The following is a 57,671-nucleotide window of genomic DNA, read 5'->3' as shown; positions in this document are numbered from 1 at the left end:
AGCATGTTTGCAAATTTGGAAAAGTAGAGATGCTTTTCAAAATAAATCAAAATGGTCTACTTGGATTTATAGAATCACTTTAAATGTTTGTTTAACCTTAGCTAAAAGAAATGCTAAAAAAGGATATTCTTTAGAGAAAACTCCCAATTTATCAGAAAATAATAAAGCTTTTCAAAACGAAGATTTAAACTTGTTATATGATGCAATAAAAAAACTATCTGAAGTCGACAGAGCGATAATTTTACTGCATTTAGAAGAAAATCCTTACAAAGAAATTGCTGCGATTATTGGAACTAGCGCTAACAATATTGCAGTTCGCATTAACAGAATTAAAAAACAATTAAAAGAATTATTAGATGGAAAAATCAATTGAAAAAATTTGGAATGAAGCTTTTATAGATGAGCAGTCATTAATCGCTCCCAAAGTAATTGACATATATAATCAAAAGTCAAAATCTATTATCAATAAAATTAAAAAAACCTACGAGTTTGATAATAAAGGTTTGCTTCCAATGGCAGGTATTGTAGTTATTGGTGGAATCCTTTTATCAGAAACTATTATAGGTACTTATGGAGCTTTTTTAATTTTATGCTTGTATTTTTTTAACACTAAACTGTTAAGTAGGTTTAATAATATCGATGTAAAATCTGATAATCTTACTTATTTAAAAAATTACAGAAGTATTATTACAAGTATAACGAATGCTACCAAGAAGCTATTTATTTTCGCTATTCCACTTGCAGTATTGTCAATATTTATTTTAGCTTACAATATCAAAGAAACCAGCTTTCTTTCAAAATATATTTCCGAGGATACTACATTTATACAAATGACAGGTGTCGGATTAATTGTTGCTGTTTGTATTGGAATCATTGGTATAATCGTCTTTACGGTTTCTACTAAAATCTTATACGGAACATTGATTTCTAAATTAGATGATATTATAAAAGAACTAGAAACTTTAAAAAATTAAATAGAAAAATCCCGAGTTATAAACTCGGGATTTTTCTATTTAATAAATCGTGTGATTACTTAATATCTTTCAACAACACCTCAACAGCTTTTTTTAGCTGAGCATCTTCACCTCTTTCTTTCCATCCTGGTGCATTTTTCACTAAATAATCTGGAATTGCAGGAGCTTCATTTTCCATATTCTCTCCTGTCTTCTTAACAAACCAAGCTCTGAAAGGCATACGCACAATTCCGTTTTGCAATCTAACGGCTCCAGTAGAAATTACAGCTCCGAAAGTAGGTTGCCCCACTAACTTACCTAATCCTAAGTTTTTAAATGCATGCGAGAAAATTTCAGCATTCGAATAACTATTCTCATTACACAATGCCACCACAGGTTTTGTGTTTACTGATAAAATAGCACGCTCGTTAAAAGGATAATTTCCGCTATAATTCTTATGATTTTTTAAGCTTTTTGTAGCTCCTCTTGGAATTGTATACGCATGCTGATCTACGTTTAATACTGCCATTAAACGATCGGTAGTCCAACCCCCGCCATTATAACGTACATCAATTACGATTCCCTTTTTACCATAACCACTTGCTTTTAATTCACGCTCAAAACGCTCAAAACTTGGCATACTCATTCCTTGAATATGAATATATCCTAATTGACCATTTGAATACTCATCTACCAATTTCTTTCTTGAAGAAACCCAAGCTTCATACTGAGCTCTTCTTATTGAACTTTGCGGACGAACGATAACATCTCTTCCGTTTTTTAAAGTCAATAACACTTCATTTCCTTGAGTATTTTTTAATAAACTGTAAAAATTTGTGTTCTTTTGAATTTCTTGTCCGTTAACAGAAGTAATAACATCTCCTATGTTTAATTTACTTGCCGATTTATCAGCTACTGTATTTTCTAAAACGTAAACCACACGAGCACCTTCCGAAGTATTTTCAACTTCTAATCCTAATAATCCAATTTTATCACTGATGTTTCTCGGACCTCTACCTCTATAACCCATATGACTAGCATTTAACTGCCCTAACAGCAAGTTAAACATATAGCTATAATCTTCATGTGTGGTAGCAGAAAGTACCCATGGTTTGTACTTTTTAACCAGTCCGTTCCAATCGTACCCATGAAACTCTGGGTCGTAAAAGCCAGCAGTTAAAGCTCTGATACCTTCTTCAAAAATTTGTGTGTACTCCTTTTCTATATTTCTTGTATAAGTTGCAGAATGTGGCAAACCTGTAACTTTATCTGATTTTGTATCTAATTGCTTTAAACTTCCATTTGAAACAAAGTATATCTTTCCTTTATTTACCTCAAACCCTCCAGCTCTTGAGACTCCTTTAATTACTTTAGGTTTTGATCCGTCCCACTTAATTTTGTATAAACTTCTTTTTTTAGTTGATGGATCGGTAGCTGAAAAATAGATAAATTCACTATCAGCACTAAAGGTTGGACTATACTCATTGTCTTGTAAAGAAGTTACTTGAACCAAGCGATCGTAAATTCTATCTGGATCGATTTTAACCTCAACTTTTTTCTTCTTTTTTGACTTCTTTTTATCTTTTTTATCAGACTTATCGTCTTCTTTTTTCTCTGGATAATAAGCCCCTTCTTCGTGATCTAACTTCGACTTTTCCCAATCTTCTTTTTGCAACCAAACCATCCAAACGTCATAGTTAATTCCGCTTCGATTAGAAATAAATGCTAACTTTTTTCCATCAGCACTCCAAACAGGACTCCTATCACTACGTGGATGCATTGAAACATTCATTTTTTTAGATTTATCTGCTACCGACTGAATAAATATTTCGCTATCAAAATTTAAGTCTTCTTGTGAATATGCTACGTATTTACTATCAGGACTCCAAGAAAAATCTTCGGCTGCTGCCCAAGAGTCAGAATATACTTCAGGTTTTACTATTTTTCCATCTTTGATATCTGCTATCATTAACACTCCACGTCCTACTTGGTAAGCAATTTTTTTTCCGTCAGGTGAAACCATAGGATTATCTACATCTTCTTTGCTATTGGTTAATTTAGAAACTTTTGTTTTTAAACTTCTATGCAACCCAACCAAAGTATCTGTTGAAACTGCACTGTACAGCTCAAAATGTCCATCTCTATCAGACATAAAAACAACCGTTTTATCATCTAACCATTGCGGGCTGCGATCTCTATACGGATGCTTACTTACGTTATTAGAACGCTTTCTCTCTTTGTCATTTTCTTTCACAAAGATCTCTCCGTTAATTTCCATCGCTATTTTTTTTCCGTCAGGAGAAACTGCATAACCGTTAATTCCGTTTGAAACCGTTTTGGTTTCTTCTTCAGCAAAACGATTGTCTGAAGCAATGTTTAAATTAATTTTTGAAGCTTTATTGTTTTCTATTTTGTACGTGTCAACTCCGCTTAGGTACACAATTGTTCCGTTGTTGCTTACTGAAAAAGTACGAACCCCATCTTTTTTATGTGAAGTTAATTGAGAAGCAGTTCCGTTTGCTGTTCCGTTATCAGAAATTGCTTGCTTATAAATATTGTAACGACCAATTTGAGCTCCGATGTAGTATAAATTCCCTGCAACATCCCAACGAGGAGAATGATCGTTTTTATTACTTGTTGTAATTTGATTGTACTGATTAGTAACTGTGTTATAAATCCAAATATCGCGTTGCGCTGAACCTGAATAATCTTCACGAGCAATTCTACATGCTCCTTTGGTAAATGCAATTAATTTTCCGTTTGGAGACACTTGTGCATCTTCACCATAAGCTGTTAACAAACGTTTAGGTGTTCCTCCTTTTTGGCTTACTGCATACATTTGACGATCCCATTCTGGACCACGATATACTCTTCCTGTTGAAAAAATAATATCTCCTTTGGAAGTCCAATTTGTTGGAATATTTGCAGTTGGATAATACGTTAATTGCTTTGGAACTCCGCCTTTTAAAGAGGTGGTAAAAACATTATCGTTTCCTTTTCTGTTTGAGGAAAAAGCGATTTCAGTCCCTTTTGAATTCCACACCGGATTACTTTCATACGCTGAATGAATGGTTAAACGATTGGTTTGTTGTGTTGTAAAATTGTAGGTCCAAATATCACCGTGATAACTAAATGCCATTTGTGAAGCATCTGGACTAATAGCTGGTACTCTTATTAAGGTATGTTGAGCAACCAAAATATTGCTAGCAAATACCGCTATTACTAATAGTAATTTTTTAGTAGTCATTATAAATATTCATTAAAACTACTAAAATACCCCTTTATGTGGGGTTTAAATAAAATTTAGCAATACCTTAACAGTTCTTTATGCTTTTCACAAAAGCATCTATTCCATCAATTCCATTCTTATCCAACTCTTTTATAAAAGCAGAACCAATAATAGCTCCGTTCATGTACTCACACGCAGTTGCAAATGTTTTATGATCTGAAATTCCAAAGCCAACAATTAACTTGCTTTGTAAATTCATGTTTTTGATTCTATTAAAATAATCAATTTGCTGTTGAGAAATTTCTCCTTTCGCTCCAGTTATCGAAGCCGAAGCTACTACATAAATAAATGCTTCGGTTAGACCGTCAATTTTACGAATACGTTCTTCTGAAGTATGCGGAGTGATTAAAAACACATTGGTAATTCCGAAGTTTTTGAATAACTGTTGGTAATGATTTTCAAACTCAATCATGGGTAAATCTGGAATTATCACAGTGTCAATTCCGCAGTCTTTTACTTTTTGGCAAAAAGCAGCTTCACCATATTTTATAATTTGATTCAAATATCCCATTAAAACCAACGGAGTTTTATTAGCTTCTTTTATCGATAGTAATTGCTCAAAAACAACATCTAAATTCATTCCGTTTTTAAGTGCAACAGAACTACTTTGTTGTATCGTAGTTCCATCAGCTAAAGGATCGGAATACGGCAAACCAACTTCAATAAAATCAACCTCATTTTTACTTAATTCTGAAATGATTTTCGTTGTATCTTCTAGTTTTGGAAAACCTGCTGTAAAGAAAATAGACAATAAATCTTTATCTTTTTTCTGAAATATTTGTTGAACTGAATTCATATATTTTTTAGTCATTGCGAGGAATGAAAAGACGTGACAACCTTATTTTTCAGATTCCTTCATTTCATTCGGAATGACGTTTATTTTAAATGTTTGATATACGTTTCTAAATCTTTATCTCCTCTACCTGATAAGTTGATGATAATAGTTTGATCTTTTTTCAAACTCATCTTTGGTAAAACTGCCAAGGCATGTGCACTTTCCAAAGCAGGAATAATTCCTTCTATTTTTGTTAATTCATAGGCTGCTTCCAAAGCTTCATCATCTGTAGCATTCATAAATGTTGCTCTTTTTTCATCAAACAAAAAAGCGTGTAAAGGCCCAACTCCAGGATAATCCAATCCTGCTGAAATGGAATACGGTTCTACTATTTGTCCGTATTCATCTTGCATTAAAATAGTTTTACTTCCATGAATCACACCTACTTCTCCTAATTGAGAAGTCGCTGCACTTTCTCCTGAATGCACTCCTAAACCAGCTGCTTCAACAGCAATTAATTCCACCTTTTCATCCTCTAAATAATGATAAAAAGCACCTGCTGCATTTGATCCTCCTCCCACACAGGCAATCACCGTATCTGGATTTTCTTTTCCTGTTTGTTCTTTTAACTGCCATTTCATTTCTTCTGAAATAATGGCTTGCAAACGCGCCACCATATCTGGGTATGGATGCGGACCCACCACCGAACCAATTAAATAATACGTGTCTGGATGTTGAATCCAATAGCGAATCGCTTCATTAGTAGCATCTTTTAAGGTTTTACTTCCGCTAGTTGCCGCTACAACTTTTGCTCCTAACATTTTCATTCGAGCTACATTAGGCGCCTGACGTTTGATATCCGTTTCTCCCATAAAAACAACACATTCTAACCCCATCAACGCACAAACGGTTGCAGTAGCCACTCCATGTTGTCCTGCTCCTGTTTCAGCAATAATTTTAGTCTTTCCTAATTGCTTTGCAATTAAAATTTGACCAATTGTATTGTTTACTTTATGTGCTCCTGTATGATTTAAATCTTCTCGTTTTAAATAAATAGTAGCTCCATATTTTTCAGATAATCTTTTTGCTAAATACAACGGACTTGGGCGACCTACATAATGTTTTAGCAAGTCTTTATATTCTTTCTGAAAAGTTTCTGACTCGATAATTTTAATATAATTATCTTCTAGTTCCTTAACGTTTGGATATAACAATTCTGGAATAAATGCGCCTCCAAACTGTCCGTAGTATCCATTTTTATCTGGTTGAAATTTCGATTTCATTACTTAATTATATTTCGTCATTGCGAATCTTATTTAAAAGATTACTTCACTTCGTTCGTGATGACGGCATGTTTAAATTTCTTAATATCTTTTATTGATTTTACACCTGGTTGTGTTTCAAACTTACTATTCACATCCAAAGCATGTATAGGCAAACTTAATTTCATTAGTTTTTGTACTTCTGAAACTTCCTCTAAACCGATACCTCCACTTAAAAAGAATGGAGTTTTTGAGTCGTAATTCTCTAAAACTTTCCAGTTGAAAGTAACTCCATTTCCTCCTCGTTCTTTTCCTTTAGTGTCGAATAAAAAATAATCAACTACTTCTTCAAATGGTTTTAATACTGAAAAATCAAACTCCTCTTTGATTCCGAAGACTTTAATTACCTCTATCGTTTTTGGATTTCGTTTCTTTTTTAATTGTGATATCTGCTCTTCTTCTGCTGTTTGAAATACTTCTTTTAACTTCTTAATATATTCTACGCTTTCCTCTCCATGTAATTGAACCACATCTAACTGATATTCTTGGATTAAGGAAACTACAATTTCTACATATTCATTTACAAAAACTCCTACTTTTTTTACTCCTTGAGGCAATTCTGGAATAATTCCTTCAAAATTTCTTGGCGATTTTTCATAGAAAATAAACCCTAAATAATCAGGTTGTAACTCAGCAACTTGCTGAATATTTTCTATGTGTTTCATTCCACAAACTTTTAGCTTCATCTTATTTTTTTTCTGTCATTGTGAGTAAAGCGAAGCAATCTTTTATGAAGATTCCTTCACTTAGTTCGGAATGACGGTAGTTTATCTAATTTGTGCTATAAATTCTTTACATGCTTCCCCTGGATTATCGGTTTTCATGAAGTTTTCTCCTATTAAAAACCCTAGAAATCCATATTCTTTTAATCCTGTAATAATTCTTGGGTCGGAAATTCCACTTTCTGAAATTTTTAATGCTGAATCAGGAATTTGATTCGCTAAATTCATTGAATGTTCTAAATCCACTTCAAATGTTTTTAGGTTTCTATTATTAATTCCGATAATCTTATTATCTAAGTCTCCTATTTTATCTAAATCTTCTTGAGAGTGCACTTCATATAACACTTCCAACCCTAAATCGGCTGCTAATTGTCCGTAGTTTTTTAGTTGCGTAGCATCCAAACAAGTGGCTATTAACAATACCACATCGGCACCAATTGCTTTGGCTTCTACAATTTGAAAACCATCAACAATAAAATCTTTTCTAAGAATTGGTTTGGTGGTATTGATTGTTCTGGCTTCCATTAAATCTGCCATTGTTCCCCCGAAAAAGGAAGTATCGGTTAAAATAGATTGTGCAGCTACATTGGCATCTAAATACCCATTAGTTACCTCGCTTACCATTGCTTTATCATTAATAATTCCTTTAGAAGGTGATTGTCTTTTAAATTCAGCAATAATTCCTGTTGAATACGGATCTAACAACGATTTTTTTAACGAAATCGCTTCCTTTTTAAAATACGGACTCTCAATTAATTTCTTTACAGGAATTTCAGATTTTATCTTTGCTATTTCCTGTTTTTTAAAGGCTACTATTTTATCTAGTATGGTCATAAATTCTTTTTGATGTGATTCTGAAACAAGTTCAGAATGACGTTTAATTCACTAATTTTTCTAACGATTGTTTTGCTCTTAATCCTAACAAAGAATCTTTTGCTTCTTCAAAAGCAATTTCAAAAGTTTTATTGCTATCAAAGGTTTTCAAAGCAAATGCAGCATTGGTTAACACTACATTGTTTTGAGCTTCTGTTCCTTTTCCATTGATAATGTCAATAAATATTTTTGCTGCTTCTTTTACGGTATCTCCTCCAAAAATATCAGATTGATGTACTTGTTTTTGACCTAAATCAGACGGTGATAGTTGTTGTTCTGTTTCTTTGGTAAACAATTTAAAGTCACCCGTCAAAGAAATTTCATCATAACCATCCAACGCATGTACCACTCCGTAATTTATAGTTGATTGCTGCAACATATAATTATATACTCTTGCAACCTCTAAATTAAACACCCCGACCAACTGATTTTGTGGTGAACTCGGATTTACTAATGGCCCTAACATGTTAAAAAACGTTTTTACTCCTAATTCTCTGCGAATCGGGGCTACTACTTTCATAGCTGGATGAAATAACGGCGCGTGTAAAAAGCAAATATTCGCATTATCTAACTGTCTTTTTAACGTAGCTTCATCATTCGTAAAGTTATATCCTAAAAACTCTAACATATTGGATGATCCGGAAGCTGAAGAAACTCCGTAGTTACCATGTTTTGCTACTTTATGTCCTGTTCCTGCTACCACAAAAGATGTTAGGGTTGATATATTAAAAGTGTTTTTACCATCACCTCCTGTTCCGCATAAATCAATCGTATTAAAATCAGACAAATCTATTTTTACAGCCAACTCTAACAAAGCTTCTCTAAAACCTGATAATTCATCTACTGATACCGGGCGCATTAAAAAAACTGTAATAAAAGCAGCTATTTGCGATGCGTTATATTTCTCTTGAGCAATATTGATTAATACTTCTTTCGATTGTTCTTTAGTCAATCTTTTTTGCTCAAATAATGTGTTTAAAATATGTTTCATTGCTCAAATTAGTTATTACGAGGAACAACGTGACGTGGTAATCCTAATTATTAAGGTTCCTTCACTTTGTTCGGAATGACGTTATTTTTTTATACTTTCAATAAAATTTTGAATCATCTTTTTACCTTCTGGTGTTAAAATACTTTCAGGATGAAACTGAACTGCTTCTAAATGATGTGTTTTATGACGCAACGCCATAATACTTCCCGCATCATCAATTGCGGTAATTTCTAGTTCTGATGGAAAATTAGTATGAGAAGCAATCCAAGAATGGTAACGAGCAGCTTCAAAAGTTTCTGGAATATCTTTAAATGTAATCGTATCATTTTTTGTTACCTTCATTTGGGTAGCTACTCCATGAAATACATCGTTTAAGTTTTCTAACTCACCTCCAAAAACTTCAGTAATGGCTTGCAATCCTAAACAGACACCAAAAATTGGAATTTTACCCGCATAGGTTTTTATGGTTTCTTTTAAAATTCCTGCTTCATCTGGTATTCCCGGTCCTGGAGATAAAATAATAGCGTCGTAATTTTGAATTTCTTCAATTGAAATTTCATCGTTACGATACACATCTGGCAACGTTCCGGTTATATCTTCTACATAATGCACCAAGTTATAGGTGAATGAATCGTAGTTATCTAATATTAAAATCTTCATCTTAAATATTTTCTGCCAACACCAAAGCTTTCTTTAATGCTGCCAATTTATTATTTACTTCTTGTAACTCGTTTTCTTCTTTAGAATTGATTACAATTCCAGCTCCCGCTTGGTAATACAGCGTATTGTTTTTACTTACAAACGAACGAATGGCAATGGCTTGATTAACATTTCCGTTTAATCCTATAAAACCAACACAACCACCATAAAATCCACGAGTTTGATTTTCGTATTTGTCTATTAATTCCATCGCCTTATATTTTGGAGCTCCGCTTAACGTTCCTGCAGGAAAAGTATCTCCAACAATTTCTATCGGATTTCCTGTAATGGTTCCTGTTACTGTAGATACTAAATGTATTACATGACTAAAAAATTGTACTTCTTTATAGGTTTCAACCGTTACACTGGTAGCGTGTTTGCTTAAATCATTACGCGCTAAATCAACCAACATTACATGCTCTGCGTTTTCTTTTGGATCGTTTGCTAGTTCCTTTGCTAATTCTCTATCTCTCTCATCATCACCTGTTCTTCTAAAAGTTCCTGCGATTGGATTGATTATCGCTTGTTTGTCTTCAATTTTAATTTGTGCTTCTGGTGAAGATCCCATTAATTTAAAACTTCCGTAATCAAAATAGAATAAATAAGGGGATGGATTAATGGAACGCAGAGCTCTATATACATTAAATTCATCTCCTTTAAATTGTTGTTGAAACTGACGTGATAACACTAACTGAAACACATCTCCTCTCTTGCAATGTTCTTTTGCTTTGGCAACATTTTTCTTAAACTCTTCATCAGTTACATTAGATGTTTCTTCTCCTGTAAAAGTAAAATCATACTTCGCAAAAGACTGTGAGTTCACTAAATTTTCAATTTCAGACAATCTTGAAGTTTCTCCTGTCGGAATATTTTCAATTAAAATCAATTCATTTTTAAAATGATTAATCGCTACAATAAATCTGAAAAAACTGTATTGCAACATCGGGATTGCCGAAGGTGCTTTTTGAGAATTAAACTCAATCGTTTCAAAATACTGAACCGCATCAAAAGTAGTATATCCATACAACCCATTAAAGGATTTAATTTCGTCGGAACAATCAACTTCAATTACATTGCTATACTGATCAAAACGCTGATAAAAATCTTTTTCAATATTCTTTCTATCTAATAATTCCTTCTTATAAGAGAATGAAATTTCGTTTTCTTCCGCTTTTATAGTTACTAAGGGTTCAATACATAAAAAAGAATAGCTGTTTTCTTTGCTATGATAATCTGAACTCTCTAACAACAAACTATTCGCATATTTATCACGAGTACGCAAATACAAACTCACAGGAGTAATGGTATCAGCCAGTTGTTGTTTAGAAATTGTTGTAAACTTTATTGTATCCATTCTTAAATTTGTTGTAACAAAAAAGGCTTATCATGAGATAAGCCTTTTCGTTGTATTATAGATATAACAAGATGGTCTCACTAACGTAAGTTACGAGATTTCCACCACCAGTTATTTAATAATTGTTTCATCATTATGATACAAATGTATAAAGTCATTTTGATTTTGCAAACTTTTCTTTCAAATTATTTAATTCAACTACAAAATAGTAAGTTATTTGGAGTAAAGACACCTAAATATATTTCATTTAAATACAAAAAATAAAATAAATATTTAAAAATGAAACTATATTTTAACTTTTAATTACAATTAAGAGACATAAATAAGTTATTTGTAACAGAAATAAACTTAAAAGAATAAAATTTTTAAAAAGATATCGTTATGTGTGGAATTGTATGTGCGTTTGATTTAAAACAATCTTCAGAAGAATTAAGACCTCAACTATTAGAAATGGCAAAAAAAATTCGTCATAGAGGACCAGATTGGAGTGGAATTTATAGCGACAAAAAAACTATTATGGCTCACGAGCGACTGGCAATCGTTGATCCTGCTTCAGGACAACAACCGTTATTTAGCCATGATCGTCGTTTTGTTTTAGCTGCCAATGGAGAAATATACAATCACAAAGAAATTAGAAACCAATTAACCGAAAAACATGAGTTCTTAACAAAATCTGACTGTGAAGTAATTTTAGCTTTATACAAAGAAAAAGGAGTTGAGTTCCTAGACGATTTAAACGGAATTTTCGGGTTTGCCGTTTACGATTCATTAACCGATGAGTATTTAATAGCGCGCGACCATATGGGAATTATTCCTTTGTATATGGGATGGGATAAACACGGAACTTTCTACGTTGCTTCTGAACTAAAAGCTTTAGAAGGATATTGCAACAAAATTGAAGTATTTCCTCCAGGGCACTATTACACAAGAGAGGATGGTTTACAAAAATGGTATCAAAGAGATTGGATGGAGTATGAAGCTGTTAAAGAAAACCAAACTTCAATTGATGAAATTAGAGATGCTTTAGAAGCTGCGGTACACCGTCAGTTAATGAGTGATGTGCCTTACGGAGTTTTACTATCTGGCGGTTTAGATTCTTCTATCACCTCTGCTATTGCAAAAAAATATGCTTCTAAACGAGTAGAATCAGACGATAAAGACGAAGCTTGGTATCCACAGTTACATTCTTTTTCTATTGGTTTAGAAGGATCTCCTGACTTAGCTGCTGCCAAAAAAGTATCAAATTATATAGGCACTATTCACCACGAAATTACCTTCACTATTCAAGAAGGTTTAGATGCTATTCGTGATGTAATTTATAACCTTGAAACATATGACATAACTACAGTTAGAGCCTCAACCCCAATGTATTTAATGGCACGTGTTATTAAATCAATGGGAATAAAAATGGTGCTTTCTGGTGAAGGAGCAGATGAAATTTTTGGTGGATATTTATACTTCCATAAAGCTCCAAATGCAGAGGAATTCCATAAGGAAACTGTTCGTAAACTTGATAAATTATACCAATACGATTGCTTAAGAGCTAACAAAAGTTTAATGGCTTGGGGTATTGAAGGAAGAGTTCCTTTCTTAGACAAAGAATTTATGGATGTAGCTATGCGAATTAACCCGCAAGATAAAATGATTAACGGTGAGCGCATGGAAAAATGGGTATTACGAAAAGCTTTTGAAAGTTATTTACCTAAAGAAGTAGCTTGGAGACAAAAAGAGCAATTCTCTGATGGAGTTGGGTATAACTGGATAGACACTTTAAAGGAAGTTGTTGAAACAGCAGTTACTGATGAAATGATGGCAAATGCTACTCATAGATTCCCAACACAAACTCCAAGAGCCAAAGAAGAATATTATTATCGTGCAATTTTTGAAGAGCATTTTCCAAGTGAAACAGCTGCTTTAACCGTACCATCGGTTCCGTCAATTGCTTGTAGCACACCTACAGCATTGGCTTGGGATGCTAGCTTCCAAAACCAAAACGAACCTAGTGGTAGAGCCATTAAAATGGTGCACGAAGACGCTTACTAGGAAATTTCTTAGTTATTTTTAAATTTTAGTTATGTTGGAATCCTGCTTAAAGCGGGATTTTTTCCTTTTTACACCTTAGACATACTGATTTTACTATAAATGTCATATACATGACATTTAAATGACGTGCTAAAAACCAGCTTTTTCTCATAGATTTGCATCATAAAATTCTACAAAATGGAAAATAAAACTTTAGGAAAAAGGTTAAAATATTACAGAACTTTAAAAGGGTATTCTCAAGACGAACTAGCTTCTTATTCTAATGTTGGAGTCAGAACAATTCAACGTATAGAAAAAGATGAAGTACAACCACATCTACAAACCTTAAAATTACTTGCTGAAAGTTTAGAGATTAATATTGATGACCTAAAAGTTGTTGAAAACCCAAATCATGAACTTATTCAAAAAAAGTGGCTTTTATTACTACATAGCAGCTCTCTTCTAGGATTAATAATTCCTTTTGCTAACATTTTATTTCCTTTGTTTTTATGGATTCATAAAGAAAAAGACAATCCAACTTACAACTTACACGGAAAAGCAATTATCAACTTTCAATGCTCATTAACACTATATTTTCTAATTTCTTTACTCCTATTTTTTCCCTTTCCTGGTTATAATTTTTTTTTAACGGTTCTTGTTTTTCTTTTTGGAATTATAACAACCTTATACAACATTAAAACAGTTCTTAACTCTGAAACATACAACTATCCTCTTTCAATAAAATTTCTAAAAAACTAACGTAAGTATATTACTATATATTAATTTTAAAACTCTATCCGAATGAACAAAAAATTCATAACGGCAGTAACTTCTATTGCCGTACCATTAGTATTTATTTTAGGGCTCTACACCTTAAACCCTATAATTGGTTTTATTAAACTTAACACTGAACATAGTAAATTAACGTTAGCTATTATCGGAGTCATTTTAGCTATTCTGGTAAATTATGTTTTTTACAATTCAACTAAGCAAAACCTTATTCCAAACAAATCAACTTTAAAAAAAACAAGTGCAGGTTTAGTTGTTGGAGTTAGCATTACTTTAATCCTATTAGGAGTCTTACTAACTTTTAGTGAATTAAAAGTTGAATTGAATACTCAAAAAAATTACTCAGAAGCTTTAATGTGGTGTCTTATCTTTTTTCCTTTAGCATATATGGAAGAAGTTATTTTTAGAGGAACCGCTTTTATCAAACTAAAAAACACTGTTGGAATTCGAAGCGCTCAACTCATCTTTGCTTTGCTTTTTGCTTTTTATCACGATCCTACAGGAAGCACTTTTGGAACTCAACTTTTAGGACCGGGGTTTTGGGCTTTAATTTATGGATGGGCTGCTATAAAATCAGGAGGAATTGCTTTTCCAACAGGAATTCATGCAGGCGCTAACATAGCGCAAGCTTTACTTGGAATGAAAGAAGATGTTTTTTCTATCTGGAATTTTTACTACGATGACAACATCACTCAAAAACTACAAAACAAAACAGAATTTATAGGTTTAATTATTCAGCTTTGTATTCTTGCTACTGGGATAGTTTTAACTGAGCAAATACATAAGGGAAACAAACAAAAAACTTAAATAAATGTTATCATTTAAAGTTTTTAACTTTTTCTTATGTTAATCAAATATTAAAGTTGAAACATCTGAATTATTTTTAATACAATTTGGAATGTTTTTCCAACTCCTACCTCTTTTTTGATCTTAATTTTGGGTATTAAAGCTAATCTCCTCTTTTTTATTAACCACAAAACTTAGTACCATGAAAAAATTAATTTTTGGTTTTTTATTTATAGGTCTAACCAGCCTACTACATTCTCAAAACAATGGTTTATCTAAAAACGTTATTCTTGAACCTGTAACCATTAAAACTTTAAACTTAAGTTATTTAAAAGAAGTACAATCAAAAGAAACCCCAGAAGTTGCTATAGCTTTAGAAAATGAAGCTGCTAGATACGATATTACAGAAGACCCTCTTTTTGATAGAGAGTTCGAAGCTTATGAAGTAGTTTTTAAAGCAAAAACCGAAGGTGGAAGCTCAGGATCAATAACCGCTACTTATGACACTGATGGCAAAATATTAAAATCTGTTGAGAGGTATAAAAACGTATTGCTTCCCAGAAGTTTAAGAGATATTATTAACGAAAAATATCCAGGATGGAAAATCCATAAAGATATTTATTTAGTTAACTACAGAAGTGACAGGGATTCTAAAAAGGTTTTTAGAGTGCAATTGAGAAAAAATAATGATAAGAAAAACATAAAAATTGATTATAAAGGAAACATTCAATAAAATCTCTTTAATTAAAAAATCAATCAACTCTTTTTATATAATACCTAAAAAGTGTTTTCATCTTCAAAAAGCACTTTTTAGGTATTCTCCCAAATGAGCATGGATTTTACCTGTTTAACAACAAGTTAACAAAAACAAAAACTTGCATTTGTTACCTTTACACATGGCTGTTTATCTTGTTCAACATATAACCAATACTAAACCAGCTATTGATTTAGCGATTGCCTTTTACTCCAAACTTCAACTATCACTTTTAAAGAGATGTATTAATTGTTGGGTTGACACGAAAAAGAATAGTGTTTTTTATCTAATAAAAGCATCTCGAAAAAAAACTATCAAAAAGTTATATTATAAATCTACAAATCTTCATCCTCATAAAATAGTTCCTGTAAATAACCACTTAGTTTATGCTTTTTTAAAAAGTGAACAACAATTAAAAATGATTCAATCACAATTTGTATTCAAAACACAAGAACACACCACACTTTTTATCGCCAAAACAATTAACAAGTATGTTCTATTAAACAATCTAAAAAAAAACAAAACCCGTAACGCTTTATTATACAAAAAAACAGTTATCAAAAACTTAATTCATTCTTATAACGGCAATCAAATAAACACCAACAACAAAGATTACATAGCTTCGTTCCCTACTTTTAAAAAAGCTTTCGATTGTTCGCTAGCTATTCAAAAAAAACTACAAAAGAGAGTGAATTATATTTCTACTAAATTTATTTTATATCCTTATTCTTCAGAATTAAACATAAAAACCTCTACTTCAAACATTTCAAAAATTATTGATTTGTTATATTTTGTAAAAACGGAAAAACAGTTTATTCTTTCATCTCAATTGTCAAAAAACCATTCATTTCAAAATCATTTTACTGAAAAAGAGAACATCTCTTACTGTGTTTTAAAACCTGAAAATGAGAACTTTTTGTTTTCTTTATTAGATGTTATTTCTGAAAATTATCAAAATCCAGATTTTAGTATTCCAGATATCGCTTCACTTATGATGATGTGTAAAACCTCTTTATATAGAAACTGTAAAGCAGTTACAGGAAGTTCTATCAATCAAATTTTAAAAGAATATCGACTTTTAAAATCAATTAGTTCAATTGCTTCAAAAAAATCCGACATCAGTCAAATTTCTATTGATGTTGGTTTTAACAGTCTTTCATATTTTTCCAACTGCTTTAAAAAGAAATTCGGAATTACTCCTTCCGCTTTTTTAAAGCAACAAAACAATTTTAATTTATCTTAACATATTATAAATAATTAGGAATTATTCGATAGATTTAACTCCAAAACTCATCAAAATTACACCTTAAAAAACAGCTTTTAAGAGGTTATCTAATTTTTCTTTTCACAAAGACATTTGCAAAACACCAACTTTCTTACTAAGCATTATTTTAAAGCGTTTTAAGACACTTTTATCTTTTTAACAAATGTTGATAATTTTAATTCGAAAACGCTTAAAAACTTTATTTTGAGGTTTAAAAATCGTAAATTTGTAAGACTACAAAAGTCGCTTTCGGGCGATTTTCCCATGAAATGACTTTAATTTAATTCACTTGATAATGAGCGAAGAAAAAAAACATAATTATTCTGCCGATAGTATTCAGGCGCTTGAAGGAATGGAGCACGTGCGTATGCGTCCTTCAATGTATATTGGTGATGTTGGCGTACGTGGTTTACACCACTTAGTGTATGAGGTTGTAGATAACTCTATTGATGAAGCTTTAGCAGGTCATTGTGATACAATTTCGGTTGATATTAACGAAGATAACTCTATTACTGTTCGCGACAACGGTCGTGGTATTCCTGTAGGTTTACACAAAAAAGAAGGAGTTTCTGCTCTTGAAGTTGTAATGACCAAAATTGGTGCGGGTGGTAAATTTGATAAAGATTCTTATAAAGTATCAGGAGGTTTACACGGTGTTGGAGTTTCGTGTGTAAATGCACTTTCAGACCATTTAAAAGCTACTGTACATAGAGAAGGAAAAATTTGGCAACAAGAGTACGAACGTGGTAAAACATTATATCCTGTTAAAACAGTAGGAGATTCAGATAAAAACGGTACAGAAGTAACTTTTTTACCAGATAGATCTATCTTCCAACAAACAACAGAATACAACTACGACACCTTAGCTACACGTATGCGTGAATTAGCATACTTAAATAAAGGTATCACTATCACTTTAACCGATAAACGTAATACTGATGATGAAGGTAACTTTATTGCTGACACTTTTCACAGTACCGAAGGTTTATCAGAATTTGTTAAGTATTTAGATAGTACACGTGAGCAATTAACAGCGGGTGTTATTTCTATGGAAGGAGAAAAAAACGGAATTCCTGTAGAAGTAGCGATGGTATACAACACTTCGTATGCTGAAAACTTACATTCGTATGTAAACAATATTAATACGCACGAAGGAGGAACTCACTTATCTGGTTTTAGACGTGGATTAACAGCTACTTTAAAAAAGTACGCTGATGAATCTGGATTGTTAAAAAATGTAAAGTTTGAAATTTCTGGTGATGATTTCCGTGAAGGATTAACCGCTATTATATCTGTAAAAGTTGCAGAACCTCAGTTCGAAGGACAAACAAAAACTAAGTTAGGTAACAGAGAAGTTACAGCTGCTGTTAGTCAAGCAGTATCTGAAATGCTTACCGATTATTTAGAAGAAAACCCTAACGATGCTAAAACTATTGTTCAAAAAGTAATTTTAGCAGCACAAGCACGTCACGCAGCTCGTAAAGCTCGTGAAATGGTTCAACGTAAAACCGTGATGAGTATTGGAGGTTTACCTGGTAAATTATCAGACTGTTCTGAAACTGATCCTGCTCAATGTGAAATCTTCTTAGTTGAGGGAGACTCGGCAGGAGGTACTGCAAAGCAAGGTCGTGATCGTAACTTCCAAGCAATTCTTCCTTTAAGAGGTAAAATCTTAAACGTTGAAAAAGCAATGCAACATAAAGTTTTTGAAAATGAGGAAATCAAAAACATGTTTACCGCATTAGGAGTTACCATCGGTACCGAAGAAGATCCACGTGAATTAAACTTAACTAAACTACGTTATCATAAAGTAGTTATTATGTGTGATGCCGACGTTGATGGTTCGCATATTGCTACATTAATTTTAACATTCTTCTTCCGTTACATGCGTGAAATGGTTGAACAAGGATATATTTACATTGCTACTCCGCCTTTATATTTAGTTAAAAAAGGACAAAAACGTGAGTATGCATGGGACGATAACCAACGTGATTTAATTGCTCAAAAAATGGGTGGTGGAGTTTCTATCCAACGTTATAAGGGTCTTGGAGAGATGAATGCTGAACAATTATGGGATACTACAATGAACCCAGAATTCAGAACATTACGCCAAGTTACCATTGACAATTTAACTGAAGCAGATAGAATCTTCTCTATGTTAATGGGAGATGAAGTTCCACCTCGTAGAGATTTCATTGAAAAGAATGCTAAATATGCAAATATTGATGCTTAATCACTCAATATTAAACTTTTAAAAGCTTATCGAATTCGATAAGCTTTTTTATTTTAACTAGGATACTATTTAGTTTTTTATACATTTGTTATCTAATAACAACTTAGTAACATGAAAAAAATAATCTTACCCCTTTTAACTATTTTCTCATTAGCGTTTAATATTAATGCCCAAGATGGACCTGAAGGAATTTTATTTGCTGATTCAGAAGATACAAATCGATTAACTAACGCCTACATAAATCCTGCTATGAAAGGTTTAATTTATGGCATGAATAATGGTTGGTACCATACCGCTAAAGTTCATAAAAAATTTGGTTTTGACATTACTTTAGGTTTTAATGCCTCAATGGTACCTACTAAAGACGAAATGTTTTCTCTATCTAATTTAAAATCAATCAATCAACCAGGAGGAAATATTACTTCAGCAACTCTTGCTGGTTCAGAAAACGATGGTAGTCTAGCTACTGTAACCTTTCAAGAAAGTGGAATTACCTACACTGGAACTTTCGAAATGCCAGGGGGTATTAAAGAAGATCTACCTTTAAATGCAATTCCAGCTCCAGCTATTCAAGCAAGTATGGGACTACCATTTAAAGCAGATGTAATTTTAAGATATGTTCCTAAAGTAGGTTCTGATGACGTTAAAGGAAGTCTTTTTGGTATTGGATTAAAAAAGGAAATTACTGATTGGTTTGGACCTTTAGACAAAACACCTTTACATGTTTCATTATTAGCTACATATTCAACAATGGGAGTTGATTATAATATTGTAGATGAAGATCCAAACGATAATATAGATATCGAAAATGGTAATATAAATTTTGATTTAAATTCATATACTGTACAAGCTATCGCTTCTTTAAACTTTCCTGTAATTAACGTTTACGGAGGTGTTGGATATACTGGTGGATCATCTTCATTAGACATGACTGGTAAATATACACTTTCATATAATGCTTCTTTAAATACTAGAGAATTAACAAACCCTTTAAATTTGGAATCTAATGTCAGTGGATTTAAAGCTACATTAGGTACTCGATTAAGCTTAGGGTTCTTTAAAATATTTGCCGATTACACTCTACAAGAATACAACGCTATTAATGCTGGTATTGCTTTTAGTTTTAGGTAAAACTGCTAAAAAAAATCTTAATAAAAAATAGCTTTATAAATTAATAAAGCTATTTTTTTTCTACTTTTGAACCTAATTAATAAACACAAACCTCTTAACATTAAAAAGTTATGAAAACAAAAATTCTTTCATTAATCCTCTTATTAACTACCTTATTTAGTTACAGTCAAAAAGAAGACACCAAACAAAAATCTACAAATGGAAAAGACCTATTTTCTAAAGTATATAATAGCTACTCGGGAAAAAAAGTTTCAATTATTATATTGAAAGATGGTACAAGAGCAGAAGGTTACCGAAAAGATATTGACAGAAAAAAAGGTCAAATTTATTATATAAAAATCAAAGATAAAACTACAGGTAAAAAACGTAAATTTGATTCAGATCAAATAAAAGAAATGTATTTATTTCCTAGTGGTTTCCAAAAAATGATAAAAACATTAACTCATGTTTATGACGCTAGACAATGGGAACGCTCTGATCTTGATAATGATGTTTTGAAACAAGGATACATCTACTTTAAAAATGAAATGGTATCTCTAAAAAACAAGAAGAAGGAAAAAGAATATTTAATGCAACTAGTAAATGCTCCTTTCTCTAAATACATTCAAGTTTATGGTGATCCTTTTGCTAAGCAAACAACAAAGTTAGGTATCGCAGGAATAAACGTAGCCGGTGGTTTAGCAAAATCTTATTATGTTAAAAAAGACGGAAAAATGTTTTGGCTTCAAAAGAAAAACTTAAAAGAATATTATGAAACTTTATTTGGTGATTCTGAAGAATTTAAAAAGAAACACCCTTTGAGTGATATAAAATGGCGTCATTTTAGTGAATATGTTTTTGACTACACCGAGTTAAAATCAAAAGAATAAATAATTACAGTTAAACCCACTGAAATATCAGTGGGTTTTCTTTTTTATCCATAGCCAAATCGCTATTTTTGTGCATCTTATTAATAATTTTCAATAAAAAACATATAAAATGAAAGTAACAGTTGTAGGAGCAGGTGCAGTAGGTGCTAGTTGTGCTGAGTACATTGCTATTAAAAATTTCGCTTCTGAAGTTGTTTTAGTAGATATTAAAGAAGGTTTTGCTGAAGGTAAAGCAATGGATTTAATGCAAACTGCTTCTTTAAATGGTTTCGACACTAAAATTACTGGTACTACTGGTGATTATAGCAAAACTGCTGGTTCAGATATTTGTGTAATTACTTCTGGTATTGCACGTAAACCAGGAATGTCTCGTGATGAGTTATTAGGAATCAATGCTGGAATTGTAAAATCAGTAGCTTCTAGCTTAGTTGAGCATTCTCCTAACACTATTATCATCGTTGTATCTAACCCAATGGATACAATGACATATTTAGTTCACAAAGCAACAGATTTACCAAAAAACAGAATTATTGGTATGGGTGGTGCATTAGATTCTGCTCGTTTTAAATATCGTTTAGCTGAAGCTTTAGGAGCTCCTATTTCTGATGTAGACGGAATGGTTATCGGAGGACACTCTGATAAAGGAATGGTGCCTTTAACTCGTTTAGCTACTCGTAACTCTGTTCCTGTATCTGAATTCTTATCAGAAGAAAGATTAGAGCAAGTTAAGCAAGACACTAAAGTTGGTGGAGCTACTTTAACAGGTTTATTAGGTACTTCTGCTTGGTATGCTCCAGGTGCTGCTGTATCTGGGATGGTACAAGCAATTGCATGTGATACCAAAAAGATTTTCCCTTGTTCAGCTTTATTAGATGGTGAATACGGTTTATCTGACTTATGTATCGGAGTACCTGCTGTGTTAGGTAGAAACGGAATTGAAAAAATCGTTGAAATTAACTTAAGTGCTGAAGAAAAAGAAGCATTAACTTCATCAGCTGAAGCAGTTAAAAACAACAACACTGCATTAACTTTCTAAAAGTTAATCTTATAAAATTCTTTATAATCCTGAGCAATTTAATTTGTTCAGGATTTTTTTATAAAAATATGTTAAAGTTACTGAGTTACTGTAAGATTTAAAGAATCTTAACGTCTTTATATAAGAGAAACATTAGTAGTGTTTCTTTTCATAGTTTTTCATAGCAATTTTCCCACTTCATTCTTTGGAGTGGGTTTCCTTTTTTTTTAGACAGTTTGTTGTTGTACTACTTCAAACAACTCCCCTCCTTCACATTTAATTACTTTTTGTTTGAATTTCACGATTAATTGGTAATCGTGAGTAGCCATCAAAATCGTTTTTCCACTTTGATGAATTTCATTCAATAACTCCATAACCTCCAGTGAAGTTTTAGGATCTAAATTTCCTGTAGGTTCATCGGCTAAAATTAACTCAGGATCATTTAACAATGCCCTTGCTATTGCAACTCGTTGTTGCTCTCCTCCTGATAGCTCAAAAGTTTGTTTGTAGTACTTTTCTTTCATTCCTACCTTGTCTAAAACCTCATGAATTTTCTCTTTCATTTCAGCTTTATCCTTCCAACCAGTAGCTTTTAAAACAAATTCTAAATTATCAAAAACATTTCTATCATTCAACAACTTAAAATCTTGAAAAACGATCCCTAATTTTCTTCGTAAAAACGGAATATCTTTTTCCTTAATTTTCTTCAAATCAAAATCTACAATACTTCCTAAACCGCGTTGTAAACGAATATCGCCATACAGTGTTTTTAGCAAACTACTCTTTCCACTTCCTGTTTTTCCAATCAAATAATAAAAATCACCTTTATTTAAGGTAAAATTTACTTTAGACAATACTAAATTGTCTTGTTGATAAATATCCGCATTTTCAAGGTGCAAAACAGGGTTTTCCATGGAGTATATGTTTTTTACAAATCTAAAATTTTATAACGTAATTCTATAACATTTCTTACTTTTGATTAAATGTCTCCCAACAAAAATAAAAAACTAACGTTATAGTTTCTAGATAACTAAAATATATGAGATTTAATTTTTTTAAAAAAAGCTGCTTCTTATTTCTTTTTTTAACCTTTTCTGCTGTTGTTATGGCGCAAGAATCAGCAATAAATACTGATTTACAAGCCAATTTTCATAAAGCGATGCGCTTATTCAACAACAAAGCATATGCTGCTTCGCAAGAACTTTTTCGTGATGTTTCACAAAATTTAAACAAACATCACAATCTTAAAGCTGATGCGGATTATTACGATGCAATGTGTGCCATTAAGTTGCAACAAGACGATGCAGATGATAGAGTTATGGCTTTTGTAGAAAACCATCCATATAACAACAAAAAAGAGAAAGCTTTTTTAAATGTTGGGAATTATTATTTTGCGAATAGAAAAGCAGCCCACTCATTAAAATGGTATCAAAAAGTAAATGAAAAATTATTAAGTCCTCAAGAGCGAGATGAACTTAATTACAAAATGGGATATGCGCTTTTAGTATCCAATTATTTAACGGATGCTAAATCTCGTTTTCAAACCTTATTAGGAAATCCTATTTTCGGAAACGATGCTCGTTATTACTACGGATATATTGCCTACAAACAAGAAAATTTTGGTGAAGCAGAAGACAATTTAAGTCAATTAGCTAACGATGCAACCTATCAAGCAAAAGCAAATTATTACATTTTAGATATTAGTTTTAAAGCTGGAAGGTTTGATAAATCTATCCAAATTGGAGAACAATTATTAGAAACTTCAAAAGACAAAAAAGAGATTTCAGAAATTTCTAAAATTGTAGGCGAAAGTTATTTCAATCTAAAAAAATATGAAAAAGCAATTCCGTATTTAGAAGCTTATAAAGGTAAAAATGGGCGTTGGACAAACACTGATTATTACTACTTAGGGTATGCTTATTATCAACAAAAAGATTATGAAACAGCTGTAAGTAATTTTAATAAAATTATTGATGGAAATAACAAAGTCGCTCAAAATGCATACTATCATTTAGGTGAATGTTATTTAAAATCAGACAAAAAGCACGAAGCGTTAAATGCTTTTAAAAATGCTAGCGAAATGGATTTCGATCCTCAAATTGCTGAAAGTTCATCGTTAAATTATGCGAAATTGAGTTATGAAGAAGGAAATCCATATGAAAGTGTTCCTGATGTTTTAAAAGGTTTTTTAGCTAAGTATCCAACTTCTCCAAACACTGCAGAAATTAGTAATTTATTAGTTACTTCGTATCTGCATCAACAAGATTACCAAGGTGCTTTAGATTTCTTAAACACTTCAGAAAACCCTGAAACAAAAAGCATTGTCAATGAAGTTTCTTTGTACAGAGGAATTCAATTATTCAATGAAAATAAAATTGAAGAAGCTAAACCTTTCTTTATAAATGCTACGCAATCAGAAAATGCAACAGTAAGTAATAAAGGCGCTTATTGGCTAGCTGAAACAGAATATTCTTTAGGAGATTATCAAAATGCTTTAGAAAATTTCTTAAAAGTTTCTGACAATGAAATTGAAGAAGCTAAAATGCTAAACTATCAAATTGGTTACACGAATTTTAAACTAAAGAGTTACCCAAATGCTGCAAAATACTTTCAGCAATTTTTAGAACAAAAGTTAGATGACAACGATTTAAATGACGATGCTTCCAACCGTTTGGGAGATTCTTTCTATGCTTCTAAAAGCTACACCAATGCTATCGAAGCGTATAACAAAGTAATTCAAGAAGGTGGTGTAGGTGCAGATTATGCACAATATCAAACAGCAATAAGTAACGGATTTTTAGGAAAAAATGATGTAAAAATTCAAAACTTGACCACGCTTATTAACGATTATGAAGAATCTCAGTTAAAAGACGACGCGCTGTTTCAATTAGCAACAACATATACAACTATCAACAACGCAAAAAAAGCACAAGATGCTTATGAGCGTTTGTTGGCTAAATACCCATCTAGTAATTATGTTCCGAGCGTATTGCTACGTCAAGGGCTGTTATATTACAGCAACAATAACAACAGCAAAGCTATTCAGAAATATAAAGAAGTAGTTGCCAAACACCCAAATTCTAACGAAGCAAGACAAGCGGTTACCAACATTAAGAATGTGTATATTGACATAGGTAAGGTTGACGAATATGCTGTTTGGGTTAAAAATGTAAGTTTCGCTAATGTTACAGATGCCGAATTAGACAATGCTACTTTTCAATCTGCTGAAAATAAATTCTTAGAAAATAATAACGAAAAAGCTATTGAAGGGTTTAACAAGTACTTACAAGCATTTCCTAACGGAATTAGCGCTTTAAAAGCTCATTTTTATTTAGCACAATCATACAACAACACCAAACAGTTTAATGAAGCTATTCCGCATTACACCTATGTAACAAAACAAAATAAAAGTGAGTTCTCTGAAGAATCTCTCACAAAACTTGCAAATATTTATCTTCAAAAAGAAGACTGGAATAACGGAATGTTAGTACTTCAGCAACTAGAAAAAGAAGCAAACTACCCACAAAACATCATTTTTGCGCAGAGTAATTTAATGAAAGGGTATTACAAAAAGGATGATTATAACAACGCAATCACCTATGCTGAAAAAGTTTTAACCACAGGTAAAATTGACACTAATATTGCTGAAGATGCTAAAATTATCTTAGCTCGTTCTTCTTTTAAAAACAACGATTTCTTAACTGCTGAAGAATATTTTAACGAAGCTAGTAAAAAAGCTACAGGTGAGTTAAAAGCAGAATGTTTATACTACAATGCTTTCTTTTTAAACGAAAACAAAGAGTATGAAGCATCTACCAAAGCAGTACAAGATTTAATTGCTAATTATTCATCATACAAATATTGGGGTGTAAAAAGCTATATAATTATGGCAAAAAACTATTATGCTTTAAAAGATGCTTACCAAGCAACTTATATTTTAGAGAATATTATCAAAAACTTTACTCAATATCCTGATGTGATTGAAGAAGCTAAAAACGAGCTTCGTACCATTAAAAACAAAGAAGCAAAAACAAACGAATCAGTAACTACCCAAAACTAAAATTTGTTAACAACAAACGAAAGTTAAATGATTAAATCGATGAAAAAGCACTTAAGTTTACTTGTTTTATTTGTAATAGCCTTTGCAAATGCGCAAGAAAAAAAAGCCACAAATAAAGCAAAAGACACCATTATAAAAACCGAAGTTGTAAACGTTGTAACTTCGTATGTTCCTAAAATTACCGATGCTTTTAAAATAAAACAAAAACCAGTAATTGAACACACGAAAGAAACACAAAAGAAAGATTTAGAATACCAAATTTTTTCAGTTCCTGTGGCCTCTACTTTTATTCCTAAAAGCGGAACGATGAAAAAAGTAGACCTTGGAAAAAGAGAAAAATTATATCCAAATTATTTATCTGTAGGTTTTGGTAATGTACTTTCTCCTTTTCTTGAAGGTTATATGAGACGTAGTGATAGTTACAACAGTGAATTAGGAGCGCATGTAAAATTTATTTTGTCTTCAGATCCTGTTGCCGATACCGAATTAAGCAGTACATTTTACAACATCGATTTAAACCTTACTTACACACAACAAGAACGCTATTTTCAATGGAGTGCTGGTTTAGATGCTGAAAAAGACAAATACAATTGGTACGGTTTACCTAACAATATAACATTTACCGAAGCAACTGTAAGCGCTATAGAAGAAGCTCAAAGCTACAATCACTTTAAAGTTTTCGGGCAAATAAAACCAGATGAATCAATTTTAAATGAGGCAAACGGAGCTATTTCTTTCTTTTCTGATTCTTTTGAAAGTGCAGAATTTTTAGTCGATGCTGATGCAGAATTTAAGTTTGATTTAACTAATTTTCATCGTCAATTAAACGATTTATTTGTAAACACAACTCTAAATTACGTTGGGGGTTCATTTGCTTATGCTTACGACGCTATAACTCCTATCGATTATAATTTCATCATTTTTGGTGTTCATCCAAACTATAAATTCAACATCCAAGATTTAGCTATTCAATTAGGTGCTAAAAGTTATTTTTCTATGGATACGCAGCGTAGTGAAAACAACTTCTTTATCTATCCTGATGTAGAAATTTCTTATCCAGTTGTAAAAGATTTTGCCAACGTATACATAGGTTCTTCGGGTGATTTAACTACAAATATGTATCAATCGTTTACCGATGAAAACCCATACCTCTCTCCTACACTTGACATGAGACAAACCAATAAGAAATTTGATGCTTTTGGAGGAATTAGAGGTAAATTAAACCATCAATTCAGTTACAATGCTAAAGTAAGTTATGCCGATATTGAAAACAATCCATTTTTCGTTCTGAATCAATCAAAATCAGACGGAACCAACATTGCAGGAACAAACGGGTTTACTTTTTACGGGTATGAATTTGGAAACTCTTTTCAAGTTGTATACGACGATATTAAATTAATGACCTTTTTTGGTGAAATTGCTTTTGAAGGAATTAAAAACTTAACAATCGGTGCAAACGGTCAATTCAATAAATTTACCTTAACAAACGAATCTGAAGCTTGGAACACCCCAAAAATAAAAGGAGAAATCTTTGGAACTTACAAAACTAATAAATGGTTTGCTGGCGCAAATCTCTACTTTGTAGGGAATAGAAAAGGAAGAGTTTACGACGCTTTACCTACCAATACTTTTAATCCGATTAACTTAAAAAGTTATTTTGATGTAAACTTTAACGGTGGTTATCATTTTGACGATTCTTTCTCGGTATTTTTAAACCTAAACAATGTTTTAAACAATAGTTACCAGCGATTCAATAATTTTAACGTACAAGGTTTTCAAGCTATGGGGGGGTTAACCTGGAAGTTTGATACTCTTTTCTAAGAAATTAAAATATAAAACTTACATTTAGGGTATTAAAAAACTAATACCCTAAATGAAAAATCAACTATTATTTATTGCTTTTGCAGGTATTACCTTATTTTCTTGTAAAACAGAACCTACAAAAAAAGCTTCAATTTCAGAAGCTTCAGATAACTACAAGCAAGATTCTATTCAAATAAAAAATATTTTTAACGCAGCGCTAACCCAAGGTCAGTCTTATGAATGGTTACGCGATTTAACCCAAAATATTGGAAGTCGCTTATCAGGTTCAGAAGGAGCTGCTAAATCTGTTGTTTGGGGAGAACAACTTATGAAAGAAGTTGGTTTAGATTCAGTTTGGTTACAACCTGTAATGGTTCCTCATTGGGTTCGTGGTGAAAAAGAAGTAGCTAATTATGAGTTTAACGGAGAAAAAATTAACGTTCCTATTTGTGCTTTAGGAGGCTCAATTGCAACTCCTTCAAACGGAATTTCTGCTCAAATTATTGAAGTAAAAAGCGTTGATGAAGCTAAAAACCTAGGAGATAAAGCAAACGGTAAAATTGTATTTTTCAACGGTGCTTTCGATAATACGTTAATCAATACTTTTCAGGCGTATGGTGGTTGTGTAGGACAACGCTATGGAGGAGCTTCAATAGTTGGTAAATTTGGAGCAAAAGGTGTAATTGTACGCTCTATGACAAACGGAATTGACGATTATCCACATACAGGCTCTATGGGATATGGTGATATTCCAACTTCAAAATATATTCCTGCTGCAGCTATCAGTTCTCGTGCGGCAGAAAATTTAAGCAAACACTTAAAAGAAAATCCTAATTTAGAATTTTACTTCAAACAAAGTTGTGAAAACTTACCAGATGCACCTTCTCACAATGTAGTTGGTGAGATTAAAGGAATTGAAAATACAGATAAAATTATGGTTATTGGCGGTCATTTAGACTCTTGGGATTTAGGTGAAGGCGCTCATGATGACGGTACGGGTATTGTTCAATCGTTGGAAGTTGCTTATTTGTTTATTAAAAACAACATCAAACCAAAAAACACCATCAGAATTGTATTTTTTATGAATGAAGAAAACGGTTTACGTGGTGCTACTGAATATGCTCGATTAGCAAAAGAAAATGGTGAAATTCATATTGGCGCTTTAGAATCTGATGCTGGTGGACATACACCACGTGGTTTTACTATTGATGCCAATGATAAAAACAGAAAATTACTTCAAAGTTGGAAAGAATTATTAGCTCCTTACGGATTACACGATATTACTGCTGGAGGAAGCGGTGCTGATATTGGTCCGTTAAAAGACGAGCATGTTACTTTGGTAGGATATCGTCCAGATTCTCAACGTTACTTTGATTACCATCACGCAGCAACCGACACGTTTGACAAAGTAAACAAACGCGAATTAGAGTTAGGTAGCGCATCTATGGCTAGTATTGTGTATTTAATGGATAAGTACTTGTATAACGATGAACCTTTAAAGCCTTAAAAAGGTTGTACAAATGAATAGAAAATTAAATAACCAATACTTTGAAACTAAAAAAACACACAAAGAAGGTTACAAAAAGAATAAACTTACATTAAAGAGAATAATTATTAATGTAATTATCACTTTTCTATTAGTTTTTTTATACAATAAGTTCAGCAAGTATTTATCAAATAAAATTGAACAAAATAAAGCTAAAGAAACATCTAGTTATATCTTTATCCTGAAAAAAAATCAAAAAAAACAACTATGTATTATTTAGTAGTCATATTAAGAATTATATTTGGAATATTTTTGGCTTTTGCAGGAGTTATGCATCTCATAAAACCTAAAATTTTCAACCGTTTTATTCCAGATTTCTTACCAAAATTAGCAGTAAATTATATAACTGGTTTAATAGAGTTAGCAATTGGTATTGGATTATTAATTAATCAAACTACTAAACAAGCAGCTTTAGCAATGTTTATATTAATGTTGTTTTTTTTACCAATTCATATTTGGGATGTTTTTAGAGAGAAACCTGCTATTGGATCTAAAAAAATTGCCATTATAAGAGTACCTCTTCAATTTTTATTATTATACATTGCCTATTTAATTTATACGTATTAATGAAAAAAATAATATTGCCCTTACTATTAATCAGTTTACTTTTTTCTTGTAATCAAAAAGAAAAAGTTGATCTAATTGTTATGAACTCCAAAATTTATACGGTTAACGAAAAGTTTGATACTGTTGAAAGTTTTGCCATCAAAGACGGGAAGTTTGTAGCTGTTGGAAGCACTACTGAAATCCAAGAAAAATATACTGCTACAAATACGATTGACGCAAAAAACAAACCGATATACCCTGGTTTTATTGACGGACATTGTCATTTTTATGGACTCGGTTTACAACAGCAAAAAGTTGATTTAGTAGACACTAAAAGTTACGATGATGTATTACAACGATTGGTTGATTTTCAAAAAGAGAAAAACACCACTTTTATCACCGGTCGTGGTTGGGATCAAAACGATTGGGAGGTGCAAGAATTTCCTACAAAAGAAAAACTAGACAGTATTTTCCCAAACACCCCTGTTGCTATTCGCAGAATTGACGGGCACGCAATGTTAGTTAACCAAAAAGCAATTGAATTAGCTGGAATTACAACTGATTCAAAAATTGACGGAGGAGAATTCATCACAAAAGATGGAAAACTTACCGGTGTGTTGATTGACAATGCCATGAACTTTATTGAAGTTCCAAAACCATCAAAAAGGGAGCAAATTCAAGCGTTAAAAGATGCTCAGGAAATCTGTTTCGATTTAGGCTTAACCACGGTTGATGATGCTGGTTTAGATAAAGAAGTTATTGAACTTATTGATAGCTTACAACAAACCAGTGATTTAAAAATGCGTGTGTATGCAATGATTTCAAACAACAAAGAAAACCTAGATTATTACCTAAACAGAGGAGTTATAAAAACCGACAGGTTGCATGTTCGCTCTGTAAAAGTATATGCTGATGGAGCTTTAGGTTCACGTGGAGCAGCCTTAAAAGATGAATATTCTGATAAAAAGGGGCATTTTGGAGCATTGGTGAATTCATACGATGATTTGCAAAACTTAGTAAAACGAATTGCAGATTCTGAATATCAAATGAATACCCATGCTATTGGAGATTCTGCCAATTATGTAATGCTGAAAACGTATGATAAAGTTTTAAAAAATAAGGAAAATCGTCGTTGGCGAATAGAACATGCTCAAGTAGTAGATCTAAAAGATTTTCACTTCTTTAAAAATGTGTTACCATCTATTCAACCTACACATGCTACATCAGATATGTATTGGGCAGAAGAACGTGTAGGCTCAGAGAGAATTAAAGGAGCGTATGCCTATAATGATCTATTAAAACAATACGGAAAAGTAGCTTTAGGAACCGATTTCCCTATCGAACATGTAAGTCCGTTATACACTTTTTATGCGGCAAGTATTCGAAAAGATTTACACGGATTTCCAAAAAACGGATTTCAAATGAATAATGCTTTATCAAGAGAAAACACGTTAAAAGGTATGACTATTTGGAATGCCTATGCCAACTTTGAAGAAACCGAAAAAGGAAGTATTGAAGTAGGAAAAGTGGCTGATTTTATCATTCTTGAAAAAGATATTATGACTATTGATGGCAACCAAATTCCGCATACAAAAGTTTTAGAAACCTATATTAACGGAGAAAAAGTGAACTAGTTTGCATCTTTTTGAGTTTTAAAATGTCTGATTATAAAAAATCATGACGAAACTTCAACGCAAACAAGAATTTAAAAAACAACTACAGTTAGGTAAAATGGCACTTAAAAACTATCGTTTTAAAGTGTCATTTTATCATTTTGAGAACGCTCATATTTTAGGACAAAAACATTGGTACAGACATACACTTTCTCATTACTGGATGTTAATACACGGAATTAAATCAAAAAATGTTAAAGAAATCTTTGGACAAATTACACGAATCTTAGCATCATTTATCTTTACTAACATATGGGTTCCTAAAGGAAATACCGGAGGCGTAAACATATCTCCTATCAAACCTATTCCTATAAGAAAAGAACTACAAAAATATTTTTTAAATTAAATGCATCTTTTTAAAGTTTTATAAGTCTACTATATGAAACATTAAAACAATAATAATATGAATTATAAAAATGAATGTACCTGTACTTGTGAAGGATGCAAAACTGGTAGTTGTAGTAATTGTACTTGTGAAAATTGCACATGCACAAACTGCAATTGTTAATTAATTTAATTTGTTAACTATCATTACGAGGCAATCATTTAAAAACTTCGTAATGACATTTTTTGTAACTTTATAAGATGACGACAAAACAAGTTTGGACAAAATATGCCGATGGTATTAAATACTTTATTCAAAGTAAAGTAAAAAACAATGATGTAACTGAAGACTTGCTACAAGATACTTTTATAAAAGTACACACCAAGCTGCACACCTTAAAAGACATCACCAAACTAAAACCTTGGATTTTCACCATAGCTCGTAATTCTATTATGGATTATTTTAAAAGCACCAATCAAACTTATGAATTGACTACTTTTGAAACAGAAACCAATATAGAAGAACACAAACACACAGAAAAAGATTGTTTACAAGGTATTTTACATAGCTTACCAAAAAAATACCGAGACCCCTTATTTTTATCGGATATCAAAGGGTTAAAACAACAAGAAGTCGCTCAACAACTCAACCAAAGTTTACCAACCACAAAATCACAAATTCAACGTGCTCGTAAACTAATTGCCCAAGGATTTATGGATTGTTGTGGGTTTGTTTTAAATGAAAATGGAAAATTAGTAGGTGAAATTCAAGATAAAGACGATTGTAAAGTTTGTAGTTGATTTTAGTAATTCTTAAATCAACTCCTTTTGTTTAATTCTTCTTGTAAGTTTTTTTCAATACTTTCAATTTCCTGAAGATAAAAAGAGTATTTATTAATTTCTTTCATATCTGAACTAACAGAAAAAGAACTTAGCTTTTCACGCACATTTGATAATCTCTCTATAGCTTCTTCTTGTTCCGAAAGTATCTTTTTATTTCTTTCTTTATAACCATTAATTTCCTTATTCTTTCTTTTACTAACAAAGAAAATTAAACCTACACCAAAAAACAAAACTGCCAAACTCAATAAACCAAAAATAAGACTAGTATTTTCTTGATTAGACAATTTCTTTTCAACTTGAACTTTTTCTATTATTAAATTAGAAATCTCTTTATCCTTTTCAGAATTCAAATAATCACTTCTACTAAGCTTCTCTGTTATATTAATATTTCTCGCTATTAAGTCTTCTTTTATAGCGAGATACTTTTTAAAATAATCTTCAGACTCTTTATTAATGTTGAGGTTAACAATTTCTTCTAAAGCTTTGGATTCAAGTTTTGAATCACTTATTTCTACAGCGTAATTATAAGCCCTAATTGCATGTAACCTTGCCAACTTATAGCTAGAAGTTTTTTTATGATAGTCGCTTATGTTTATATGAGTAGAAAATAACTCCTGAGCATTGCCAACTTTTTCCTTAATTGATAAAACTTCTTTATATGCTTTTAACACTCCATCAATTTTACCTAAAGCCAAATTACTAATTGCAATTCCTTCAATAAATTTGGCGTACATAGAAGGGTTTCTGAAAACTAAATCTTTAGTTAAACCAAATTTAAAACTTTTTATAGCTTCTTCATGTCTATTTTTTTTCTGATAATAAAACCCTTGATCTAACAACAAGCTATCTAAAGTTATTGTATTTTTTTTACCATTAAGTTTTTCAGAAGTAATTATCTGCTCTTGAGAAAAAGTAATATTGTAGGGTATTAAAAAGCAGATCAAATAAATCAATCTCATTTTCATAACATTTTTAGATTACAAAACTAAAGTAACACAATCTATCGTCTCTTCTTCTTAAAACCTTTATTTTTTCTTCTTGACGGTTTTTCTTTGCTCTTAAAAGTTACCGTATCGTCAAACGTATTTTTGGTTTTTCCTGCTTTATTTTTACGCCACGAAGTGTCTTCTGGAAGTAACTTTTTCAATAAATCAGTACGTCCAACTTTGTTTAACGTATCTTTAATCCATTGCTTATTTTCCTTTTTATACCAAAAGAAAAACTTGTGCTGATCTTCCTTCTCCTTTTTTGTTTTCGGAGTTTTAACTTCCTTCAACGTATACGGATGATATCCACTATAATAAATCACCGTAGCAACCGTCATAGGTGTTGGTGTAAACCCTTGTACTTGCTCTAACTGAAAGCCCATGTCTTTCGTTTCAGCAGCTAAGTTTGCCATGTCTTCTGCCTCACAAGCTGGGTGACTTGATATAAAATAAGGTATTAACTGAAGCTTTAATTTCTTTTTGATGTTGATACGATCAAAACGTTCTTTAAATAAATGAAAGTATTTAAACGACGGTTTACGCATCAATTTTAACACAGGATCAGAAGTATGTTCAGGTGCTACTTTCAATCGCCCAGAAACGTGTTTTGTCATCACCTCTTCTGTATAGGCATCTAACTCTTTAGGATCCGCATTTTTATTGAATTCAGGTACTAACATATCGTGTCGAATTCCGCTTCCAATAAATGATTTCTTCACCTTCGGGTGCGCATCTACAGCTTGATATAATTCAGTTAATGGTTTGTGTGAGGTATCTAAATTACTACAAATTACAGGTGAAATACACGACGGAGCAACACACTTATCGCAAATTGACTGAACCTTTCCTTGCATCTTATACATATTCGCCGAAGGTCCACCAATATCAGATAAATACCCTTTAAAGTCATCCATTTGGGCAACTTGATCTACTTCTCTTAACACAGATTCTTGACTACGACTAGCAATAAACTTTCCTTGGTGTGCCGAAATAGTACAAAAACTACAACCACCAAAACATCCACGGTGAATATTGATTGAAAACTTAATCATTTCAAACGCAGGAATTGGTCCTCGTTTATTGTACTTAGGGTGTGGCAATCGTGTGTATGGTAAATCGAATGAAGCATCAATTTCCTCTTCTGTCATTGTTGGAAATGGCGGATTAATCATCAACTTCTTTTTTCCAACCTGTTGAAAAATACGACGCGCATACAATTTGTTCGACTCCTGCTCTATCACTTTAAAATTAGAAGCGTAGGCTTTTTTATCCTTTAAACAAATTTCATGCGAGCTGATTTCTACATCATCCCAATTCTTGTTTTTTGGAACTCTCTCACCTTCCTCTAATAAAACAGCTGTTTGCTTAATGGTTTTTAAACTTGAAAACGGAACGCCTTTTTGCAACAACTCAACGATTTCTCGTAGAGGTTGCTCCCCCATTCCATACACCAACATATCTGCTTTAGAAGTTTCTAAAATAGTTGGTAGCAGTTTATCAGACCAATAATCGTAATGTGTAACACGACGCAACGAAGCTTCAATTCCTCCAATTAACACAGGAACATCAGGAAACTTTTCTTTTAAAATTTTAGAATATACCGAAGTAGCATAATCGGGTCTAAAACCCTTATCTCCGTTAGGGGTATACGCATCTTTATCACGACGACGTTTACTTGCGGTATAATTACTCACCATCGGATCCATACAACCACCAGTAACTGCAAAAAATAATCTTGGAGTTCCTAACTTCTCAAAATCTTGCAAATTGTCATGTACACTAGGTTGTGGTACAATGGCTACTCGTAAGCCGTAACTTTCTAAAATACGACCAATTACCGCAGGCCCAAATGATGGATGATCTACATATGCATCTCCACTGAATAGAATTACATCTAATTCATCCCATCCACGTAACTTAACCTCCTTATTTGTAGTAGGTAACCAATCTGAAACTCGTCTTATTCTCATGCCGTTGCAAAGATACAACGATTTATCATACAGTAGTCTACTTAAATTAGCTAAAGAAAATAATTAGTTTTGTTTATTGATTTCCTATATAAATAATTACAAATTTTATATTTGCAACTTTTTAAATAAATAAACCCTATAATTTCTATGAAAAAAATTACTTTAATATTACTTATATTATTAACATCAGTAACCTTTGCACAAGAGTTCAACATAACAAAAAGTGAAATTTTTAAAGATAAAAAGAAGCATAGTTTTTTATCTTTTTCTTTAGATGACGATCAAGGTGGTATTATAATTATTCGAAAATACCTAGCTGGATTTCCTATAAAAAAAACAAAAGGATATTATATTCAACACTTTGACAAAAACTTAACCCTTAAAAACGAGTATGACTACGAAGTAAGGAAGAATCGTATTGAAAATGCATTTGTTAAAAACGGAAAACTTTATTTAATCGAATTTGAGCGTAACAAAGAAAAAAAGGAGATTATATATAATGCTTTAATTTCTGACATTAATAATATTGAGTTTACCAAAAAAGAGCTCCTACACTTCTCAGAGAAAAACGTAAAAAACTACTTTAGTGTTGCTTTATTTCCTTTCTTTTTTGATAACGGAATCGACCAAATGGATGGTGACCACTTAGGTAATGTAATTATGTCTAAAAACAATAAATTCTTTGCTATCAATTTTGATTTTAAAGATAAAGAGAAAGAAACTCATAAAATCTTTGTTTTTAACAATGATCTTAAAATGATTTACGATAAACTCCTAGTTAAAGACATTAAAGATCGTTTATTTCAGTACAATAGTATTGAAGTTGATGATGAAAATGGTTCAGTTTACTTCTTAGGAAAATCTTATGAAAACAATAAAAGAAAAGCTAAAAAAAATGGAAAAGCAAATTATCATTTTGTCTTAACAAAAATTGACCATAATGATGAAAAAGAGGTGAGCTTTAAAAATCCTGATAAATTTATAGGAAGCTTATCTTTGGTGAAAAATAATGATAAATTAGCTTGTATAGGCTTTTATGGAAATAGAGATGAGGGAAGGTATAATGGAGTTTGTTTATTTAATTTAAATCCTATTTCTTTAAAATTAGAAACCAAAAAATTTAATCCTTTTTCTAAAACTTTTTTAAATGATAAATACGGTGATAGAGAAGGAAAAAAAAGTAGAAAACAGAAAAAAGGACTTACTGATATAAAATTTAAAAGTATCGAAGTAATGACTGATGGTGATTTAGTTATAAATGCCGAAGAAGACTATATAACCACCCATACAATGTCTGGACCAAATGGAGTAATGACAACAACAACAATTCAACATTATGACGATATTATTTCGTTTAGATTAGATAAAACAGGAGGTTTAAAATGGGCTAGAAATATTAACAAAGCTCAAACAGGTTATGATAATAGTTCTTTTACACCTTTATCAGTAAATAATAAAACATATTTTTTCATTAATTGTTCTGATAAATTAAAAAAGTTAAGAGACGATCGTATTCAATTTAAACAAACCTCTGCTAAAAACTCAAACTTGTATGCTATTTCAGTTAATGGTGATGGGGCTTATGAAATAAAAAAACTAATTGATAAAAAAGACTCAAAGGTTTATTACAAAGTAAATAATGGTATTGTTTCTAATAAAAGAAATGAAGTAATTCTTTTAGGAAAAAGAAATAAAGACTCTCAAGTACTTAAATTAAGTATCTAAAAAAAGCCGCTATAATAGCGGCTTTTTTTATCACTTTAAAAATTCATATTTTATTTCAACAACTTTAAAAATTCATTTCTAGGAATTTCACGAGCACCTAAACTTGCTAAATGGTGGTTATATACTTGACAGTCGATTAATTTATACCCACCTTTTTTAGCTAAATGAATAAATGCAACTTTGCTCATATTACTCACTTTACTAAACATACTCTCACCGCAAAACACACCATTTCCTAAATCTACCCCATATAAACCAGCTACTAATTTATCGTCTATCCAAACTTCTATAGATTTTGCATACCCTTTATCATGTAAGTTAATGTAAGCATCTTCCATTTCATCGGTAATCCACGTTCCTAATTGGTCAAAACGATTGATATACCTGCAATTAAAAATTACGTCATTAAAAGCTTTGTTTTCTGTAATGGTAAACTCTCCTTTTCGGAAAACTTTTTTCATCGATTTAGACACTTTTACTTCATCAGGAAACAATACCATACGTTCCCAAGGTGAATACCAAACAATAGGTTCATCTTCATTAAACCAAGGGAAAATTCCGCTTTTATAGGCTAGTTTTAATCGCTCAACACTTAGATCTCCACCAAAAGCCAAAACTCCATCTTCTGTAGCTAATTCTACCGGAGGGAACACCAATTCTTTTCCTAACCAAATCATCTAAAACAACAATAAACCTAATAAATAAACCACACTTCCCACTACCATAGCAATTAAAGTATATGGTAAAATTTCTTTTGCTTTTAACTTTGTAATTCCTAATAAGGGTAACGCCCAAAAAGGCTGCAACATATTGGTTATTTGATCGCCATATGCCAATGCCATTATCGCTTTGGGTAACGGAACTCCTAATTGCAACGCACTTTCTACGACGATAGGACCTTGCACAACCCATTGCCCTCCACCACTAGGCACAAAAATATTTACCAATCCTGCGCTAAAAAATGTAAATATTGGTAATGTGGTAGCAGTAGAAATAGACACAAAAAAATCAGAAATCAGCGTTACCATTCCCGCACTTTTCATAATTCCCATAATACCAAAATACAACGGAAACTGAATTAAAATTCCAGAAACATCACTTATAGATTCTCCTACTGCATTGGTAAACTTTTTAAAACTTCCGTGTAAAATAATCCCTAACCCTAACATAAAAAAGTTGATTAAGTTTGGGGTAATTTTTAACTGCTGAATATCTGTCCAATAGCGATACGAAAACGCTACTAAAATTAAAACTCCAAAAACAATAGCTAATAATTTAGAACTGTCTAACTTTTCGGCTTGTGTGCTGGCTTTCTCTTCTTTGTTTAATTGATATTCTGGCAAGTTAATTACAGTAGGTGTTGCTTTTTTTCCAAGGAAATAAAAGGTAGTTGTAACTACCAACAATACCGCTATAAAAATTATCAAATTCCACCAACTAAATACTGTTTCAGAATAAGAAATTAAATTCGGAATTTTAGCAAGTATTTCCTCCGAAGAAACCGATTGCATAATACTTTTTATATGTCCGCTTTCGTTAATCTTAATTGGTGCCGAACCAGAAATCCCCCCATGCCAAACCATCAAACCTACATAACCCGCAGCGCCAATAATTGGATAATTTAATTGGATGTTGTTTTTCTGTGCATGTTCAGCTACTTTACGTGCCAACAAAGCTCCAAAGATGAGTCCTAATCCCCAGTTAAAAAAAGCGACTAACATGGTTGTACAGCTCACGATAGCAGCACTTTTTGCTGTGTTAGTACAAAATTTTGTTACTTTTAAAATCAAATCACTCACAGGTTTACTTAATACCAATACGTGTCCTAACACCAAAATCAGCATCATTTGATAGGCAAAAACCAATAATCCGTTCGTCCAAATTCCGTTTTCCCAAAACTGCAATACTTCTAAAGAATAATTTAATACGGAAGCCTCTTCTGGTTTTGTAAACACCAAAGCTAGTAGTATGGTAACTAATGTTAGTAAAATAGCGATGGTAAAAGGAGAAGGTAAATATTTTTTGAAAACGCTTTCAATAACCTGAGTAATCTTCATAAAATTAAATTTGATTTGCTAAAATAATTAAATAGACTGAATCTTATTTTACCTAGTTTTGCAAAATGGTAAAAGAACTTCAATTACGTGTAAACTTAGTAGAAGAGCGTAAAGACAATGCTTTACAGCTTAAAGCTGCTAAAAAATTAGGAATTAATATTGCTGATATTACCAGCGTTAAGGTATTGCGTAAATCGATAGATGCGCGTAAAAAAGAAGTTGTTTTTAACTACAAGGTTGCTGTGTACATCAACGAACCTCAACCTGATACTTCGGAGTATATTTTTGAATACCAAGATGTATCGAATGCTAAAGAAGTTCATATTGTTGGATTTGGTCCTGCGGGTATGTACGCAGCACTCCGCTGTATCGAATTGGGTTATAAACCAATCGTTTTAGAACGTGGTAAAAATGTACAAGATCGTCGTAGAGATTTGCGTGCAATTAACCAATTTCATGAGGTGAATCCAGATTCTAATTATTGTTTTGGTGAAGGTGGAGCAGGAACCTATTCTGACGGAAAACTTTACACCCGAAGTTTAAAACGTGGCGATGTTCGTAAGATTTTTGAAAATTTAGTATATCACGGAGCTACTGAACAAATTTTAATCGATGCGCATCCGCATATTGGAACCAACAAACTTCCAAAAATTATTCAAAACATTCGTGAAACGATTTTAAAACACGGTGGTGAAATTCATTTTGAAACTCGTGTTACCGATTTTATCGTTAAAAACAACAAACTACAAGCCATACAGCTACAAAACGGAACTGAAATGACGGTAAATGCTGTAATTTTAGCTACTGGTCATTCCGCAAGAGATATTTACGAGCTGCTTCATAAAAAAGACATTTTACTAAAAGCAAAGTCGTTTGCAATGGGAGTTCGTGTAGAGCATCCACAAGAAATTATCGATCAAATTCAATATAGTTGTACTGGGCAACGTGATGAATTATTACCTGCTGCTGCGTATAGTTTGGTACATCAAGTAGGAAATCGTGGTGTGTATTCGTTTTGTATGTGCCCTGGTGGATTTATTGTTCCTGCGGCAACCTCTAACGGAGAAGTTGTGGTAAACGGAATGTCGCCATCACGTAGAAATAACAAGTTTGCAAACTCAGGAATTGTTGTTGAAATTAATGTTGATAAAGATTTACCGAAATATGAAAAATACGGAGTTTTAAAAGGCTTACAATATCAAAAAGATTTAGAAAAATTAGCCTTTAACGCAGGCGGAAGAAGTCAAGTTGCACCAGCGCAACGCTTAACTGATTTTGTTGAAGGTCGTTTATCAACATCTTTAAACGATTGTTCGTATCAACCAGGGTTAAATTCTTCACCATTACACTCATTACTTCCAAAATTAATAGGAAGCAGATTGCGTAAAGGTTTTGCAGCGTTCGGACAAAAAATGCACGGTTATTACACTGCTGAAGCTAATATTGTTGGGGTTGAATCTAGAACTTCCTCTCCTGTAAACATCCCAAGAAAAGAAGATTTAGAACATCCTCAAATTGAAGGTTTATTTCCTTGTGGTGAAGGTGGTGGTTATGCTGGAGGAATCATTTCTGCAGCTATGGATGGTGAACGTTGTGCCGAAGCAGCAGTTGCTAAGTTATAATTAACAATTAATTGTTAGTGTATTCTTTATTTACCTCGTATTTTTGCAGTTCCAAAAAACGTAAGTTTTTTTAAAATGAGTAAAAAAAACAAGAAAAATAAAAAGAAGATAGACAAACCTCACCACAAACGTTTGCATAATTATTACAAGCGTACGGGGTTTTATATGTTTATTTGGGAAAGTTTGAAAAAAGCTTTTTGGCCAATTGTAGGTGTAGTAATAGCATTAATATTGTTTAACAAATATGTATATAATATTAATGAAGGTTTACAAACCATGACCGAAACTTTTTCTAGAGTAGGAATTTTAATTACTTTCTTTATTTCAGAAACTATTTTAGGGTTAATTCCACCAGAAATTTTTATCGCTTGGTCTAAAAAAACAGCAACTCCTTTATTAAATTTATCAATACTAGCTACTTTGTCTTATTTAGGTGGTTTGTGTGCTTATTTTATAGGTAGAGCTTCGTTAAAAATTAATTCAGTAAAAAATTACTTAGAAGTTAAAATGGCTAAAAATCTTAAAAACACTAGTAAGTGGGGAGGTTTTTTAATTTTAGTAGGCGCTTTATTACCATTGCCTTTTGCTATTAGTTGTTTAACCGCTGGTATGATTAAATATCCTTTTAAAAATGTAGTTTTTGTAGGCTTATTCCGTTTTGTACGATTTGCTATTTATGCTTGGGCTATATTTTCTGTAGTAAACTAAAATAATTATGGGACTAAACAACAACGACATTTTTAAGAAGCTTCGCGTAGCACATAAATTAAGAGATACTGATATTATAGATATTTGTGCTTTGGTAGATTTTAAAGTATCTAAATCTGAAATCAACGCTATTTTTAGAAAAGAAGATCACCCGAAGTATATGGAGTGTGGTGATCAGTTTTTACGCAATTTTTTAAATGGATTGATCATTCATTTAAGAGGTCCGATGCCAGAAAAATAATACTCAATAAAAAAAACCTTCTGAAAAAATCAGAAGGTTTTTTATTTTCCCCTTAAATAATTCCTCACTCATTTACTGAATGATTATACTACAAATATATATGCTCATTTTGGTTTGATAAACGGGATACCCGCAATAAAAAATGCAACTTTCCGCAAAACAAAAAAAGAGCACAATTTTGTGTTCTTTTTAGTTATATTTATTTTTCTAAGATTTCTTAGAAAGGTAAATCATCTGGTTCGTTAGCCGATAAATCTGGGGCAGGCTCGAATTGATCTGCTGGTGGAATGTTTTGAGGTGCTCCTTGCGCTAAGTTTTCAATTCTCCATCCTTGAACAGAGTTAAAATATTTTGCTTCTCCTTGTGGGTTAATCCACTCTCTTCCTCTTAAATTAATAGAAACCTTTACGTCTTGCCCTACTTGGTAGTTGTTTAACAAATCACACTTATCTTGAATAAATTCAATTAAAATCATTTGCGGATATTGCTCATCTGTAGTTACTACCATATCACGCTTTCTAAATCCGTTAGACCCAAATGTTTGTGTCTCGTTAATTAATTTAATTTTCCCTATTACTTCCATTTCTAATCTATTTAATTAAAAGTACTTTCCAAGCACTTTCTACATCATTATTTTGTAAATACTCTTGTGCAAAAGTATGTTTTTTTTCAGTTGAAACACCCACAAAATGAGCATGTTCTTTTGCAAAGTTATTAACAGCCTCTTCGCTTGGTAATTGTTCTACATTACCTAACATTCCTAAATTGTTTCCTGTTAACACATTGCTATTTCTTATTTCAGCAGGAATTTGATCTACACCGATTCCTAAAGTACTTAAAGGCTTCGGAATTTCAAAAAAACCGTCTCTTGCTCTACTGTAATAACTTCCTCCTGCTCTTGCTACTAAATCTATTTTATGTTGATCAATACTTCCATCTTCAGCTAAAACAGCTTCATTAATATGTAGTTTTACAACTTCACAAACAATTAAATTTCCTGCTCCTCCTTCTTCTCCAGTATAAATAATATCTTTTACTTTACACTCAAACTGTACCGGAGATTCAGCAACTCTAAACGGTTTAACTTCATCAGAAGGCAACATGGTAAATCCTGCTTTTACAAACTCATTTACTCCTTTCGGATACATGGTACTACTCAACGACATTTGTTGCACAATGTCATAGTTTACAACATTTACAACAACCTCTTTAGTTTCTTCTGCGTTATCTAATGTATGTTTTGTTTTGTTATCTCGTACACTTCGTGCAGGCGAAAAAATCATAATTGGCGGATTCGCTCCAAACACATTAAAGAAACTAAACGGAGATAAATTCGGATTTCCATCAGCATCAATAGTACTTGCAAAAGCAATAGGTCTAGGAGCAACAGCTCCTAATAAATAACCATGTAGTTTTGCAGTTGGTATATCTTTAGGATTAATTGATAACATACTATAAAATTTTAGTGTAAATATACTACCTATTTATAAATTCAGTTATTCTTCAGAATAGTTTATATTTGATTGATGGCTTTTTTTAAAAACACGTATTGGATTAAGCGAATTGCTATTAGTATTTCTTTACTAATCGTTTTATTTATTCTATGGAACACCTACGTATTCTTTCAAAAATTTAAAGAAGATGAACGTGCTAAGATGGAAATTTATGCAACCGCAATTAAAGAAGTTGCTTCTAACCCTGATTTAAACGACAACTTTAACCTTGTAAACAAGGTTTACGAAACCATCGAAAATATTCCGACAATTTTAGTAGATGAAAACGGTGAAATAAAGCAGTTTCATAATTTAGATTCTATTAAATCGAAAGAACCTGAATATTTAAAGCAACAATTGGCGATTATGAAAAATCAAAATGAGCCAATTTTTCTTGAATACTTAAATATAAAGGAATATATCTATTACAGAAACTCCGATCTGTTGTACAAGCTTAAATATTATCCGCTTGCCTTAGTGTTAATTTTAGGGTTGTTTTTGACTATTATCTACATGGTTTACAAATCAAACAAAGTAGCAGAACAAAATAAACTTTGGACGGGTATGGCAAAAGAAACCGCGCACCAAATAGGAACTCCATTGTCTTCTTTGTTAGGATGGATAGCCATTTTACGAACCGAAAACATTAGTAGTAATTATGTTGATGAAATTGAAAAAGATGTGCATCGTTTAAATACCATAGCCAATCGTTTTTCTAAAATTGGATCGCTTCCAGAATTACATCCTCATAATATAGTTTCGATTACCAAAACTGCTTTCGATTATTTAGAAAACAGAAGTTCTAAACAAATTTCATTTGAGTTTTTTGCTGAAAAAGAAGAAATTATATGCGACCTAAACACCGAATTATACGGTTGGGTTATTGAAAACCTTATTAAAAATGCTATTGATGCAATGCTTGGTAAAGGAAGTGTTTCTTTAAAAATAACAGAAAACCATAAAGACGTTAGAATATTGGTTAGCGATACAGGTAAAGGAATACCAAAAGCTCAATTTTCACAAGTTTTTAACCCTGGATTTACAACCAAAAAACGTGGTTGGGGTTTAGGATTATCGCTTTCAAAACGCATTGTTGAAGATTACCACAAAGGAAAAATTCACGTACTAAAATCAGAATTAGGAAAAGGAACTACGTTTGAAATTTTATTAAAATTAAAATAGAAATTACCAGTTCTATTACTTAAAATTTTTAGCAATTCCCTTGGCTACAGCAATAAATTCCTCAGTTGTTAGCTTTTCTTTTTTCATAAACTGCATATCAGCCATTGAGTTAATGGGAATTAAATGTACATGTACATGCGGCACTTCTAAACCAATAACGCTCATTCCTACTCTATCGCACTGAACTGTTTTCTCTATCGCTTTTGCTACTCTGTACGAAAAAGACATTAGTCCCTCATATTCCTCTTTTGATAAATCGAACAACTTATTTTCCTCTCGTTTTGGAATTACCAATGTGTGTCCTTTTGCATTCGGATTAATATCTAAAAAAGCAAAATAATTATCATCTTCAGCAACCTTATAACACGGAATTTCTCCGTTTACTATTTTGGTAAAAATACTTGCCATGTTGTAAATGTTTAGTTTATTGTAAAAATAAAAAAAGCGTTGCTTACGCAACGCTTTCATAAAAACTATTTTTTTCGTTATCTAGAAATTTCAACAATTTCAAACTTCATAATTCCATTAGGAACTTGAATTTCTGCAACTTCACCTACTTTTTTACCTAACAACCCTTTTCCTATCGGAGAGTTAACAGATAACTTACCATTTCTAACATCACTTTCACTATCAGCAACTAAAGTATAAGTAAACTCCATTCCATTAGCAGTGTTCTTAATTTTAACTATCGAATGAATTAAAATTTTAGACGTATCTAACTGACTCTCATCAATTACACGAGCATTCGCTACTACGTTTTTTAATTTTGCTATTTTAGTTTCTAACAACGATTGTTCTTCTTTTGCTGCATGATATTCTGCATTTTCACTTAAATCTCCTTTATCACGAGCATCCGCAATTTCTTGAGAAACACGAGGTCTTTCAACCTGCTCTAAATGTGCTAATTCTTCTTTAAGTTTTTTTAATCCTTCTTCAGTATAATATGATACATTACTCATCTCTTCTCTTTTAAAAATCTACAAACTTCATTTTTTATAAACTTGTAATCTACTTTAGTAGAAGTTTATAAAAGTTAAAAATCTCACGCCGTAAGGAATGAGATTGTCTCACAAATGTACAAAATATTTGTAACTTCGTCACGTTATAATAACAACTCTGTACTAAAAAAATGAAAAAAATCTTTTACCTTTTTTTATTCTTAATCTGTTTTGGATGTGGCGATAACACCCCTGTAAACAATTGTTTTCCTGGTGTACAAATGAATTCAATTATCGATTTGTCTTTACCAGAATTTAGCGGATTATTAGTTGCTGGTGGAGATTCTAAAAATACGATTCAAGGTAGAAATGTTTTTATTTTTAGAACTGGAACATCAAGCTATAGAGCTTTTGACAGACAATGCCCTGAAAGAAACTGTAATTCTTTAATGACTTTTAACGGAGTAGAAATTATCTGTCCTTGTGATGATATTAAATACAATTATTTAGCTGATGGCGCTCCTAAAAGTGGAGAAGGTTGTAACGCTTTAATGTACTTTGTTACGCAAATAAACAGTTCACAATTAAGAATATCTCGTTAATAATATTCTACTATCAATAAGATTCTTATTTTTGCGGTAACAACAACACAATTAATCATTACACGTGAAAAATTATTTTTCATCTTCTTTTAAATTGGGCGTTTTAGGTGGCGGTCAATTAGGTAGAATGCTACTTACCGAAACACAAAAACTTGATATTTACACGGTTATTTTAGACGGAAACTCTGAAGCGCCTTGTGCACAAATTTGCAACGAATTTCATCAAGGTGATTTGTTAGATTTTGACACTGTTTACAACTTTGGAAAACAAGTAGATTTACTTACTATAGAAATTGAAAACGTAAACATTGATGCGCTTGACAAATTAGAAGCAGAAGGTTTAACCATTTATCCAAAGCCTAAAAACTTACGCATCATTCAAAACAAAGCTGCTCAAAAAAAGTTTTACAAAGATCACGATATCCCTACCGCTCCTTTTAATCACTATGCTTATTTAGAAGAATTAAAACATTCCTACGAAAATAATATTATCAATTTTCCTTTTGTATGGAAATCAGCTCGATTCGGTTACGATGGAAACGGGGTTAAAATTGTTCGCTCAATCGAAGATTTAGAAAGTTTACCTACGGGTGAATGTATTACAGAACAACTCATTCCTTTTAAAAACGAACTAGCTGTAATTGTTGCCAGAAATAAACAAGGAGAAATTAAAACATATCCAGTGGTTGAAATGGAGTTTCACCCAGAAGCCAATCAAGTAGAATATGTAATTTGTCCTGCTCGTATTGATGAAGCTGTAGCTAAAAAAGCGCGTGAAGTTGCTTTAAAAGTTGCCGATGCTTTCGATTTTGTTGGTTTGTTAGCTGTGGAAATGTTTCAGACAGAAAATAATGAAATCTTAGTAAATGAAGTTGCTCCAAGAACTCATAACTCTGGACATTATTCTATTGAAGCAAGTTATACCAATCAATTTGAACAACATTTACGAAGTATTTTAAACCTTCCGTTAGGAAATACCGAAAGTAAAGTTGCTGGTATTATGGTAAATTTGGTGGGAGCTGAAGGATATACTGGTGAGGTAGTTTACAAAAACATTGAAGAAATCTTAAAGGTCGATGGCGTAACCCCGCATATCTACGGAAAGAAAACAACCAAACCTTTCCGTAAAATGGGACACGTAACTATTGTGAATGAAGATATTAATGAAGCGAGAAAAGTTGCCCAACAAGTAAAAGAAACTATTAAAGTAATAGCAAAATAACCTCTCGACTACGCTCGAGGTGACAAAACATAAAATTATGGTAGGAATTATCATGGGAAGCGATTCTGATCTTCCAATAATGCAAGAAGCAATTGATATTTTAGAGAGTTTTGATATTCAAGTTGAAGTAGATATTGTGTCTGCTCACAGAACTCCTGAGAAATTATTCGATTATGCTAATAACGCACACAAAAGAGGTGTTAAAGTTATTGTTGCAGGTGCTGGTGGTGCAGCTCACTTACCTGGTATGGTCGCTAGTATGAGTCCGTTACCTGTAATTGGTGTTCCTGTAAAAAGTAGAAACTCTATTGATGGTTGGGATTCTGTTTTATCCATTCTTCAAATGCCTGGGGGCGTTCCTGTTGCAACTGTTGCTTTAGACGGCGCAAAAAATGCGGGAATTTTAGCGGCACAAATTATTGGAGCCTCAGACAAATGTGTGTTAGATAAAATTATCGCTTACAAAGAAGGCTTAAAACTAAAGGTTGAACAAGCTTCTGAAAGAGTAAAAAAATAATAGTACTTTAGTACTCTAAATACCGAAACCTCACAAATACCTCTGTGAGGTTTCTTCAATTTTAAAAACAGAATTTTATGACTAAGAATCCGTTATTACAAGATTTTAATACGCCTCCTTTCTCAAAAATAAAAGAAGAAAACTATAAACCTGCCATTCAAAAAGCCATAGAATTAGCAAAAGAAGAAATAAATTCTATTATAACAAATACAGAAGCTCCTACTTTTAAAAATACAACAGAAGCTTTAGATTATGTAGGTGAAAAATTAGATAGAGTTACTTCAATTTTTTTCAATTTGAATTCTGCCGAAACCAACAAAGAAATTCAAGAAATAGCGAAAGATATTTCTCCTTGGTTAAGTGAATTTAAAAATGACATGATTTTAAATGAAAACTTGTTTGCAAGAGTAAAAGCTGTTTATAATCAAAAAGACAGTTTAGAGTTAACTCCTGAACAAGACATCTTATTAGACAAGCAATACAAGGGATTTGCAAGAAACGGAGCTAACTTAAACGAAGAAGATAAAATTGAACTTCGTAAACTAGATGCAGAATTAGCTAAACTATCACTTCAATTCGGAGAACATGTTTTAGCTGAAACCAACTCGTATGAACTTTTGTTAACCAATGAAGAAGAAGTAGCTGGATTGCCTGAAAGCGCAAAAGAAGCCGCTAAATTGCTCGCGCAACAAAAAAACAAAGAAGGTTGGTTAATCACCTTAGATTACCCGAGTTATATTCCTTTTATGACCTATGCCGAAAATCGTGAATTGCGAAAAAAATTAGCGATTGCTATGGGGAAAAAAGGGTTTCAACAAAACGAATTTAACAATGAACAAGTTGTTTTAGATATCGTTAGACTCCGTCATAAACGTGCTAACTTATTAGGCTATAAAACGCATGCACATTTTGTTTTAGAAGAACGAATGGCAGAAACACCTGAGAAAGTTTTAGACTTTTTAAACGAACTTTTAGAAAAAGCAAAACCAGCTGCACTAAAAGAATTTAAGCATTTAGAAAAGTACGCTAAAAAATTAGACGGAATTGACCAGTTACAAAAATGGGACGGTGCTTTTTACGCTGAAAAATTAAAAAAAGAGCTTTTTAGTTTAGATCAAGAATTACTGAAACCTTATTTTAAATTAGAAAATGTTATTGATGGTGTTTTTGAAATATCCAATAAATTATTCGATTTACAATTTGAAGAAATTGATTCTATAGACAAATACCACGAAGATGTAAAAAGTTACAGTGTAACAGGCAAGCATGGAAACTTTATATCGTATCTGTATGCTGATTTTCATCCAAGACCAGGTAAGCGTAATGGCGCGTGGATGACATCTTACAAATCGCAACAAATTAAAAACGAGGTAAACGAGCGTCCGCAAGTTTCAATAGTATGTAATTTTACCAAACCTACCGAAACAAAACCATCATTATTAACTTTTAACGAAGTTACTACCTTGTTTCATGAGTTTGGACACGCATTACATGGTATGTTAGCAAACACTACTTATGGAAGTTTATCAGGAACTTCGGTTTCTTGGGATTTTGTGGAATTACCAAGTCAGGTTTTAGAAAACTGGTGCTACGAAAAAGAAGCGTTAGAATTGTTTGCAAAACATTACGAAACAGGAGAATTGATTCCTATGGAATATGTTGAAAAAATTAAAGAGTCTGCAAGTTTCCATGAAGGAATGCAAACCTTACGTCAGTTAAGTTTTGGGTTGTTAGACATGTCATGGCACGCAGGCGAGTCGCCTGAGACAATTACTTCTGTAAAAGAATTTGAATTAGCAGCTTTTGAAAACACCAAATTATATCCTGATGTAGTTGAAAATTGCATGAGTACTTCTTTCTCTCATATTTTTCAAGGAGGATATTCTGCAGGGTATTACTCTTATAAATGGGCAGAAGTTTTAGATGCCGATGCTTTTGAATATTTTAAAGAAAAAGGAATTTTTAATATAGAAGTCGCTCAAAAATTCAAAAACAACGTATTGTCTAAAGGTGGTACCGAAAAACCTATGGATTTATACGTTCGTTTTAGAGGTAAAGAACCAAACTCTGATGCTTTACTAAAACGTGCTGGGTTAATTAACAATAATTAACAGTAAAAGATTTTTAAAATATAATCTAGTCCCTATTTTTACAAGAAATTATTCTGTATGAAAAAGGGACTTTTTATTTTATATCTATTCTTTTCTACGCTAATATTTTCTCAAGTCCATGTTCAAGGAAATGTAGTATCAAACACCAATGAACCTTTAGAAGGCGCTTCGGTATATTTTAACAATACTACCATTGGCTCTATTACCAATTCTGAAGGAAATTTTGAATTAAAAGCTAAAGAGGGAAGCTATACTTTAGTAGTTTCCTTTTTAGGTTATAAAACAAAACAGCTTCAAGTAACTTCAATAAACAATACGCAAAGAATAAATATTAAGCTTGAAGAAGAAGACAATCTTTTAAATGAAGTTGTCATTAAAAAAATTGTGTATGACGATACTTGGAAGTACAATTTATCACAATTTAAACAAGCTTTTTTGGGAAGAAGTAAACTAGCATCAGAATGTAAAATAATAAATGAAAAAGACATTTATTTTGACTATAACCCTAAAACAAATACGTTTAAAACTTTTTGCAAACAGCCATTACAAATAAAACATCAAGGGTTAGGGTATAAAATCACCTATGATTTAGCTGAGTTTACACTTCAAAACAACCAACTTTTTTTTAGTGGATATGCGAAATACGAGAATTTAAAATCATTTATTAAAAACAAATGGAGAAAGAACAGGTTAGAAACCTTTAATGGTTCACAAATGCATTTTTTACGAAGCTTACTATCTCAAAACTTAAAAAAAGATGGTTTTGTAATTAATCAGTTTAAGCGAGTTTTAAATCGAGACAGACCTTCTGAAGAAAAAATACAATTAGCCAGAGAACTTTTTATGCTTACTAGTGAACCTATAGATATATCTAAACACATTCCTAATCCTATAACTCCTTTAGACAGCGCTATTGTAGTATTACAAAAAGCTAAACTGCCAAAACACCGAGATTACTTATATAAGAGAAATGTAGATTACCCTGAGATGTTTTCAACAGTAAACAACACTAATTATTTAGACTTTAACGATTATTTAATGGTTATTTACACCAGAGAAATCGAAGAAGACAATTATTTAGTAGGAACCTTCGGTAAACGAAAAAAAGCTAGTGGCGTACAAACTTCTTACATCGTATTATTAGATGGTAAATCAGAAATTGACCCTAGCGGTATATTAATAAATCCGAATGCTGTTTTTAACGAAGGTTATTGGGGATTTGAAGCTTTTGCAAATATGCTTCCGTTAGATTATCAACCAACAAAAAATTAATCTTTATTCTTCTCTTCAATCCACTTACTCATGTATTTAGTGGCTTGTACTGTTTGGTGTTGCAATAAACTACCAAAAAAATTATGTGTTCGATGATTTTGTAGATTCTCTTGAAGTTCAGTTATTCTATTTATGAAAAGGCTTGACAATTCTTCTTTATCATACAACTGATTAATGATTTCAATTCCCTTTTGTTGAGATTTCTTCCAGAGAATATCATACGAATACAATTCCACTGCTTTCTCAGCAAACTTTGTATAATCATCTTCCACAAAACCATTCCACGGTAAATTGGCATGCATTCCTTCTGCTCCGATTGATGTTGTTATACTTGGTGTTCCGCACATCATTGCCTCGGTTAGTTTTCCTTTTATACCTGCTCCAAAACGTAGTGGTGCTAATACTACACGTGCTTTTTTAACCACTTCTAAAGCATCATCAGCAAAACCTTTTACTACAAACCCTTCTGTTGGTTTATGCAATTGTTGAATTTGTTGAGTTGCATACGCACCGTAAATGTGTAACTCTGCTTTTGGTAATTGCTTTCGTATATGTTTCCAAATTATTTTTAATTGCAAAACAGCATCAACATTAGGTGCATGAAAGAAGTTCCCTATAAAAACAAAATGTTCACGCTCTTCAAAAGGCAACCAACTTTTAATCATTGTATCTTCAATTTTATCTAGTAAGAACGGAAGGTGATACAACACATTTTCATCTATTTTAAAAGTTTCCTGAAGTAACTTCTTTTCATACGAAGAAATAATCAAACTTACATCACAACGTAAAATAGCAGCGATTTCTCGTTTAGCTTCGTCTGATTGTAATAAAGCCTTCTTGGTAAACTCTTCTCTTTTTTTTACTAATTGCTGACGAACTTTTCGTAAAAAATGTAAATCTTCGGTATCTAAAACTCGTAAAGCATTCGGACAATTTTCAGCAACACGCCAACCAAATTGTTCTTCCATCATAAATCGATCAAACACTACAATACTTGGGTTTAACTCAGCAACAAACTCATCAAATGAAACATTGTTTAATTCAATAGAAACTTCAGCAATTCCTAATTCTTGTAAGCTTAATGTGTTCTCGGTTTTTTGAGCAGGAGTCGCAAACGTAATTTCATACTTCTCTTTTAAAAACAACTCAAGTAACTGTAACATTCTGTTACCTGCCCCAGTTGTTTTCTCTACCCAAACACACCCTATTATTAACAATTTCTTCATACAATTTTCAAAGGTAAAACAAATCTTATCAATAATCTCATTTCAAATAAATGAGGATTTTAAGCTACATACTTATAAAAAGCATTGACTATTGTTCTACGATTAAAACAAATCTCAAATCGTTCATGGCTAATCAACTAGATTGTGTAATTTTGCAGTTATTATTCTGAAAAACACAAAACAAACATAACTCATGAAATACGATGTTATCGTTATTGGTTCTGGACCTGGTGGATATATTTCTGCTATCAGAGCTGCACAATTAGGTTCTAAAGTGGCAATTATTGAAAAATATTCAACTTTAGGAGGAACTTGTTTAAATGTTGGATGTATTCCATCAAAAGCTTTATTAGATTCTTCTCATCATTATTACGATGCGGTTCATCATTTTGAAGAGCATGGTATTTCTGTTGAAAAACCATCTTTCGACTTTGGAAAAATGGTAGCACGTAAAGCAAATGTAGTAGAAACTACAACTGGTGGAATTAAATATTTAATGGACAAAAACAATATTGATGTTTTTGAAGGTTTAGGTTCTTTTGAAGATGCTACGCATGTAAAAGTTACTAAAAATGATGGTTCATCAGAAGTAATTGAAGGAACAAACATTATTATTGCTACAGGTTCTAAACCATCTTCGTTACCATTTATTTCTATTGATAAAGAGCGTGTAATCACTTCTACCGAAGCTTTAAAATTAAAAGAAGTACCTAAACACTTATTAGTAATTGGTGGTGGTGTTATCGGATTAGAATTAGGATCGGTTTACAAGCGCTTAGGTGCTGACGTAACTGTGATTGAATACGCTCCTACAATTACTCCTACAATGGATAAAGATGTTTCTAAAGAACTTACGAAAGTTTTAAAGAAACAAGGAATGAAGTTCAACGTAAGTCACGGAGTTACTTCTGTTGAAAGAAACGGAGAGGAAGTTATTGTAAAAGCTACCAACAAAAAAGGTGAAGAAGTTACTTTTACTGGAGATTACTGTTTAGTATCGGTAGGTCGTCGTCCGTACACAGAAGGGTTAGCTTTAGAAAAAGCAGGTGTAAAAGTTACCGAAAGAGGAATGGTTGAAGTAAACGACCATTTACAAACCAACGTTTCTAACATTTATGCTATTGGTGATGTTGTTCGTGGAGCAATGTTAGCGCACAAAGCAGAAGAAGAAGGTGTGGTAGTTGCTGAATATTTAGCAGGACAAAAACCACATATCGATTATAATTTAATTCCAGGGATTGTTTACACATGGCCAGAGGTAGCTGCGGTAGGTAAAACAGAACAAGAATTAAAAGAGGCAAAAGTAGATTACAAAGTTGGAAAATTCTCAATGCGTGCATTAGGTCGTTCTCGTGCGAGTGGAGATATTGACGGATTTGTAAAAGTAATTGCTGATAAAAATACCGATGAAGTATTAGGAGTTCATATGGTAGGTGCTCGTGTTGCTGATTTAATTATGGAAGCAGCCGTAGCAATGGAATACAGAGCTTCTGCGGAAGATTTAGCGCGTATTTGTCATGGACACCCAACTTACTCTGAAGCGGTTAAAGAAGCTGCTAAAGCAGCTTGGGACGGACAACCTTTAAATGCTTAAAACGGATTTGCGAAATTTTAAAAGTTGCAGCAATCGTAATATTTTAAAAAGCAATCTCAAATGAGGTTGCTTTTTTTGTACCTTTAAATAAAAATCAATTGAAGAACAAAGGATTATTCTCTTACGGAAAAGTATTTGCTTACCTTACTATATTATTATGTTTTTCTCCCTATTATCTTATCTTCTTTACCACAACCTATATTATTTGCTTAATCTTATTTTGGTTTTCATCTGAAAGCTACAAAAAGAAAATAACTTGGTCTATTCTACCTATTGCATTAGGAATTAGTTTTATGGTTATTATCAACTTAATTCATCATCAATATTTAAAACATAAATCTCTTAAGCTAGAAATAGTGTTAGAAGAAAATTTTGAAGGAGAAATTTTAATTTTTGACAATATAAAATGTGGACAACCAAAATATATAAAAAATGGTAGATATATTCTACATGTTCCTGAAAATGGTGTCTTATATTACTCAGGAGATCTTACAAATGAAGGATATATAGATAATATTTTTAAACGCAAAAAGGGAGATTCTTTAATTCAAGTTCCGAATTTAAATAACTCGATGTTTTGGAAAAGCTCTAAAGAAAGTAGTAATTCTTCTTATTCTAAAAACACCCTTGGGGTTTTTAACATTATTCATTTTTTAAATCATACCGAAAAATTAAAACCTCCGGAAAAATTTATTTTGACATCTAAAAACTTACTCGATTCTTTAAATTGGCATGCAAAAATTCAACACAAATTAGAAAATTTAGACTCAAATCCCTGTAAATAAAAAATCCCGAACTAAATAGTTCGGGGTTTTTTATATGTATGACGTTTTTTCTTATTGAATTCCGTAGAAAAAACTCATGTTGTCTTCGATTTCAGACACTTTTTTAATTGCTTCGTATACCTAAGACATACTCTTTCTTTCACTTGCAATACGCTTTCTAAACATATCGTAGTTTGGTAATCTTGCTGGTGTTTCTTTATTTTCAACTATAAAAGTAATCTCTTTTGAAGTTACTTATATTTTTTAGGCATTATTATTGATAAAAAATTAGTTTTTAAATTTAAAAAAGATATGAAAAAACTAATTACACTACTTTTAATTATTATTGCTACAAAAACTTTTTCTCAAAAACAAAAGCTAGAATTATTTTCAAAAAATGCTATAAGTTTTTATTCTCCTGCACCTTCTCAAAACTTGATTTTAGACAACGAAATATCATTATACATTAACTCTTTTGGTAATACTTTTGACTGTGGAAACGACACTTCTTTTGGAGCATGTATTTTTGGAAATATAATCACTATATTTTCTGCATTTGAAGTTTCTGCTGGATTTGATACTTTTTTTGGAAATTTTGATTCCCCAACAATTCAACCTAAAATAAGCTTCTATTTACGACCTTTTTATTATACAAAGATAGGAGCTACTTTTAGCACAAAACACCCAAGTTTTAATTTTGGGTTTACAATTCCAATCAAAAATATTATGATTGAGTTATTATACAAAGATGTTAAAGACTATAATGAAAATTTCTACTCTGAAAGTTTTAATTTAAGTAGATATCAGATAGGAATCATGATACCTCTAAATTAGAACATAAATTAAATTTTGATTTACAAATACTTATATTCAAATATATTACCTAATGATTTTAGAATCCAGTATGTTTATAAAATAAAAAATCCCGAACTAAATAGTTCGAGATTTTTTATATGTATGACGTTATTTCTTATTGAATTCCGTAGAAAGAACTCATGTTATCTTCGATATCAGACGCTTTTTTAATTGCTTCGTATATCTGGAAAGATTTACTCTTTCTTTCACTTGCAATACGCTTTCTAAACGTATCGTAGTTTGGTAAAGCAGTTGGTAATTCTTTGCTTTCTACAACAAAAGCAAATACTCCTTTATCTCCTGCAATATTCTTAACCACTTCGTTTTCTTTAGCGTTCATCATTGCTCCTACTACTTTAGGCTCGAAACCTACTCCTGAAATAGTTGGCGATTTAAAGTTAACATCTGTAGCAACTCTAACTGATTGACTTACCGACTTAGCGATTTCTTCTAAAGTAGCTCCGCTAATTTTATCTTCAATCATTTTTGCTTTTCTTTCGTTTGTTAAGATAGGACGCACTCTTGAAATTGCATTATCAACAGGCATTAATCCTTTAGCAGTTTTAGCTAATAATACTGCAACTACATAACCACCATCAATATCAAAACGCTTGTAGCTTCCTTCTTCAGTTTCTTTATCAAAAGCCCAAGAAACGATTTGTCTTTCGTTACCAACACCTGGTACATTTTCATCTAACGATTTAATTCCTACAGCTGGTAAGGAAGTTAAACTCTTTTCTTTTACTGCTTCATCGAAATTTTTACCGTTAGCTAATTCTAAAGCAAATGTTTCAGCATCTTGGAAAACTGCATTTTCTGTAGTTTCAGAAGCTACTATCTTACGTCCGTAAGTAGCTAACTTAACAACTGATTGGAAGTTCTTTTGTCCGTCGATTTTAATAACATGGAATCCAAATGGAGATTTTACAACTCCCATATCTCCTTTTTTTCCTTCGAAAACGAAATCTCTAAAAGAAGGTACCATTCTGTTATATGCAAACCAATCGTAGAAACCACCTTTTTCAGCAGAACCTTTATCAGAAGACATTTCTTTAGCTAAATCTGCAAATTTAGATTTATCAGCTTTTACAACTGCTAATAAACTATCTGCCGTTTTCTTAGCTTCTTCTTCAGTTTTAACTACAGTAGCATCTGCACTTGAAGCGCCAACAAAAGGAATTAAGATATGGCTTGCTTGCGCTGAATCTGGTAATTGAGCAACCTCAGTAATTTTAGATAACTTAAAGAAATCAGCATCTTTATAAGGTCCAAAAACATCTCCTTCTTTTCCGTTGAAAATATCTTCAGCAATTACCTGAGGTACTTGTACTTTAAATTTATAGTTTTTATCTAATGTTAAGTCTGAAGCATTTTCTTCAAAAAACAATAAATAATCTGTTGTATTTTTTAATCCTTTAACAGGAGTGTTGTTTACTTCTGAATCTTCAATTAAACTAGCAACTTCAGCTTTAATAGCTTCTTCGTCTTCTTTAGTTGGTTGAATATCAAATCTTACTAAATTAATATCTCTTGAAGCTTCAACTTGAAAAGCATCTTGGTGCTTGTTAATGTAGTTTTCTACATCACTTTTCTTTAAGGTAACTAAACTATCAGCAATTGTAGTATAAGGCACATACACATACTTACCAGAAACTTTCGTGTTTTCTGTCATGTATTGTGCTTCTCCTTCTTTTAAAGAAGCCCCTAAACCTGCTGCTACTAAGTTATCGTAAGTAGTTTTTTCGATGTTATTTTTTAAAGAAGACATGTAGTTTTGCCATGCAGCCCACTCTTGATTTTTTTCTTCTTTAATAGTAGCTAAGTGCTCTTTTAATTTGTTTTTATCAAAAATACCAGAAGTTTGAAATCTTGGATCTGCTTGGATAGATGGAGACTCATAAATAGCATTCATGATATCAGCTTCACCAACAGTAATTCCTGCTTCTTCTA

The 57,671-nt window shown here is 32.0% G+C and carries 50 protein-coding genes (2 of these 50 running past the window's edge); 31 read left to right on the top strand and 19 right to left on the bottom strand.

Annotated elements, in window-relative coordinates; translation table 11 throughout:
• Both ACKTST_RS03015 and ACKTST_RS03010 read left to right on the top strand, forming a co-directional pair.
• Positions 1–373, top strand: the 3' portion of a protein-coding gene (locus ACKTST_RS03015; protein ID WP_408046321.1) for an RNA polymerase sigma factor. It extends 110 nt beyond the left edge of the window; 373 of the gene's 483 nt are visible here — the last part of the coding sequence; its start codon lies beyond the left edge, outside the window; its stop codon occupies positions 371–373.
• A complete protein-coding gene (locus tag ACKTST_RS03010) occupies positions 357–974 on the top strand; it encodes a hypothetical protein (protein WP_408046320.1) in 618 nt (205 codons plus the stop codon). The genes ACKTST_RS03015 and ACKTST_RS03010 overlap by 17 nt, the downstream gene beginning before the upstream one ends.
• Before the next feature lie 55 nt (positions 975–1,029).
• Here the strand turns inward: ACKTST_RS03010 and ACKTST_RS03005 are convergent, their stop codons facing one another.
• The 8 genes from ACKTST_RS03005 to ACKTST_RS02970 all read right to left on the bottom strand — a co-directional run bounded on the left by ACKTST_RS03005 (position 1,030) and on the right by ACKTST_RS02970 (position 10,978).
• Entirely contained in the window at positions 1,030–4,200 is a 3,171-nt protein-coding gene (locus ACKTST_RS03005) for a S41 family peptidase (protein ID WP_408046319.1), read from the bottom strand.
• 67 nt (positions 4,201–4,267) lie between these two features.
• The gene (gene trpA, locus ACKTST_RS03000) at positions 4,268–5,038 is read right to left on the bottom strand and encodes a tryptophan synthase subunit alpha (RefSeq protein WP_408046318.1); all 771 of its coding nucleotides are present in this window, start codon (positions 5,036–5,038) and stop codon (positions 4,268–4,270) included.
• Positions 5,039–5,118: 80 nt separating this feature from the next.
• Entirely contained in the window at positions 5,119–6,300 is a 1,182-nt protein-coding gene (trpB, locus tag ACKTST_RS02995) for a tryptophan synthase subunit beta (protein ID WP_408046317.1), read from the bottom strand.
• A gap of 41 nt (positions 6,301–6,341) precedes the next feature.
• A complete protein-coding gene (locus ACKTST_RS02990) occupies positions 6,342–7,004 on the bottom strand; it encodes a phosphoribosylanthranilate isomerase (protein ID WP_408046316.1) in 663 nt (220 codons plus the stop codon).
• Between the two features lie 102 nt (positions 7,005–7,106).
• Positions 7,107–7,895, bottom strand: a complete 789-nt coding sequence (gene trpC, locus ACKTST_RS02985; RefSeq protein WP_408046315.1) for an indole-3-glycerol phosphate synthase TrpC — start codon at positions 7,893–7,895, stop codon at positions 7,107–7,109.
• 43 nt (positions 7,896–7,938) lie between these two features.
• Positions 7,939–8,925 (bottom strand): anthranilate phosphoribosyltransferase, encoded by a 987-nt coding sequence (gene trpD, locus ACKTST_RS02980; protein WP_408046314.1) that lies wholly within the window; start codon positions 8,923–8,925, stop codon positions 7,939–7,941.
• 81 nt (positions 8,926–9,006) lie between these two features.
• Positions 9,007–9,585, bottom strand: a complete 579-nt coding sequence (locus ACKTST_RS02975) for an anthranilate synthase component II (RefSeq protein WP_408046313.1) — start codon at positions 9,583–9,585, stop codon at positions 9,007–9,009.
• 1 nt (position 9,586) lies between these two features.
• Positions 9,587–10,978, bottom strand: a complete 1,392-nt coding sequence (locus tag ACKTST_RS02970; protein ID WP_408046312.1) for an anthranilate synthase component I family protein — start codon at positions 10,976–10,978, stop codon at positions 9,587–9,589.
• A gap of 381 nt (positions 10,979–11,359) precedes the next feature.
• On the opposite strand from ACKTST_RS02970, the gene asnB reads away from it, so the two are divergent.
• The 9 genes from asnB to mdh all read left to right on the top strand — a co-directional run bounded on the left by asnB (position 11,360) and on the right by mdh (position 21,862).
• Positions 11,360–13,021 (top strand): asparagine synthase B, encoded by a 1,662-nt coding sequence (asnB, locus tag ACKTST_RS02965; protein WP_408046311.1) that lies wholly within the window; start codon positions 11,360–11,362, stop codon positions 13,019–13,021.
• A 177-nt stretch (positions 13,022–13,198) separates the two neighbouring features.
• Positions 13,199–13,759: a DUF4870 domain-containing protein gene (locus tag ACKTST_RS02960; RefSeq protein WP_408046310.1), complete on the top strand. Its 561-nt coding sequence runs from the start codon at positions 13,199–13,201 to the stop codon at positions 13,757–13,759.
• 42 nt (positions 13,760–13,801) lie between these two features.
• Positions 13,802–14,596: a CPBP family intramembrane glutamic endopeptidase gene (locus tag ACKTST_RS02955; RefSeq protein WP_408046309.1), complete on the top strand. Its 795-nt coding sequence runs from the start codon at positions 13,802–13,804 to the stop codon at positions 14,594–14,596.
• A gap of 181 nt (positions 14,597–14,777) precedes the next feature.
• The gene (locus tag ACKTST_RS02950; protein ID WP_408046308.1) at positions 14,778–15,308 is read left to right on the top strand and encodes a hypothetical protein; all 531 of its coding nucleotides are present in this window, start codon (positions 14,778–14,780) and stop codon (positions 15,306–15,308) included.
• 163 nt (positions 15,309–15,471) lie between these two features.
• Positions 15,472–16,572, top strand: coding sequence for a helix-turn-helix domain-containing protein (locus ACKTST_RS02945; protein WP_408046307.1), 1,101 nt, complete (start codon positions 15,472–15,474; stop codon positions 16,570–16,572).
• A 316-nt stretch (positions 16,573–16,888) separates the two neighbouring features.
• Complete coding sequence (gene gyrB, locus ACKTST_RS02940; RefSeq protein WP_408046306.1) at positions 16,889–18,826, top strand: DNA topoisomerase (ATP-hydrolyzing) subunit B; 1,938 nt, start codon at positions 16,889–16,891, stop codon at positions 18,824–18,826.
• A gap of 111 nt (positions 18,827–18,937) precedes the next feature.
• Complete coding sequence (locus ACKTST_RS02935; RefSeq protein ID WP_408046305.1) at positions 18,938–19,957, top strand: DUF6588 family protein; 1,020 nt, start codon at positions 18,938–18,940, stop codon at positions 19,955–19,957.
• 110 nt (positions 19,958–20,067) lie between these two features.
• The gene (locus ACKTST_RS02930; protein WP_408046304.1) at positions 20,068–20,826 is read left to right on the top strand and encodes a hypothetical protein; all 759 of its coding nucleotides are present in this window, start codon (positions 20,068–20,070) and stop codon (positions 20,824–20,826) included.
• 109 nt (positions 20,827–20,935) lie between these two features.
• Positions 20,936–21,862, top strand: coding sequence for a malate dehydrogenase (mdh, locus tag ACKTST_RS02925; protein WP_408046303.1), 927 nt, complete (start codon positions 20,936–20,938; stop codon positions 21,860–21,862).
• A gap of 206 nt (positions 21,863–22,068) precedes the next feature.
• On the opposite strand, the gene ACKTST_RS02920 is transcribed toward mdh, so the two are convergent.
• A complete protein-coding gene (locus ACKTST_RS02920) occupies positions 22,069–22,755 on the bottom strand; it encodes a cell division ATP-binding protein FtsE (protein ID WP_408046302.1) in 687 nt (228 codons plus the stop codon).
• Positions 22,756–22,880: 125 nt separating this feature from the next.
• Here ACKTST_RS02920 and ACKTST_RS02915 point away from each other — a divergent pair, with 125 nt between their 5' ends.
• The 7 genes from ACKTST_RS02915 to ACKTST_RS02885 all read left to right on the top strand — a co-directional run bounded on the left by ACKTST_RS02915 (position 22,881) and on the right by ACKTST_RS02885 (position 32,594).
• Entirely contained in the window at positions 22,881–25,901 is a 3,021-nt protein-coding gene (locus ACKTST_RS02915; RefSeq protein WP_408046301.1) for a tetratricopeptide repeat protein, read from the top strand.
• 39 nt (positions 25,902–25,940) lie between these two features.
• Positions 25,941–27,722, top strand: a complete 1,782-nt coding sequence (locus ACKTST_RS02910; RefSeq protein WP_408046300.1) for a TonB-dependent receptor — start codon at positions 25,941–25,943, stop codon at positions 27,720–27,722.
• A 52-nt stretch (positions 27,723–27,774) separates the two neighbouring features.
• The gene (locus tag ACKTST_RS02905) at positions 27,775–29,211 is read left to right on the top strand and encodes a M20/M25/M40 family metallo-hydrolase (protein ID WP_408046299.1); all 1,437 of its coding nucleotides are present in this window, start codon (positions 27,775–27,777) and stop codon (positions 29,209–29,211) included.
• A gap of 246 nt (positions 29,212–29,457) precedes the next feature.
• Positions 29,458–29,817, top strand: a complete 360-nt coding sequence (locus ACKTST_RS02900) for a DoxX family protein (protein ID WP_408046298.1) — start codon at positions 29,458–29,460, stop codon at positions 29,815–29,817.
• Positions 29,817–31,430, top strand: coding sequence for an amidohydrolase (locus ACKTST_RS02895; RefSeq protein WP_408046297.1), 1,614 nt, complete (start codon positions 29,817–29,819; stop codon positions 31,428–31,430). Before ACKTST_RS02900 ends, ACKTST_RS02895 begins: the two co-directional genes overlap by 1 nt.
• A 43-nt stretch (positions 31,431–31,473) precedes the next feature.
• Positions 31,474–31,815, top strand: a complete 342-nt coding sequence (locus ACKTST_RS02890) for a DUF3703 domain-containing protein (RefSeq protein WP_408046296.1) — start codon at positions 31,474–31,476, stop codon at positions 31,813–31,815.
• A gap of 239 nt (positions 31,816–32,054) precedes the next feature.
• Positions 32,055–32,594, top strand: coding sequence for a sigma-70 family RNA polymerase sigma factor (locus tag ACKTST_RS02885; protein ID WP_408046295.1), 540 nt, complete (start codon positions 32,055–32,057; stop codon positions 32,592–32,594).
• Between the two features lie 17 nt (positions 32,595–32,611).
• Here the strand turns inward: ACKTST_RS02885 and ACKTST_RS02880 are convergent, their stop codons facing one another.
• On the bottom strand, positions 32,612–33,595 hold the full coding sequence (locus ACKTST_RS02880; RefSeq protein WP_408046294.1) for a hypothetical protein: 984 nt from the start codon (positions 33,593–33,595) through the stop codon (positions 32,612–32,614).
• A gap of 41 nt (positions 33,596–33,636) precedes the next feature.
• On the bottom strand, positions 33,637–35,592 hold the full coding sequence (locus tag ACKTST_RS02875) for a YgiQ family radical SAM protein (RefSeq protein ID WP_408046293.1): 1,956 nt from the start codon (positions 35,590–35,592) through the stop codon (positions 33,637–33,639).
• 147 nt (positions 35,593–35,739) lie between these two features.
• Between ACKTST_RS02875 and ACKTST_RS02870 the strand changes: the two genes are divergently transcribed.
• Positions 35,740–37,317 (top strand): hypothetical protein, encoded by a 1,578-nt coding sequence (locus ACKTST_RS02870; protein WP_408046292.1) that lies wholly within the window; start codon positions 35,740–35,742, stop codon positions 37,315–37,317.
• A 50-nt stretch (positions 37,318–37,367) separates the two neighbouring features.
• Here ACKTST_RS02870 and aat read toward each other — a convergent pair whose 3' ends face one another.
• Positions 37,368–37,994: a leucyl/phenylalanyl-tRNA--protein transferase gene (gene aat, locus ACKTST_RS02865; RefSeq protein ID WP_408046291.1), complete on the bottom strand. Its 627-nt coding sequence runs from the start codon at positions 37,992–37,994 to the stop codon at positions 37,368–37,370.
• Positions 37,995–39,374, bottom strand: coding sequence for a short-chain fatty acid transporter (locus ACKTST_RS02860; RefSeq protein ID WP_408046290.1), 1,380 nt, complete (start codon positions 39,372–39,374; stop codon positions 37,995–37,997). It lies immediately after the preceding gene.
• 65 nt (positions 39,375–39,439) lie between these two features.
• Here ACKTST_RS02860 and ACKTST_RS02855 point away from each other — a divergent pair, with 65 nt between their 5' ends.
• From ACKTST_RS02855 to ACKTST_RS02845, 3 genes are all read left to right on the top strand, one after another.
• Positions 39,440–40,996 (top strand): NAD(P)/FAD-dependent oxidoreductase, encoded by a 1,557-nt coding sequence (locus tag ACKTST_RS02855; protein ID WP_408046289.1) that lies wholly within the window; start codon positions 39,440–39,442, stop codon positions 40,994–40,996.
• Positions 40,997–41,071: 75 nt separating this feature from the next.
• Positions 41,072–41,704 (top strand): YqaA family protein, encoded by a 633-nt coding sequence (locus ACKTST_RS02850; RefSeq protein ID WP_408046288.1) that lies wholly within the window; start codon positions 41,072–41,074, stop codon positions 41,702–41,704.
• 7 nt (positions 41,705–41,711) lie between these two features.
• Positions 41,712–41,945, top strand: coding sequence for a DUF1456 family protein (locus ACKTST_RS02845; RefSeq protein WP_408046287.1), 234 nt, complete (start codon positions 41,712–41,714; stop codon positions 41,943–41,945).
• A 217-nt stretch (positions 41,946–42,162) separates the two neighbouring features.
• On the opposite strand, the gene ACKTST_RS02840 is transcribed toward ACKTST_RS02845, so the two are convergent.
• Complete coding sequence (locus tag ACKTST_RS02840; protein WP_408046286.1) at positions 42,163–42,528, bottom strand: DUF3127 domain-containing protein; 366 nt, start codon at positions 42,526–42,528, stop codon at positions 42,163–42,165.
• 7 nt (positions 42,529–42,535) lie between these two features.
• Positions 42,536–43,396, bottom strand: a complete 861-nt coding sequence (locus ACKTST_RS02835) for a flavin reductase family protein (protein WP_408046285.1) — start codon at positions 43,394–43,396, stop codon at positions 42,536–42,538.
• 75 nt (positions 43,397–43,471) lie between these two features.
• On the opposite strand from ACKTST_RS02835, the gene ACKTST_RS02830 reads away from it, so the two are divergent.
• Positions 43,472–44,620 carry a sensor histidine kinase gene (locus ACKTST_RS02830; RefSeq protein ID WP_408046284.1) on the top strand — a complete coding sequence of 383 codons (1,149 nt, stop codon included), beginning with the start codon at positions 43,472–43,474 and terminating at the stop codon, positions 44,618–44,620.
• Between the two features lie 15 nt (positions 44,621–44,635).
• Here ACKTST_RS02830 and ACKTST_RS02825 read toward each other — a convergent pair whose 3' ends face one another.
• Positions 44,636–45,028, bottom strand: coding sequence for an HIT family protein (locus ACKTST_RS02825; protein ID WP_408046283.1), 393 nt, complete (start codon positions 45,026–45,028; stop codon positions 44,636–44,638).
• Between the two features lie 77 nt (positions 45,029–45,105).
• Positions 45,106–45,579 (bottom strand): transcription elongation factor GreA, encoded by a 474-nt coding sequence (gene greA, locus ACKTST_RS02820; protein WP_408046282.1) that lies wholly within the window; start codon positions 45,577–45,579, stop codon positions 45,106–45,108.
• A 170-nt stretch (positions 45,580–45,749) separates the two neighbouring features.
• On the opposite strand from greA, the gene ACKTST_RS02815 reads away from it, so the two are divergent.
• The 5 genes from ACKTST_RS02815 to ACKTST_RS02795 all read left to right on the top strand — a co-directional run bounded on the left by ACKTST_RS02815 (position 45,750) and on the right by ACKTST_RS02795 (position 51,282).
• Complete coding sequence (locus ACKTST_RS02815) at positions 45,750–46,160, top strand: Rieske (2Fe-2S) protein (protein WP_408046281.1); 411 nt, start codon at positions 45,750–45,752, stop codon at positions 46,158–46,160.
• Positions 46,161–46,224: 64 nt separating this feature from the next.
• A complete protein-coding gene (locus tag ACKTST_RS02810; protein WP_408046280.1) occupies positions 46,225–47,382 on the top strand; it encodes a 5-(carboxyamino)imidazole ribonucleotide synthase in 1,158 nt (385 codons plus the stop codon).
• A gap of 37 nt (positions 47,383–47,419) precedes the next feature.
• Positions 47,420–47,899 (top strand): 5-(carboxyamino)imidazole ribonucleotide mutase, encoded by a 480-nt coding sequence (gene purE, locus ACKTST_RS02805; RefSeq protein ID WP_408046279.1) that lies wholly within the window; start codon positions 47,420–47,422, stop codon positions 47,897–47,899.
• A 77-nt stretch (positions 47,900–47,976) separates the two neighbouring features.
• Positions 47,977–50,010 carry a M3 family metallopeptidase gene (locus tag ACKTST_RS02800; protein ID WP_408046278.1) on the top strand — a complete coding sequence of 678 codons (2,034 nt, stop codon included), beginning with the start codon at positions 47,977–47,979 and terminating at the stop codon, positions 50,008–50,010.
• 57 nt (positions 50,011–50,067) lie between these two features.
• A complete protein-coding gene (locus ACKTST_RS02795; protein ID WP_408046277.1) occupies positions 50,068–51,282 on the top strand; it encodes a carboxypeptidase-like regulatory domain-containing protein in 1,215 nt (404 codons plus the stop codon).
• On the opposite strand, the gene ACKTST_RS02790 is transcribed toward ACKTST_RS02795, so the two are convergent.
• Entirely contained in the window at positions 51,279–52,508 is a 1,230-nt protein-coding gene (locus ACKTST_RS02790) for a glycosyltransferase (RefSeq protein WP_408046276.1), read from the bottom strand. The two genes, ACKTST_RS02795 and ACKTST_RS02790, sit on opposite strands and share 4 nt — an antisense overlap.
• Before the next feature lie 193 nt (positions 52,509–52,701).
• Between ACKTST_RS02790 and lpdA the strand changes: the two genes are divergently transcribed.
• The 3 genes from lpdA (at position 52,702) to ACKTST_RS02775 (ending at position 55,700) form a co-directional block, all read left to right on the top strand.
• The gene (gene lpdA, locus ACKTST_RS02785; RefSeq protein ID WP_408046275.1) at positions 52,702–54,102 is read left to right on the top strand and encodes a dihydrolipoyl dehydrogenase; all 1,401 of its coding nucleotides are present in this window, start codon (positions 52,702–52,704) and stop codon (positions 54,100–54,102) included.
• 98 nt (positions 54,103–54,200) lie between these two features.
• Complete coding sequence (locus ACKTST_RS02780; protein ID WP_408046274.1) at positions 54,201–54,887, top strand: hypothetical protein; 687 nt, start codon at positions 54,201–54,203, stop codon at positions 54,885–54,887.
• 291 nt (positions 54,888–55,178) lie between these two features.
• Positions 55,179–55,700 carry a hypothetical protein gene (locus ACKTST_RS02775; RefSeq protein WP_408046273.1) on the top strand — a complete coding sequence of 174 codons (522 nt, stop codon included), beginning with the start codon at positions 55,179–55,181 and terminating at the stop codon, positions 55,698–55,700.
• 136 nt (positions 55,701–55,836) lie between these two features.
• On the opposite strand, the gene ACKTST_RS02770 is transcribed toward ACKTST_RS02775, so the two are convergent.
• A protein-coding gene (locus ACKTST_RS02770) for a peptidylprolyl isomerase (protein WP_408046272.1) crosses the window boundary here: on the bottom strand, positions 55,837–57,671 show its 3' portion. The gene runs 283 nt beyond the window's last position; 1,835 of the gene's 2,118 nt are visible here — the last part of the coding sequence; its start codon lies beyond the right edge, outside the window; it ends in the stop codon at positions 55,837–55,839.

The sequence above is a fragment of the Tenacibaculum crassostreae genome (genome assembly GCF_964512405.1).
In the GTDB taxonomy this organism is placed as follows: domain Bacteria; phylum Bacteroidota; class Bacteroidia; order Flavobacteriales; family Flavobacteriaceae; genus Polaribacter; species Polaribacter crassostreae.
This window is presented reverse-complemented; position numbering and strand designations above follow the sequence as displayed.

Coding starts and splice junctions, on each gene's coding strand:
- ACKTST_RS03010 (WP_408046320.1), top strand. CDS start 357: ATGGAAAAATCAATTGAAAAAATTTGGAATGAAGCTTTTATAGATGAG.
- ACKTST_RS03005 (WP_408046319.1), bottom strand. CDS start 4,200: ATGACTACTAAAAAATTACTATTAGTAATAGCGGTATTTGCTAGCAAT.
- trpA (WP_408046318.1), bottom strand. CDS start 5,038: ATGAATTCAGTTCAACAAATATTTCAGAAAAAAGATAAAGATTTATTG.
- trpB (WP_408046317.1), bottom strand. CDS start 6,300: ATGAAATCGAAATTTCAACCAGATAAAAATGGATACTACGGACAGTTT.
- ACKTST_RS02990 (WP_408046316.1), bottom strand. CDS start 7,004: ATGAAACACATAGAAAATATTCAGCAAGTTGCTGAGTTACAACCTGAT.
- trpC (WP_408046315.1), bottom strand. CDS start 7,895: ATGACCATACTAGATAAAATAGTAGCCTTTAAAAAACAGGAAATAGCA.
- trpD (WP_408046314.1), bottom strand. CDS start 8,925: ATGAAACATATTTTAAACACATTATTTGAGCAAAAAAGATTGACTAAA.
- ACKTST_RS02975 (WP_408046313.1), bottom strand. CDS start 9,585: ATGAAGATTTTAATATTAGATAACTACGATTCATTCACCTATAACTTG.
- ACKTST_RS02970 (WP_408046312.1), bottom strand. CDS start 10,978: ATGGATACAATAAAGTTTACAACAATTTCTAAACAACAACTGGCTGAT.
- asnB (WP_408046311.1), top strand. CDS start 11,360: ATGTGTGGAATTGTATGTGCGTTTGATTTAAAACAATCTTCAGAAGAA.
- ACKTST_RS02960 (WP_408046310.1), top strand. CDS start 13,199: ATGGAAAATAAAACTTTAGGAAAAAGGTTAAAATATTACAGAACTTTA.
- ACKTST_RS02955 (WP_408046309.1), top strand. CDS start 13,802: ATGAACAAAAAATTCATAACGGCAGTAACTTCTATTGCCGTACCATTA.
- ACKTST_RS02950 (WP_408046308.1), top strand. CDS start 14,778: ATGAAAAAATTAATTTTTGGTTTTTTATTTATAGGTCTAACCAGCCTA.
- ACKTST_RS02945 (WP_408046307.1), top strand. CDS start 15,472: ATGGCTGTTTATCTTGTTCAACATATAACCAATACTAAACCAGCTATT.
- gyrB (WP_408046306.1), top strand. CDS start 16,889: ATGAGCGAAGAAAAAAAACATAATTATTCTGCCGATAGTATTCAGGCG.
- ACKTST_RS02935 (WP_408046305.1), top strand. CDS start 18,938: ATGAAAAAAATAATCTTACCCCTTTTAACTATTTTCTCATTAGCGTTT.
- ACKTST_RS02930 (WP_408046304.1), top strand. CDS start 20,068: ATGAAAACAAAAATTCTTTCATTAATCCTCTTATTAACTACCTTATTT.
- mdh (WP_408046303.1), top strand. CDS start 20,936: ATGAAAGTAACAGTTGTAGGAGCAGGTGCAGTAGGTGCTAGTTGTGCT.
- ACKTST_RS02920 (WP_408046302.1), bottom strand. CDS start 22,755: ATGGAAAACCCTGTTTTGCACCTTGAAAATGCGGATATTTATCAACAA.
- ACKTST_RS02915 (WP_408046301.1), top strand. CDS start 22,881: ATGAGATTTAATTTTTTTAAAAAAAGCTGCTTCTTATTTCTTTTTTTA.
- ACKTST_RS02910 (WP_408046300.1), top strand. CDS start 25,941: ATGAAAAAGCACTTAAGTTTACTTGTTTTATTTGTAATAGCCTTTGCA.
- ACKTST_RS02905 (WP_408046299.1), top strand. CDS start 27,775: ATGAAAAATCAACTATTATTTATTGCTTTTGCAGGTATTACCTTATTT.
- ACKTST_RS02900 (WP_408046298.1), top strand. CDS start 29,458: ATGTATTATTTAGTAGTCATATTAAGAATTATATTTGGAATATTTTTG.
- ACKTST_RS02895 (WP_408046297.1), top strand. CDS start 29,817: ATGAAAAAAATAATATTGCCCTTACTATTAATCAGTTTACTTTTTTCT.
- ACKTST_RS02890 (WP_408046296.1), top strand. CDS start 31,474: ATGACGAAACTTCAACGCAAACAAGAATTTAAAAAACAACTACAGTTA.
- ACKTST_RS02885 (WP_408046295.1), top strand. CDS start 32,055: ATGACGACAAAACAAGTTTGGACAAAATATGCCGATGGTATTAAATAC.
- ACKTST_RS02880 (WP_408046294.1), bottom strand. CDS start 33,595: ATGAGATTGATTTATTTGATCTGCTTTTTAATACCCTACAATATTACT.
- ACKTST_RS02875 (WP_408046293.1), bottom strand. CDS start 35,592: ATGAGAATAAGACGAGTTTCAGATTGGTTACCTACTACAAATAAGGAG.
- ACKTST_RS02870 (WP_408046292.1), top strand. CDS start 35,740: ATGAAAAAAATTACTTTAATATTACTTATATTATTAACATCAGTAACC.
- aat (WP_408046291.1), bottom strand. CDS start 37,994: ATGATTTGGTTAGGAAAAGAATTGGTGTTCCCTCCGGTAGAATTAGCT.
- ACKTST_RS02860 (WP_408046290.1), bottom strand. CDS start 39,374: ATGAAGATTACTCAGGTTATTGAAAGCGTTTTCAAAAAATATTTACCT.
- ACKTST_RS02855 (WP_408046289.1), top strand. CDS start 39,440: ATGGTAAAAGAACTTCAATTACGTGTAAACTTAGTAGAAGAGCGTAAA.
- ACKTST_RS02850 (WP_408046288.1), top strand. CDS start 41,072: ATGAGTAAAAAAAACAAGAAAAATAAAAAGAAGATAGACAAACCTCAC.
- ACKTST_RS02845 (WP_408046287.1), top strand. CDS start 41,712: ATGGGACTAAACAACAACGACATTTTTAAGAAGCTTCGCGTAGCACAT.
- ACKTST_RS02840 (WP_408046286.1), bottom strand. CDS start 42,528: ATGGAAGTAATAGGGAAAATTAAATTAATTAACGAGACACAAACATTT.
- ACKTST_RS02835 (WP_408046285.1), bottom strand. CDS start 43,396: ATGTTATCAATTAATCCTAAAGATATACCAACTGCAAAACTACATGGT.
- ACKTST_RS02830 (WP_408046284.1), top strand. CDS start 43,472: ATGGCTTTTTTTAAAAACACGTATTGGATTAAGCGAATTGCTATTAGT.
- ACKTST_RS02825 (WP_408046283.1), bottom strand. CDS start 45,028: ATGGCAAGTATTTTTACCAAAATAGTAAACGGAGAAATTCCGTGTTAT.
- greA (WP_408046282.1), bottom strand. CDS start 45,579: ATGAGTAATGTATCATATTATACTGAAGAAGGATTAAAAAAACTTAAA.
- ACKTST_RS02815 (WP_408046281.1), top strand. CDS start 45,750: ATGAAAAAAATCTTTTACCTTTTTTTATTCTTAATCTGTTTTGGATGT.
- purE (WP_408046279.1), top strand. CDS start 47,420: ATGGTAGGAATTATCATGGGAAGCGATTCTGATCTTCCAATAATGCAA.
- ACKTST_RS02800 (WP_408046278.1), top strand. CDS start 47,977: ATGACTAAGAATCCGTTATTACAAGATTTTAATACGCCTCCTTTCTCA.
- ACKTST_RS02795 (WP_408046277.1), top strand. CDS start 50,068: ATGAAAAAGGGACTTTTTATTTTATATCTATTCTTTTCTACGCTAATA.
- ACKTST_RS02790 (WP_408046276.1), bottom strand. CDS start 52,508: ATGAAGAAATTGTTAATAATAGGGTGTGTTTGGGTAGAGAAAACAACT.
- lpdA (WP_408046275.1), top strand. CDS start 52,702: ATGAAATACGATGTTATCGTTATTGGTTCTGGACCTGGTGGATATATT.
- ACKTST_RS02775 (WP_408046273.1), top strand. CDS start 55,179: ATGAAAAAACTAATTACACTACTTTTAATTATTATTGCTACAAAAACT.